This is a genomic window from Sphingobacterium lactis, assembly GCF_011046555.1.
GTDB classification, from domain to species: domain Bacteria; phylum Bacteroidota; class Bacteroidia; order Sphingobacteriales; family Sphingobacteriaceae; genus Sphingobacterium; species Sphingobacterium lactis.
On the sequence record NZ_CP049246.1, the window covers coordinates 576,713 to 634,383 of the forward strand.

At 45.6% G+C, this 57,671-nt stretch carries 49 protein-coding genes (1 of these 49 cut by a window edge); 20 read left to right on the forward strand and 29 right to left on the reverse strand.

Translation table 11 applies throughout. From position 1 onward, the window contains the following. Positions 1-25: the 5' portion of a YebC/PmpR family DNA-binding transcriptional regulator gene (locus G6N79_RS02560; protein WP_103905033.1), read on the reverse strand. The gene continues 701 nt to the left of window position 1, outside the view; 25 of the gene's 726 nt are visible here — the first part of the coding sequence; it begins with the start codon at positions 23-25; its stop codon lies beyond the left edge, outside the window. Position 26: 1 nt separating this feature from the next. Then, complete coding sequence (locus G6N79_RS02565; RefSeq protein ID WP_103905034.1) at positions 27-977, reverse strand: NAD-dependent epimerase/dehydratase family protein; 951 nt, start codon at positions 975-977, stop codon at positions 27-29. 366 nt (positions 978-1,343) lie between these two features. On the opposite strand from G6N79_RS02565, the gene G6N79_RS02570 reads away from it, so the two are divergent. Then, entirely contained in the window at positions 1,344-2,333 is a 990-nt protein-coding gene (locus tag G6N79_RS02570) for an aspartate-semialdehyde dehydrogenase (protein ID WP_103905035.1), read from the forward strand. Positions 2,334-2,618: 285 nt separating this feature from the next. Here G6N79_RS02570 and G6N79_RS02575 read toward each other — a convergent pair whose 3' ends face one another. Next, positions 2,619-3,566: a Kelch repeat-containing protein gene (locus tag G6N79_RS02575; protein WP_103905036.1), complete on the reverse strand. Its 948-nt coding sequence runs from the start codon at positions 3,564-3,566 to the stop codon at positions 2,619-2,621. A gap of 51 nt (positions 3,567-3,617) precedes the next feature. Continuing rightward, positions 3,618-4,979 carry a DUF4270 family protein gene (locus G6N79_RS02580; RefSeq protein WP_103905037.1) on the reverse strand — a complete coding sequence of 454 codons (1,362 nt, stop codon included), beginning with the start codon at positions 4,977-4,979 and terminating at the stop codon, positions 3,618-3,620. Between the two features lie 268 nt (positions 4,980-5,247). Here G6N79_RS02580 and G6N79_RS02585 point away from each other — a divergent pair, with 268 nt between their 5' ends. From G6N79_RS02585 to G6N79_RS02600, 4 genes are all read left to right on the forward strand, one after another. Continuing rightward, on the forward strand, positions 5,248-6,681 hold the full coding sequence (locus G6N79_RS02585) for a sensor histidine kinase (protein ID WP_103905038.1): 1,434 nt from the start codon (positions 5,248-5,250) through the stop codon (positions 6,679-6,681). After that, positions 6,678-7,352 (forward strand): response regulator transcription factor, encoded by a 675-nt coding sequence (locus G6N79_RS02590; protein WP_103905039.1) that lies wholly within the window; start codon positions 6,678-6,680, stop codon positions 7,350-7,352. Before G6N79_RS02585 ends, G6N79_RS02590 begins: the two co-directional genes overlap by 4 nt. A gap of 19 nt (positions 7,353-7,371) precedes the next feature. Continuing rightward, positions 7,372-7,962, forward strand: coding sequence for a bifunctional nicotinamidase/pyrazinamidase (gene pncA / locus G6N79_RS02595; protein WP_103905040.1), 591 nt, complete (start codon positions 7,372-7,374; stop codon positions 7,960-7,962). 443 nt (positions 7,963-8,405) lie between these two features. After that, positions 8,406-8,696: a HigA family addiction module antitoxin gene (locus tag G6N79_RS02600; protein ID WP_103905041.1), complete on the forward strand. Its 291-nt coding sequence runs from the start codon at positions 8,406-8,408 to the stop codon at positions 8,694-8,696. Between the two features lie 192 nt (positions 8,697-8,888). Here the strand turns inward: G6N79_RS02600 and G6N79_RS02605 are convergent, their stop codons facing one another. Together G6N79_RS02605 and trmB are read right to left on the reverse strand one after the other, a co-directional pair. Continuing rightward, the gene (locus G6N79_RS02605) at positions 8,889-10,325 is read right to left on the reverse strand and encodes a M28 family peptidase (protein ID WP_103905042.1); all 1,437 of its coding nucleotides are present in this window, start codon (positions 10,323-10,325) and stop codon (positions 8,889-8,891) included. Positions 10,326-10,359: 34 nt separating this feature from the next. Next, a complete protein-coding gene (gene trmB, locus G6N79_RS02610) occupies positions 10,360-11,016 on the reverse strand; it encodes a tRNA (guanosine(46)-N7)-methyltransferase TrmB (RefSeq protein WP_103905043.1) in 657 nt (218 codons plus the stop codon). A gap of 53 nt (positions 11,017-11,069) precedes the next feature. On the opposite strand from trmB, the gene fcl reads away from it, so the two are divergent. After that, on the forward strand, positions 11,070-12,002 hold the full coding sequence (fcl, locus tag G6N79_RS02615; protein WP_103905044.1) for a GDP-L-fucose synthase: 933 nt from the start codon (positions 11,070-11,072) through the stop codon (positions 12,000-12,002). 214 nt (positions 12,003-12,216) lie between these two features. Here fcl and G6N79_RS02620 read toward each other — a convergent pair whose 3' ends face one another. The 5 genes from G6N79_RS02620 to G6N79_RS02640 all read right to left on the reverse strand — a co-directional run bounded on the left by G6N79_RS02620 (position 12,217) and on the right by G6N79_RS02640 (position 15,159). Beyond that, the gene (locus tag G6N79_RS02620; protein WP_103905045.1) at positions 12,217-12,786 is read right to left on the reverse strand and encodes a hypothetical protein; all 570 of its coding nucleotides are present in this window, start codon (positions 12,784-12,786) and stop codon (positions 12,217-12,219) included. A 7-nt stretch (positions 12,787-12,793) separates the two neighbouring features. Continuing rightward, the gene (locus G6N79_RS02625) at positions 12,794-13,249 is read right to left on the reverse strand and encodes a hypothetical protein (RefSeq protein WP_200818749.1); all 456 of its coding nucleotides are present in this window, start codon (positions 13,247-13,249) and stop codon (positions 12,794-12,796) included. A 93-nt stretch (positions 13,250-13,342) separates the two neighbouring features. Beyond that, positions 13,343-13,612, reverse strand: coding sequence for a YtxH domain-containing protein (locus tag G6N79_RS02630; RefSeq protein WP_103905046.1), 270 nt, complete (start codon positions 13,610-13,612; stop codon positions 13,343-13,345). A gap of 249 nt (positions 13,613-13,861) precedes the next feature. Next, on the reverse strand, positions 13,862-14,500 hold the full coding sequence (locus G6N79_RS02635; RefSeq protein WP_103905047.1) for a hypothetical protein: 639 nt from the start codon (positions 14,498-14,500) through the stop codon (positions 13,862-13,864). 236 nt (positions 14,501-14,736) lie between these two features. Continuing rightward, positions 14,737-15,159: an SRPBCC domain-containing protein gene (locus tag G6N79_RS02640; protein WP_103905048.1), complete on the reverse strand. Its 423-nt coding sequence runs from the start codon at positions 15,157-15,159 to the stop codon at positions 14,737-14,739. A 143-nt stretch (positions 15,160-15,302) separates the two neighbouring features. Here G6N79_RS02640 and G6N79_RS02645 point away from each other — a divergent pair, with 143 nt between their 5' ends. Beyond that, positions 15,303-16,841, forward strand: coding sequence for a YifB family Mg chelatase-like AAA ATPase (locus G6N79_RS02645; RefSeq protein ID WP_103905049.1), 1,539 nt, complete (start codon positions 15,303-15,305; stop codon positions 16,839-16,841). 17 nt (positions 16,842-16,858) lie between these two features. Here the strand turns inward: G6N79_RS02645 and G6N79_RS02650 are convergent, their stop codons facing one another. From G6N79_RS02650 to rsfS, 4 genes are read right to left on the reverse strand one after another with little or no spacing between them, the layout of a single operon-like run. Beyond that, complete coding sequence (locus tag G6N79_RS02650) at positions 16,859-17,464, reverse strand: rhomboid family intramembrane serine protease (protein ID WP_234993139.1); 606 nt, start codon at positions 17,462-17,464, stop codon at positions 16,859-16,861. 24 nt (positions 17,465-17,488) lie between these two features. Beyond that, on the reverse strand, positions 17,489-18,136 hold the full coding sequence (locus G6N79_RS02655) for a LutC/YkgG family protein (RefSeq protein WP_103905051.1): 648 nt from the start codon (positions 18,134-18,136) through the stop codon (positions 17,489-17,491). A 43-nt stretch (positions 18,137-18,179) separates the two neighbouring features. Further along, entirely contained in the window at positions 18,180-20,258 is a 2,079-nt protein-coding gene (gene ftsH, locus G6N79_RS02660; RefSeq protein WP_103905052.1) for an ATP-dependent zinc metalloprotease FtsH, read from the reverse strand. 33 nt (positions 20,259-20,291) lie between these two features. Beyond that, positions 20,292-20,666 carry a ribosome silencing factor gene (rsfS, locus tag G6N79_RS02665; protein WP_103905053.1) on the reverse strand — a complete coding sequence of 125 codons (375 nt, stop codon included), beginning with the start codon at positions 20,664-20,666 and terminating at the stop codon, positions 20,292-20,294. Positions 20,667-20,777: 111 nt separating this feature from the next. Between rsfS and G6N79_RS02670 the strand changes: the two genes are divergently transcribed. The 8 genes from G6N79_RS02670 (at position 20,778) to gloA2 (ending at position 28,564) form a co-directional block, all read left to right on the forward strand. Further along, positions 20,778-21,509, forward strand: a complete 732-nt coding sequence (locus tag G6N79_RS02670; RefSeq protein ID WP_160003612.1) for a biotin--[acetyl-CoA-carboxylase] ligase — start codon at positions 20,778-20,780, stop codon at positions 21,507-21,509. A 97-nt stretch (positions 21,510-21,606) separates the two neighbouring features. After that, on the forward strand, positions 21,607-22,059 hold the full coding sequence (locus G6N79_RS02675; RefSeq protein WP_103905055.1) for a protein-disulfide reductase DsbD domain-containing protein: 453 nt from the start codon (positions 21,607-21,609) through the stop codon (positions 22,057-22,059). 77 nt (positions 22,060-22,136) lie between these two features. After that, positions 22,137-23,852, forward strand: coding sequence for a protein-disulfide reductase DsbD family protein (locus G6N79_RS02680; RefSeq protein ID WP_103905056.1), 1,716 nt, complete (start codon positions 22,137-22,139; stop codon positions 23,850-23,852). A 51-nt stretch (positions 23,853-23,903) separates the two neighbouring features. Beyond that, on the forward strand, positions 23,904-24,878 hold the full coding sequence (gene pfkA, locus G6N79_RS02685; protein ID WP_103905057.1) for a 6-phosphofructokinase: 975 nt from the start codon (positions 23,904-23,906) through the stop codon (positions 24,876-24,878). Positions 24,879-25,109: 231 nt separating this feature from the next. Further along, a complete protein-coding gene (locus G6N79_RS17510) occupies positions 25,110-25,643 on the forward strand; it encodes a transposase (protein ID WP_146060690.1) in 534 nt (177 codons plus the stop codon). Positions 25,644-25,666: 23 nt separating this feature from the next. Then, on the forward strand, positions 25,667-26,548 hold the full coding sequence (locus G6N79_RS02695) for an IS3 family transposase (protein ID WP_103908025.1): 882 nt from the start codon (positions 25,667-25,669) through the stop codon (positions 26,546-26,548). A gap of 322 nt (positions 26,549-26,870) precedes the next feature. Beyond that, positions 26,871-28,175: a UDP-N-acetylmuramoyl-tripeptide--D-alanyl-D-alanine ligase gene (locus G6N79_RS02700; protein ID WP_103906455.1), complete on the forward strand. Its 1,305-nt coding sequence runs from the start codon at positions 26,871-26,873 to the stop codon at positions 28,173-28,175. Beyond that, the gene (gene gloA2, locus G6N79_RS02705; RefSeq protein ID WP_200818796.1) at positions 28,175-28,564 is read left to right on the forward strand and encodes an SMU1112c/YaeR family gloxylase I-like metalloprotein; all 390 of its coding nucleotides are present in this window, start codon (positions 28,175-28,177) and stop codon (positions 28,562-28,564) included. Before G6N79_RS02700 ends, gloA2 begins: the two co-directional genes overlap by 1 nt. On the opposite strand, the gene G6N79_RS02710 is transcribed toward gloA2, so the two are convergent. The 9 genes from G6N79_RS02710 to xseA form a co-directional block, all read right to left on the reverse strand. Beyond that, complete coding sequence (locus G6N79_RS02710) at positions 28,561-29,007, reverse strand: RrF2 family transcriptional regulator (RefSeq protein ID WP_103906457.1); 447 nt, start codon at positions 29,005-29,007, stop codon at positions 28,561-28,563. The two genes, gloA2 and G6N79_RS02710, sit on opposite strands and share 4 nt — an antisense overlap. A gap of 46 nt (positions 29,008-29,053) precedes the next feature. After that, positions 29,054-30,694: an alkaline phosphatase PafA gene (gene pafA / locus G6N79_RS02715; protein WP_103906458.1), complete on the reverse strand. Its 1,641-nt coding sequence runs from the start codon at positions 30,692-30,694 to the stop codon at positions 29,054-29,056. A 15-nt stretch (positions 30,695-30,709) separates the two neighbouring features. Further along, positions 30,710-33,511, reverse strand: coding sequence for an excinuclease ABC subunit UvrA (uvrA, locus tag G6N79_RS02720; RefSeq protein ID WP_103906459.1), 2,802 nt, complete (start codon positions 33,509-33,511; stop codon positions 30,710-30,712). An 82-nt stretch (positions 33,512-33,593) separates the two neighbouring features. Then, entirely contained in the window at positions 33,594-34,718 is a 1,125-nt protein-coding gene (locus G6N79_RS02725) for a cytochrome-c peroxidase (RefSeq protein ID WP_103906460.1), read from the reverse strand. Between the two features lie 9 nt (positions 34,719-34,727). Continuing rightward, positions 34,728-36,233, reverse strand: a complete 1,506-nt coding sequence (locus G6N79_RS02730; RefSeq protein WP_103906461.1) for a DUF6850 family outer membrane beta-barrel protein — start codon at positions 36,231-36,233, stop codon at positions 34,728-34,730. Positions 36,234-36,236: 3 nt separating this feature from the next. Continuing rightward, the gene (locus G6N79_RS02735; protein ID WP_103906462.1) at positions 36,237-37,439 is read right to left on the reverse strand and encodes a DUF4876 domain-containing protein; all 1,203 of its coding nucleotides are present in this window, start codon (positions 37,437-37,439) and stop codon (positions 36,237-36,239) included. Positions 37,440-37,450: 11 nt separating this feature from the next. Next, the gene (locus G6N79_RS02740; RefSeq protein WP_164527200.1) at positions 37,451-40,135 is read right to left on the reverse strand and encodes a TonB-dependent receptor; all 2,685 of its coding nucleotides are present in this window, start codon (positions 40,133-40,135) and stop codon (positions 37,451-37,453) included. A gap of 264 nt (positions 40,136-40,399) precedes the next feature. Further along, entirely contained in the window at positions 40,400-40,633 is a 234-nt protein-coding gene (xseB, locus tag G6N79_RS02745; protein WP_103906464.1) for an exodeoxyribonuclease VII small subunit, read from the reverse strand. Further along, positions 40,623-41,894 carry an exodeoxyribonuclease VII large subunit gene (gene xseA / locus G6N79_RS02750; RefSeq protein ID WP_103906465.1) on the reverse strand — a complete coding sequence of 424 codons (1,272 nt, stop codon included), beginning with the start codon at positions 41,892-41,894 and terminating at the stop codon, positions 40,623-40,625. The genes xseB and xseA overlap by 11 nt, the downstream gene beginning before the upstream one ends. Before the next feature lie 85 nt (positions 41,895-41,979). On the opposite strand from xseA, the gene G6N79_RS02755 reads away from it, so the two are divergent. From G6N79_RS02755 to G6N79_RS02775, 5 genes are all read left to right on the forward strand, one after another. Beyond that, positions 41,980-43,716, forward strand: a complete 1,737-nt coding sequence (locus G6N79_RS02755) for a serine hydrolase domain-containing protein (protein WP_103906466.1) — start codon at positions 41,980-41,982, stop codon at positions 43,714-43,716. Beyond that, positions 43,713-44,873, forward strand: coding sequence for a dipeptidase (locus G6N79_RS02760; protein WP_103906467.1), 1,161 nt, complete (start codon positions 43,713-43,715; stop codon positions 44,871-44,873). Before G6N79_RS02755 ends, G6N79_RS02760 begins: the two co-directional genes overlap by 4 nt. Positions 44,874-45,000: 127 nt before the next feature. Beyond that, positions 45,001-46,191 carry a glycine C-acetyltransferase gene (gene kbl, locus G6N79_RS02765; protein ID WP_103906468.1) on the forward strand — a complete coding sequence of 397 codons (1,191 nt, stop codon included), beginning with the start codon at positions 45,001-45,003 and terminating at the stop codon, positions 46,189-46,191. Between the two features lie 199 nt (positions 46,192-46,390). Then, positions 46,391-48,196: a translational GTPase TypA gene (typA, locus tag G6N79_RS02770; protein ID WP_103906469.1), complete on the forward strand. Its 1,806-nt coding sequence runs from the start codon at positions 46,391-46,393 to the stop codon at positions 48,194-48,196. Positions 48,197-48,418: 222 nt separating this feature from the next. Further along, positions 48,419-48,751 (forward strand): Rieske (2Fe-2S) protein, encoded by a 333-nt coding sequence (locus tag G6N79_RS02775; RefSeq protein ID WP_146060622.1) that lies wholly within the window; start codon positions 48,419-48,421, stop codon positions 48,749-48,751. On the opposite strand, the gene G6N79_RS02780 is transcribed toward G6N79_RS02775, so the two are convergent. The 5 genes from G6N79_RS02780 to G6N79_RS02800 all read right to left on the reverse strand — a co-directional run bounded on the left by G6N79_RS02780 (position 48,748) and on the right by G6N79_RS02800 (position 57,392). Continuing rightward, positions 48,748-50,160, reverse strand: coding sequence for an aldehyde dehydrogenase family protein (locus G6N79_RS02780; protein ID WP_103906471.1), 1,413 nt, complete (start codon positions 50,158-50,160; stop codon positions 48,748-48,750). The two genes, G6N79_RS02775 and G6N79_RS02780, sit on opposite strands and share 4 nt — an antisense overlap. A 103-nt stretch (positions 50,161-50,263) precedes the next feature. Next, positions 50,264-51,559: a DUF4302 domain-containing protein gene (locus G6N79_RS02785; protein WP_103906472.1), complete on the reverse strand. Its 1,296-nt coding sequence runs from the start codon at positions 51,557-51,559 to the stop codon at positions 50,264-50,266. Between the two features lie 5 nt (positions 51,560-51,564). Beyond that, the gene (locus tag G6N79_RS02790) at positions 51,565-52,452 is read right to left on the reverse strand and encodes a zinc-binding metallopeptidase (RefSeq protein ID WP_103906473.1); all 888 of its coding nucleotides are present in this window, start codon (positions 52,450-52,452) and stop codon (positions 51,565-51,567) included. 2 nt (positions 52,453-52,454) lie between these two features. After that, on the reverse strand, positions 52,455-54,050 hold the full coding sequence (locus G6N79_RS02795) for a RagB/SusD family nutrient uptake outer membrane protein (RefSeq protein WP_103906684.1): 1,596 nt from the start codon (positions 54,048-54,050) through the stop codon (positions 52,455-52,457). 24 nt (positions 54,051-54,074) lie between these two features. Next, positions 54,075-57,392: a SusC/RagA family TonB-linked outer membrane protein gene (locus tag G6N79_RS02800; RefSeq protein ID WP_103906474.1), complete on the reverse strand. Its 3,318-nt coding sequence runs from the start codon at positions 57,390-57,392 to the stop codon at positions 54,075-54,077. Positions 57,393-57,671: the final 279 nt, after the last annotated feature.

Here is a 57,671-nt window from a genome sequence, read left to right on the forward strand (position 1 = left end):
TTCTGAATTCGAAAGCTCTACCCATTTTATTTTAGTTTTGTTTTAAGATTCTCTAGCATATCTTTTGTCATTCCTGCCAGATCAAATGTTGGAGCCCAACCCCAGTCATTCCGTGCCGTGTCATCATTGATGCTCTTTGGCCATGAATCCGCAATTGCCTGACGTGGGTCATTGTCTGCGTAGGAGATTTCAAAATTAGGGAGAATTTTTTTAATTTCTTCAGCTATTTGCTTCGGCGTAAAACTTATACCTGCCAAATTGTAGCTGGAACGGATGGTCAACTGCTCTGCTGGAGCATCCATCAATTCAATGGTACCGCGTACGGCATCATCCATATACAGCATCGGTAGCTCTGTATTTTCCGAAAGGAAGGACGTATATTTTCCCTGACGGATGGCTTCGAAGAAGATGTGCACCGCATAATCTGTTGTGCCACCTCCCGGTTCAGTACGCCATGAAATAATCCCCGGATAACGCACGCTGCGAATATCCAAGCCATAACGGTTATGGTAGTATTCCACTAAACGCTCACCGGAAAGTTTACTGATACCATAGATACTATTTGGATCCATGACACAGTATTGCGGCGTATCCACTTTCGGAGAATGTGGACCGAATACCGCAATGGAACTAGGCCAGAAGATTTTCTTGATACCCAATTCTACGGCAAGATCCAAGACATTCAATAAGCCGTTCATATTCAGATCCCATGCTTTCTGCGGATATTGCTCTCCTGTTGCGGATAACATCGCCGCCAATAAATAGATCTGCGTGGGTTTATATTTCAGCATAAGGGCTTTGATCGCCTCTTTATCCAATACGTTCAAGGTTTCGAATATTTCACCTTCGCCTATTTCCTTCGGTTCACGGATGTCTGAGGTAATGACGTTCTCCATACCGAACTTCTTGCGCAGCGCTGCTGCTAATTCCGAACCAATTTGGCCATTGGCTCCGATCATCAATATAACTTCTTTCATTATGAAATGATAGTTTTATAAAAGTTATTACTATTATCAACAATTAATATGGCGAAATTACCAATTAAATGCCTGAATATGATGTTTTACAACATTTTGCGCAAACGTATGATTTAATTATGGACTATCAAAAATTGCACAAAAAATTTACGGCGGAAAAAGGCTTTTCCCAATGAAAGATTATCAACAAACACAGCGATTACCTGAACGATTCACAGCAAAGACGCAATAATGTTGAATATTATTCCAAGGTCTTGTTTTTCAGTTATGAAAACCTAAAAATTATAGGGATAATAACTGTTTATTTAGTATGTTTGTTCCCTTAATACAATCAAAATTTTTTAAAATTTAACGCAAGAAATCACTATGAAAGTTGCAGTAGTAGGCGCGACAGGTTTAGTCGGGTCAGAAATGTTGACAGTTTTAGCGGAACGTAATTTCCCAGTTTCTGAATTGATCCCCGTAGCTTCTGAAAGAAGTAAGGGTAAGGAAATCGAATTCAAGGGAAAGAAGTACAAGGTCGTTACAGCAACTGAAGCTATTGCACTGAAACCCGATGTGGCGTTGTTTTCTGCAGGCGGAAGCACGTCTACCGAGTTCGCTCCCCAATTTGCGGAAGCTGGCATCACAGTTATCGACAACTCCTCGGCATGGCGGATGGATCCATCCAAGAAATTGGTGGTACCGGAAGTGAACGGCGATGTGTTGACAGCCGATGACAAGATCATCGCCAACCCGAACTGTTCGACCATCCAAATGGTCGTGGTCTTGAAACCATTGCACGAAAAATATAAAATCAAACGCGTTGTCGTATCGACCTACCAATCTGTAACAGGAACCGGTGTAAAAGCTGTTGATCAATTGATGAACGAGCGCCAAGGTGTCGAAGGCGAAAAAGCATATCCGTACCAGATCGACCTGAATGTCATCCCACACATTGATGTGTTCCAAGAGAACGGCTATACCAAGGAAGAGATGAAGATGATTTTGGAAACAAACAAGATCATGGGTGATGATTCCATCAAAGTAACAGCGACTACCGTGCGTATCCCTGTTATCGGTGGGCACTCGGAGTCGGTGAACATTGAATTTGAAAACGAATTTGATCTTGCTGATGTTCGTGCAGCGCTAGAAGCACAGGAAGGTGTGATCGTTGTTGACAACCCTGCCAACTTGGAATACCCAATGCCTAAGGATGCACATGGTAAAGACGAGGTGTTCGTTGGCCGTATCCGTCGTGATGAAACGCAGCCCAAAACCCTGAATCTATGGGTGGTTGCTGACAATCTGCGCAAAGGAGCTGCAACCAACGCGGTACAGGTCGCAGAATTACTGAAAGCGAAAAATTTAATATAATTACCATCAAGAGCGGGCTCATACAAATGAGCCCGCTCTTTTTTTGCGTATTTAAATCTCATCTCCAGCGCAATCTTTTCCCAAGGAATTGCACATACCCCAATCATATTCCAATGTAACAATCGTCCATCAAAGGGAACCCTTTGTAACGATGTCCTCAGTTATCGACTATTCGACAGTGTCTTCTCCTAACAATAGATACCCCAAGAATCGACAGTACCCACAAAAAAAATAAGCCACCCTTTTGGGGCAGCTTATTTCTATCGTTATATAAAAATATACTTCTTATCTAACCGGCGTAAATTCGTAAGTATCATCAAAGAATGAACTTCCGCTGTTACCCGTTGTGATATATCCTTTACCTTTTACGGCAAAACCTACAGCGTTGATTCTTGCAGAAGGTAATGATTGGCTACCGTCAGACCAAGAGTCATCAGCAGGATTGTATTTCCATACGGTTGGAACTACACCTGACAATGATTGACCGCTAACAACGTATCCATTGCCACCTACAGTGAATGCAGAAGCTTTGAAGCGTCTAGCGTCTCTTGTAGAGTTGCTCAAGTCACCTTTCTTCGTCCATGTAGTTCCATCAAATGCGTGGAAGTCATTTGAAGGCTGTCCATTGGAGTAACCACCACCGATATATGCAACATTATTGATTACGAATGCAAAAGCATAAGCCGGTTTAACCGTGAATTTACCTGCATTGATCTGTGACCATTTATCCGCTTTAGGATCGTATTTATAGAAATCCAAGTAACCTTGATCAGTTGCTTCGTTAGTACCTAAACCAACATATGCGAACTCACCGATTGTGAAAGCTACTGCACCCACACGGCCTTCACCAGGGAAATCAGCTACTTTCTTCCAAGTTTTTCCAGCTGGATCGTATTGGTAGAAATCTTTCAAATAACCAGATTCCTCACCATCAGCACCATATCCTAAACCTACATATCCTTTACCACTAACACCGAAAGCTACGGCACCGTGACGCAAAGGACCATTAAAATCAGCAATTCTAGTCCATGATGAACCGTCAAATGAATAACCATCACTCAACAATTCGTTGTTCTTCATTTTACCACCAACCACATACGCTACATCTCCCAAGGTAAATGTTGCAGCTAAATTTCTAGGGCTACCTACAAATGCATTGGATCTTTCCCATTCTGTTGGACCTGAATCGGTTTCTGTTTCATCTTCTTTCTTACAAGAATTAAAGATTGTCATTGCGAAGGCTCCTATCAAAAGTAGTACAAGCCAATTTCTCTTATTCATAGACTATTTAAATTTTGTATATACGATATTTAATTTAACTTTCGGTTTGTTGTTCTGTGTTGCCAGAACGGTCGTGTTCACTCTGTTTCGCAACTCATTGGACGACAAAGATAATAATAAGGATCTATCCTCGTAATTCGGCAGGGTGGTACTCTTGATGTACTCGATCATATTGAACACATAGCGTCCATTTCTACCGGTACTCGTTCCCACAATATAAGATCCCAACTGGATATTGTTCGTAAATGGTTGTGCGATATACGTTACTGGATTTCCCAATTCAGAAACAAATAAAATCGGACTGGTTCCTGCCGGTAGGTTTCCCAGGTGGCTGGAAGCAATTTCAATTTCCAATTCAGCCTTGTTGATGGCAATACCCGGCTGTTGCATAAATTCTTTCAGACCCGGAAATTTGATCTCCGTCGCAACACCTGTCCCTCCCTGTACGAAAGTTACTCCCTGCGTAGCTGTTGCCGGTACGGGTTTTTTCGTGGATAAGGTGGCGTATGCTGTTTGGCTGCGATCAGCTTCCATCTGGTTGTATTGGTAAGCCTTTTCGCCCATGCGGATCAAACGTGCACCCTTCTTCTTGAAACCATCGGTTCCCATATAAGAGTAGTTCACGCGTAATTCCAATGTGTCTTGAAAACTTACGAATGCTGTATTCTCATTTCCTGGACGTAGGGTAATTCCCTTGAAGAAATCCTGGAAATTAGCCTCCGAATTGAAGGCGATGTTGTTGGCTTTAATCTTAGTGAAGAAATCCTGCCCCAAAGCGTCACTCAAACGGATCGCAAGACTATCCATCTTGTTCACGTGTGGAAGGAAATTCACGGAACCCAATGCTTCTTCAGCGTAGGCAAATTTAGTCTGTCCAAAAATCGCAGGTCCAGTCACATAGATCGGAACCACCTGCCCCGTAATATTGGAAGCCTGTAAGGTTGTCGTTTCTAGGGATTGTGTCAGACGATGCGCTGTAATGGTCTGTCTTTTGGTGGTATCCCCGTAGGCATATCTTTTAGAGCTCGGTTTAAGGACCAAGGTAAGCGAGTCGAATTCCGCTCCCGTTGGGATCTCCACATTGTTACCTGTAGGGTTCAATCGGAAATAGGATGAGGAAGTCAAGATTCCCGCTGTTGGGTGGTTCATCCGACCGACCAAGATCGCTCCTGAAGCAGACGTCGGGATATTCGGCATCAATACCGTGGAAACAACCGAGGAAAGGCTGTCCTCTCCGGTTACATTCAGGTTGTCTATATTTTCGTTATCCAACGAAATATTCATATCCTTATCGCAACTTGCCGTAAAAATGGCTGCACTTAAACTTAGGGTAGCAAAAAGAATTAATCGTAGTTGTTTAATCATATTAATCTTCAGTCTTGCAAAAACAGCTTACTAAATGTTCAATTTTCCGGATTGGTTAAAAATCGGGATCTTTAATTTCACTTGTCTTTCGGTCAACACCGTTCAGTAATTGTTTTTGTCACCTGCACACTCAATTACTCACTTAACGCAAAAGTACATTGATTCGCGACATTTCTATAGTATTCAAATGTTAATCAATGTTATAATTTGTTAAAAGGGCGCTTTTATTTATGCGGAGCAAATCTACTAATTTAAATTTGTTTTAATTATGTTAAAAAAGTATAAAATATTGTTGGTAGCCATTATTCTCACCGCCAGTGGAATCATTGCTGTACTGAGTTTTTGGCTACACGGCAGCTATTTTGGACATAAACAATTTTATTTGGGCATGACTGAAAGAGCATTGTTTGACGTTGTACAGGATTTTTACAATGAAAATGAGGAGGCCATTCAGCGTGACAACCAGAATCAACGTTCTGCCCGAATTGAACGCCTATCCCTCGCCTTTAAGGACAGATACCCCCAAATAAATACCGATACAGCCAAGAAAATCATCGAACAGATGAATTTTGGCCGTCGCCCGTCCACCGACTCAACCAATACGGCCGACACGGCGAATTTCCGACGGAAAATGGGTGAACATTTCATATCGTCCTATGTTGTGCGCAGCATCAATTGGACCGATGTGGTCGTAGATTCCCTTGAACTCAGATTGACCGTAGCCTTAAAAGCGCGAAATGTTTACAGCCCTTTTGCTCTAAAAATAAGCAGTCTACCCAATGAGGACGAGCGGGAACGGGATTTCTACAAACAACGATTCCGTGAGAGCAAAACCCGCCCGATCGCTGTTGACCCGGCCAAAAACCTCTACCTCGAAGTTGATTTTGATAACCCTACCCTACTTTTACTGCGCTTCATCGCCTGGCAGATTATCTTCAGCGTCATTTTGGCCATCGCACTGATCTGTACATTTATCAGCTTGCTTGCCACGATCCGTAAACAGAATGAGCTGGCAACGATGCGAAAGGCTTTTGTCAACAACATGACGCATGAATTAAAGACACCTGTATCCACGGTAATGGCCGCAATTGAGTCCATCCAACGCTATGGTGCCATGGATGACAAGGAACGCATGAGCCGCTACCTCTCGATATCCAGGCAGGAGCTGGAGCACCTTTCCAATATGATCGAACGCGTGCTTCAGGTGGATGTCGCGGAAACAAATGGCGTTTTACTGGATAAGAAAACATTTAACCTCCAATCCCTAGTACAGGAATGCCTGGATAACACACAGCTGTTTGCCAAGAAAACCGTTGAAATCGATTACAGCAGTATAGGGACGGATTTTCAGGTGCTGGCCGACCCGGCACACATCAAGAATGTAATCAGCAACCTTTTGGACAATGCATTGAAATATGCAGGTGATCCCGTAAAGATTAAGGTTACTTTGCAGGACCACGGACAAGATGTAACTTTAACCCTGACCGATAATGGAATTGGTATCCCAAAAGCTTACCAAAAAGGGGTATTCGACCTGTTTTTCCGTGTTCCTTCCGGCAATATCCACAATGTTAAAGGATTTGGACTCGGATTGGCTTACGTAAAGCAGATTATCGTGCAGCACCAAGGAACCATCGAACTCAAAAGCGAAGAAGGAGTTGGCAGTACTTTTGTGATTACATTACCAAAAGAAGGGAAATGACAAACATTCTTTATGTCGAAGATGAAGAAAGCCTAGCGATGATCGTATCGGACAGCTTGCAAGCACACGGTTTTATGGTCCGCCATGTCACCAATGGGCAGCAGGCGCTAGTCTTCCACAATAAATACCGTCCAGATATCATTGTCCTGGATGTGATGATGCCACTGATGGATGGTTTTACCGTTGCCAAGGAAATCCGCAAGACGGATCTACTGACACCGATCATCTTCCTTACAGCAATGACGCAAACCGAAGACGTAGTCGCTGGGTTCAAACTGGGCGCGAACGACTATATCCGGAAACCCTTCAAAATCGAGGAGCTCATCGTCCGCATTGAAGCGGCACTGAAAAAGAATGGACAGAGCATGGCACCAAGCAAGCTCATCATCGGCGATTACACCTTGGACTGCATCAAGAGCCTCCTGACCTTTGGTGACAGCTCGGAAAAACTATCCTATAGGGAAGTGGAATTGTTGAAACGCCTGATCGAACAAAAAGATAAGGTCGTGCCTCGCGATGAGATTATCCGTACGTACTGGAGCAATGACACCTATTTTACGGGCCGCAGCTTGGATGTATTCATCAGTAGGATCCGGAAATACCTGGCTCAGGACGAGCGCATCAAGATATCGAACATCCGAGGTGTGGGCTACATGCTATCGGTCGATTAATCCCAATAAAAAGAAACCTATGAAAGCTTTAATTATAGTCGATGTTCAAAATGATTTCCTACCCGGTGGTTCCCTAGAGGTTTCCCGTGGCGATGAAATCATTCCCATCATCAATCATATCCAAAAAGATTACAACTTGGTCGTCGCCACCCAGGATTGGCACCCCGAAAACCATAAAAGTTTCGCCAGCCAGCATCCCGACAAATTACCTTTCGAACAGATTGACCTCGATGGACTTGCACAGATCCTTTGGCCTGACCACTGTATCCAAGGATCCTATGGTGCGGAATTCGCGGATGAACTTAACACGGACCGTATCGAAGCCATCTTCCGTAAGGGAATGGAAGAACGGATAGACAGCTATAGTGGATTCTTCGACAACGGAAAGCGCAAAGATACCGGACTGTCCGGCTACCTGAAAGCACGAGGCGTAACGGAAGTCCATGTTTGCGGCCTGGCAGCTGACTTTTGCGTTTACTTCACTGCCCTCGATGCCCTCACCGAAGGGTTCAAAACCAGCATTATCTCAAAAGCCACAAAAGCAATCGATAAAGGTGCCTTCATCGAAAAGAAAAACAATTTCATCCAAAACGGAGGGCTGTTGACTTAATAGATATTAGATTTGAGATATGAGATGTGAGATATGTGGCAGACCTGTCGAATCTCAGAAGAAGAAAATAGGTAAATTCAATACATCAGTACATTTTGTTGCTCATCTTAAATTATGAAAGCTATGGAATTCATCTTCAAAAAAGAATATTATAAACCGAATAAGGAAGAGGTCGTAACTGAGAGGTTTGTTCAGATAAGACCCATTAAATCTGTATCATGCGAATTTGAGGGCAACATTAACCTTAGGAACTTACGCATAGGTAATGTATAAATAAATTATTCATCTGGTGATTTCATGCTATTTTGTTAGGGTACAGCAAAATGGTTAACACAGGCATTTAAACGGTCTTATTAAGATCATGCACATTGAGGAATTGAGTAACCACTACGCAAAATAGTGATTACTTAAACCCCATTAAACGTGCGAATATTATTAAATTTATGAATTATCACATCCTGAACAGCAAAGGAGAAGCTTTACAAGTTAAGGCTTTCCATCCCGGGCTATACCTTCTAGAAGAGATAGAGGAAAGGGAACTGCTAAAAAAAGACGTAGCCCACGAATTAGGCATTTTACCTACTAATCTTAGTGAAATTTTAAAAGGCAAAAGAAACATTTCACCTAGAGTTGCAATTAAACTAGAGAAAGTGTTAAATATCAGTGCCGAGTATTGGCTGAACCTGCAGATGGCATGGGATTTACAGAAAGCGAGAGAAGAAGAATACGCCTAGAAAAAATATGCCCCTACTATGGTTGGTAAGGGCTTTTTCTATTAATTGAGTAAGACCGGTCAGCTCTATTTAGGGATAGACACATCTCAATTCTCACCTCTCACCTCTATCAGAAACACAGTAACACCCTTTCTATCTCATATCTCAATTCTCACATCTCAATACTAATCCTCAATTCTCACTTCTCACTTCTCAACGACCAAAACGCCACTCACCCGAGATCACCAGCGATTCTTTGAGACCTTTGGCTTCCAGGAATTTTACAAGTTCTATATCGGTCATTTTCTTTGCGGGGATATCTGCGGCGTTGGCTAACCCCCATAGGTACGCGGCACCGACGCGAACGGTCTGCTCCAGGCCTACTTTATCGACAAGGGCAAACACGTCATTTGAAGAATGGTAATAGAGGCCTGCATTATTGGGTAAGGCCCCACCGCGACCGGTTCCCGTAGGGATCCCCTGCAGCATAAAAGGTTGATGGTCGCTATGCAGTCCTGCTCCGGCGGCATTTTCATTCTTAAACGCGGAATCCACTTCCATGTAGGTTGCTCCAATGGCATTCAATACCGGCAGCATCTCTTCGCGCGTTGTGGCAAATCCTTTTGGAGCACTCACCATATCGAAATTCAACATGTACTTGATCTGGTCGATTTCTCCAGCACGCATGGCATTTTCAACATAGGCCTTAGCTCCCAACAAGCCCTGCTCCTCCCCCATAAAAAGAACGAAATCGATGCTACGCCTCGGCTTTAATTTCAATTTCTTAAACGTTCTGGCCATGTCGATGACAGCAAATGAACCGATGCCATTATCGATCGCTCCAGTCGCCAAATCCCAACTATCCAAATGTCCGCCAACAACGATCTTTTCCTTCGCCAGATCGGTGCCTTCCAGCGTGACCACGATGTTTCTTGCCGTCGCTTCGGCCGATGTATTCCTCATCTTGATTTGTGCATCCATAACACCATTCTTTAGGCGCTCCTTCCACTGCATGCCATCTTCCAGACCAATACAGATCGCAGGAATATCGATGAGCTTCCCCGTAATCGAAGCAGTTCCCGTTAGCAGCACATTGTTCTTTACGCTATTGATGAACACAATGCCCTTTGCGCCATATTTCGTGGCCAATGCAGACTTTTCTGAACGATGTAAGTTTTTAATTCCTTCCCTCGAATTGGGCAGGATATGCAGATAGACCAAGGCGATCTTTCCTTTCACTTGGTCCGCAAGGCGTTGGTAATCTTCCTCAAGACCATTGCCTACGTCGATAAGTGGGGCTTCCACATCGGCAGCAATGGGTGAATGCGCGAGTGAAACCGCATGAACTGGTGCCCCATCGATGCGAAGGTCAAGGGATTCACGTGCCCAACCCTGCGCGGAAAATGGCTGATAACGGACTTTAAATCCATAAGATGCCAACAGGTCATGGACATACTCCTCCGCCTTTCGCCCATTTTCGGAGCCCGTCAGGCGATGCCCCAATGTTTCGGTACTGTATTTCAGGCGCTCGTACGCCTCCGAGTTGGTGAAAACTTCGGTATAGATTTTCTCAAAGTCTTTTTTAAGGTTTTCCTGCGCTGATGCGAAATGGCACAAACCGGAAAGTAGGATAAGGAGGATTCTTTTCATAAGGAATGAATTTACAAAATCCTCCTATATATTGCTATGCCTTACGGAATTTCCACTGCACGTAGTTGATGTTTTTATCTACGGCAAGATATTTTTTCTCGTAGTAGGTCTTAATGGAGAGCACATCATCCACAAGATCTGAGTGGTATAGATCGGTTGTCTCCTTCAGTTTTGGCAACTGTTGGTTGTCGATCTGCTCAACGGTATACGCGTAGAAACCATCGTTGTCCGTCTTCAGGTGCATAATACCTTCCGGCACAAGAATCGTTTTATAGCGCTCCAGGAACGTAGGGTTTGTCAGTCGTTTTTTCTCTCGGCTCACTTGCGGTTGTGGGTCGGGGAATGTAATCCATATTTCGGAAATCTCGCCTGCGGCAAAGTATTCCAAGATGGTCTCGATCTGGATCCGCAGAAAACCTACATTAGCAATACCTTCCTCCAAAGCAGTCTTGGCGCCACGCCAAATCCGATTGCCCTTGTAGTCGATACCGATGAAGTTCTTCTCCGGGAATAACTTCGCCAGGTTGACAGTGTATTCGCCCTTTCCGCATGCCAATTCCAATACGACAGGCTTATCATTCTGAAAGAATTCCTTGGCCCAATTGCCTTTATATGCTTTGCCGGCATCCAATTGCACCACATTCTTAAACGTGTCTATCTCGGCAAATTTCCTTAGTTTATCCTTACCCATAGCTGCTAATTAAGTCGCAAAATTAACCTTATATTTGTATAAATAATAATCAGGTGGAAAAACAAGCAAAAATATACGTTGCAGGCCATAGAGGCATGGTTGGATCGGCGATCTATCGCAAGTTGAAGGAACTGGGCTATGAAAACCTTATCGTTCGGACCTCAAAGGAACTGGACCTACGGGACCAACAGGCCGTAAAGGAATTCTTTGAAGCGGAGAAACCGGATTACGTTTTCTTGGCTGCGGCCAAGGTAGGCGGCATCATGGCCAATAATACCTACCGTGCAGATTTCATCTACGAGAATCTTGCCATCCAGAATAACGTGATCCACTTTGCCCACGAAAATGATGTTAAGAAATTGATGTTCCTTGGCTCCAGCTGCATCTACCCAAAAATGGCCGAACAACCCCTGAATGAAAACGCCTTATTGACCGGCACATTGGAACCAACGAATGAGCCCTATGCCATCGCCAAGATTGCTGGTATAAAAATGGTCGAGTCGTACCGTCTGCAATATAACGATGATTTTATCTCCGCGATGCCCACAAATCTGTATGGTATCAACGACAATTATCACCCTGAGAACTCGCATGTACTGCCTGCATTGATCCGTAAATTCCATGAAGCAAAGGTGAACAACAGCCCGTTCGTAAGCATCTGGGGATCGGGAACTCCATTACGCGAATTTATGTTTGCCGATGATCTGGCCGATGCAGTGGTGTTTTTAATGGAAAAATACAGCGACCTGCAATTCGTCAATATTGGTGTCGGTGAAGATATCAGCATTAAAGACCTTGCTCTTTTGATCAAGGATGTTGTCGGTTACGAAGGAGAACTTGAATTTGACAGCAGCAAGCCTGACGGCACGCCACGTAAACTGATGGATGTAAGCAAACTGCACGGACTCGGTTGGAAAGCGAAAACTGACCTGCGCGAGGGGATTCAAGCAGCTTACCGGGATTACCTCGATAGATATGAGAAGTGAGATTTGAGATTTGAGATAGGAAGAGGGGTATGTGGGACGGAATAGGATTGTGGAGCTAGGTAGGTCTCGTAATATACGGGAATTTTAACCTGGCCGGGATAATAGGACTTGAGTTTGCTAAAATAAAAATGTTCAAAAATTTATGATTTTTGAACATGAGTTATCAGTCGCACTTGCGTGATTTATCCAATCTTCTGGAAAGCTTTACGGTGTCCTAGAAAGACTCACTGTCTTTGGGAATACCGTAAATATTATCTTGGACGCTTTCCTCTGCGGTAATCATCGGTGGATGATTCAATGGCTTTGGATTTACGACAACCGCTTCTCCTTCAATAATCTCTTCAACTGCCTTCTTCTTCTTTTTGTCTTTCTTCGGCTTGATGAAGTCCGTGATTTTGTCGATGACATTGGCGACCTTATTCTGTGTCACCTGCCCAGCGGCAGTTTCGGAAGCGAATAATACCAATCCTTTCTTCAACCAACCTGCATTTTTCAATAGGGTTCGGTTCAGCACCAAAGGTAAACCCAACTGCAGGGTTCTGGTTAACCAGTCTCCTTTTGTTTTCTTGCTCGTGGCTTTCCCGATTCCCGACACCAGTCCTTTGATGGTGTTGACACCTGGAACAAAGTCAAAAACCATGTTGGCAATGCGTGCCGGCGCTTCGATCTTGTGGCGCAATAACTGATACTGATTCAATAAGAACTCCTCCTGCCCCTTCTTTTCAATTTTCAGGCGAGCAATTTCAGCGTTCAATTCATGTATGTTTGTAATCTTTGCTTTCATATCCTGCTTATACTCGTTCTTTTTGTTCGTTAATTTCCTCCTGTACCTCTTCTACTTCTTCGCGCACCTTTTCCCGCACCTCATTGGCAAGCTCTTCCTCCTTGTCATCGTCATCGTCATCCCACTTGGATAGCACCCTTTTTATGGAGATGTCCATAAATTTCGCTTCCAATTTCGGTTCAAATACCCGGATCAAGAGCAGGAGAACAATAAAAATACCACCCGTTGCCAAGAATCCCAAAGAATAGCTGCCCAACAGTTCGCCTAGGTAAAAACCTAATGCCAGCGACATAAAGAATACAATCAATAAGGTCAATAATACCTTGCTTGCATCTACGATCAAAGAGCCCAGAATTCTGGAGGCTCTGGACAATGCCTTTAATTTCGCTAGCTCAATCTGTGTCTCAACGTATGCTTTGGACTTATCAAAGGCCTCAGAAAATGAAAATTTTTGTTCTTCCATGCACTAATTTCATATCGTGAACAGGATGGGCCATCGGAGAGATAGCCCAGCTGCCCAATTAAAAATGTAATAATCTAATGGTTGGCCGCAGGATTATGCGTGCTCCTCGATTTCCTCATCGATAGCAGACTCTGCTCTGCCCAACTTAGATTTAACCGCCGAAACGATTTTATCTTTAAAATCATTCAACTGATCAAACTGCTCTTCAGCGCGCTCTTTGATCGCTTCGCCTAAATCAGTCAATGACTCGTTTAATTTTTCTCTCGTTTCGCTGCCCTTATCCGGAGCGAAAATAATTCCTAAAACTGCACCTGCGGCCAATCCAGCCAACAGCGCTGTTACAATCTTACCGTTATCATTCATTTTATATTGCAATTTAGTTGTTAAACCAATTTCTATGATACTAACTTAATAACAAAAAATAGACCGAATCGTTTTTAATTAATGAAAATTTACTGAAAGTCGACATGTTCCTACGTCCGGTCTTTTTTCCCTGATGTAGATAATATACGTTTTTTAAACCAAAATAATAGCGAGAAGGCTAAAAAAACAACTTTTGGGGAGATAGATGGGGCAATAAGATAGCCTATGCGTCCAACCGTAGTGCACGAATTACTTTTCTGTTTTCAGGGTGTTTTTCATGGCAGCACGCAACTTATCCCGTAATATCGTGTCATATTCGGGAGAAGATTGGAGATATACGGAATACATGGCCAAATCTTCATGCTGCCTCTTAAACTTGTCCTGATCCCTATTGATCTTAAAAACTTCTATATTCCCTTTTGGAATCAACCGCACCAGTCGCTCTCCGATCACAGCTCCCGTAATGACTGCTGTATTGACGAGCAAGCGTTCGCCAAGGCTATGGTCTTCATCGCCATTGTACAATGGATTGCCGTTGGAATCCAACCGCGTCCCATCCGGTGCTCTTTTCGTATCGTCGGGAGCAGAAAGTTGGGCAATACTGTTGGAAACAAGGGATTGACCAAGGGGTACCTGTGCTTCCCTATCAAATTTAATCTTAACCGATTTTATATCTAGCGCAGGAATGGTCTGAATCCCATTGTTAGCACTAATCTCCATGCGGTCTTCAAAAACCCGATACAGGGTTCCCTTGACCTTGCCATGGACGGTGTGTGCCACAACCGAATAAATGGAAATCTGTCTTTGCGTACCATGCTGTTGCAATTGAGCTGAGGCTATGGATACTGAAAATAGAAAAGTGAGCAGCAAAAAAATTGTCGGCTTCATATCAATGCATGTATTTCATAACAATAAGTAATTTTTAAACCCGCCGAAAACCTACAAAAGTTTTGCTTAAATAAAGGTCCAAATATTTACTTAACAGAAACAAAGAAAAGGAAAAACAACAATAATTCTGCTTTTTTAACAGACTTTAAGATACTTTATCTATTTACCAATTTTAAGCAAGGTGTATTTGCAAGAAAGTAATGGCTTAAGCCATCAAAAACCCAATCCTCGTTAAGTTAAAGGGAAAGATTTCCTTCCACAAAGTCCTTGAATTTCAACAAAACAGATTGACAGAATTCTTCTTGCTGTTTTAAATCAGTGCTATTTTCGGGTTCAAAAACTTCTACTACCCTAACACCTTTATTTTCCTTTTGGAACATCACAGAAGAAAGTCGGTCATCATCCTGAATGATAAGAATTTTTGTCTTTGGAACAACTTCTTTATACTTTCCCATATAGTCAAAGCCATCGGAGCCATCGATTTTTTCCATTCTAAAATGAAAAGCTCCGCCGCTCCTAACCTCATTCTTAACAAACGGACAATGCCAATCCGCAAATGGAACATTCCAAATTTTTATACACTCGGGGTCTGTCCAAGCCTTCCAGACTTTTTCCAGCGTAGAATCAATGCAGACAGAAACTTCTATAGGATTTTTCATAGGTTCAATTTATACCCATAAAAGTAGTACATAAATCCGCGGCGGAACTTGTCCTAAGACAATTAATACCAACAGCGAATTAACGAACAACATTAATATGTAGATTATTTATTTTATCTTTAAGACAAATAATTTAATTCAAAATGTTGGTAAAAACATATTGCAGCGCAGTGTTCGGAATCAGCGCCACGAGCATTACCGTCGAGGTCAATGTGACAACGGGAGTTCAGTATTTCATTGTTGGATTACCGGACAGCGCGGTAAAGGAAAGCATACAGCGCATCGAAAGTGCGATCGTCTCCATCGGCTTCCACATGCCTCGCCAGAAGATCGTCGTGAATCTTGCGCCGGCGGACATCAAGAAGGAGGGTTCGGTCTATGACTTGGCAATAGCCATTGGCATTATGGCCGCATCGAACCAGATCCCGACGGTGCAACTGCATGAATACATCATCCTTGGCGAACTGGCGTTGGACGGCAAGTTGCATACGGTAAAAGGAGTATTGCCCATCGCGATGCAGGCCAAGCAGGACGGATTCAAGCGGATTATCCTTCCCATAGAAAATACGGAAGAGGCAGCCATTGTAGAGGGGCTGGAAGTATATGGCGCATCCACCTTGGAGGAAGCAGTCAAATTTCTGATCGGTAGCCATGAAATTGAACAAACCGTCATCAATGTGCAGAAGAAGTTTGAATTCAAGTTGAACGGCTATGACCTGGATTTCGCAGATGTGAAGGGACAGGAAAATATTAAAAGAGCACTGGAAATTGCCGCTCCCGGCGGGCATAATGTTATCTTGATCGGTCCTCCAGGCGCCGGAAAGACCATGCTCGCAAAACGGCTACCGACGATCCTGCCGCCGCTCACCTTGGATGAATCCCTAGAAACCACCAAGATCCATTCCGTCTCCGGCCATTTGCCGAATTCATCGTCATTGATGACCATCCGCCCGTTCCGTTCTCCGCATCACACCATTTCCGATGTGGCACTAGTGGGCGGGGGAAATACCCCTCAGCCCGGTGAAATATCCTTGGCGCACAATGGTGTCCTCTTTCTGGATGAGCTGCCCGAATTTAAGCGTTCCGTTCTGGAAGTGATGCGCCAACCGCTGGAATCCCGTAGCATCACCATCTCCAGAGCACGGTTTTCCGTGGATTATCCCGCTAGCTTTATGCTCATAGCCGCCATGAATCCCTGCCCCTGCGGCTTCTTCAATCACCCTTTTCGCAATTGTGTCTGCGGATCCTTTGCCGTTCAGAAATATATCAGTAAGATTTCAGGACCCTTGCTGGATCGCATCGATATCCACATCGAGGTGACACCGGTAGAATTTGGTGAACTGACCGAGGAAAGGGCCAGCGAGCGTAGTGAAGAGATCCGGGAACGGGTAATCAAGGCACGAAAAATACAGGAAAGGCGCTTTAAGCAATTCCCACTGATCCACAGCAATGCGCAGATGCGCGCCAAGAATATCCAGGAGATCTGTCAACTGCAGGAGGAAGGAAAATTACTTTTGAAGCGTGCCATGGAAAAGCTGAACCTTTCCGCACGTGCCTACGACCGTATCCTGAAGGTTGCCCGAACGATTGCCGATTTGGAGGGATCATTGGACATCAAGAACGAACACCTTGCCGAAGCCATCCACTTCCGCAACCTCGATCGGGAAGACTGGACAGGCTAATTATTCTTTCAGACGGATTAAAACTGCCCGATAAAGTGCTTAATGATCCAAGGATAGGCAACCAGTGTAAACAGCAGTCCCGTTAAAGCGCCGAAGAGGTGTGCATCATGGTTGATGCCGTCCTTCGCATTTCGGGAAGCCCAGATACAGTAGCCCAAATACAGGAAGGCGAAGACAAATGCCGGCATGGGCAGGGCAAAGAATATATACAGCTTAACCTTCGGATAGAAGAGAATGAAGCTGAAAAGCACCGCAGAAATTGCCCCTGAAGCACCAAGGCTATAATAACCCGGGTTATTCTTCTGCTGCATAATGGTCGGAATATCACTCAAGACGAGAGCGACGATATACAGTGCGGCAAACAGGACGTGCCCCATAGGGCCACTCGCCTCTACAAAGATCTGCTCCAGCGGAAACCCGAAGTAATAGAACGTGATCATGTTGAACAGCAGGTGCATCCAATCCTTATGGATCAGCCCGCTGCTAAAGATCAGGTAAAATTTACTTTTATCGCGGTGTATGGAATAGGGATGTAACATGAGGCGCCCATACCAGTCGGGATTTGAAAAAACATAAATGCTCAGACCAATGGTCAGGGCAAAGATCACACTGGCAACAGGCATGTTAACTAAATATTGTAATAGCATCTAGAATCGATCTTCTAAGAGGAATAAATATAATTCTTTAGGTCCATGCGCACCGAGCACCAATCGTTTTTCGATATCGGCGGTACGGCTAGGTCCGGTAATGGTCGTAATCATGGTCGGTTGGTCGTTGCCGTAGCGTTCCTTTATCAGGGCTAGGCCATGCTTGACATCCATAACCAATTGGGAGGCACGGGCGATAACGATGTGCACCGGTGGATAAACACTCAACCTGCGGCCCGATTCTGAAGCATTGCTGATCAAAATACTGCCATTTCTGGCAATCAGCGCCTCACAACCCGTAATACTGGCTTCGATCTCCTCAAGTGCCTGCTGCGACTTCCGGTATGGAAACCCATACTGGTCCATCATCTGTTGGAGCGGTTTCTCCCAGATATAGATCTTACTGATGTTGATCTTCTCGATCAGGACAATCAGGTTCTCGATCAGGTTGATCTCCCCATCGCAATAGATAAACTTGCCAGACATCTGGGTAAATTCCCGAGCAAAGGTAACATCCAAGGAATCCTCGTCATCGATATACAGTTGGCTGTCCTCAAACATAGGGTGTGGGTTCTCCCTCTTTTGAAGCAGCGCTTGCCGAATCTTCTTCAGCATCTTTTCCTTAGCGGTTGTATTCCTGGTGTTCATATCATAAAACAGACAGGATTTGCGGTCCTGTCTGTAAGTGTTTTTATTGTTCTGAATCTAATTTCTTCTGATCTTCAGGTTTGGACTGCAGATCTTCACGATCGGTAGTCGGCAAAGGCAGTTCCGTTTGCGGAACGCCACCACCGTCTGCTCCACCATTCACGAATTCATCATAGGTGGTCTTATTGGCAAACGGACGCTTACCAAGGATTTCCTCCAAGTCAGTCTGGAACAAGATTTCTTTCTCCAATAACTTCTCGGCAATCTTGATCAAACCATCCTGTTTTTCCAATAGCAATTGCTTGGTCCGTTCATATACCGCAGAGATCAATGTACGCACTTCGTCATCAATCAGCTCTGCCGTCTGATCGGAGTATGGTTTCTGGAACTGACTTTCGCTCGCGCTGTCACGGAAGGAAACATTTCCTACCTTGTCATTCATACCATAGACTGCAGTCATGGCATACGCCAATTTCGTGATCCGCTCCAAGTCATTCTGCGCACCTGTACTGATTCTACCAAAAGTAATATCCTCAGCCACACGTCCACCCATTGTCATACTCATGCTATCCAACAATTGCTCTGTGGTGTACAGGAACTGTTCTTTCGGCAAGTACTGTGCATAACCCAAAGCAGCTACCCCACGTGGAACGATGGATACCTTCACCAATGGATCGGCATGCTCCAGGAACCAGCCTGCAATCGCATGGCCTGCTTCATGGTAGGCCACAATTTTCTTCTCCTCAGGTGAGATGATCTTATTTTTCTTTTCAAGACCTCCGATGACACGGTCAATCGCGTCTTGGAAATCCTGCATTTCGATAGCTTTCTTATTCTTGCGGGCAGCGATCAAAGCAGCCTCGTTACATACATTGGCAATTTCTGCACCTGCAAAGCCCGGCGTCTGTGCCGAAAGTTTCTTCGCATCCACCTCTTCGGCTAGCTTCAATGGCTTTAAGTGTACATTGAAGATATGCTCACGACCGATCAAATCCGGTTTATCAATGGAAATCTGTCTGTCAAAACGTCCCGGACGCAATAATGCTGTATCCAACACATCCAAACGGTTCGTTGCCGCCAGGATAATAACCCCAACGTTTGTTCCGAAACCATCCATTTCCACCAATAACTGGTTCAAGGTATTCTCCCGCTCGTCATTACCACCCATGATGGAGTTCTTGCCACGTGCACGTCCGATGGCGTCAATCTCATCGATAAAGATGATACATGGCGCTTTCTCTTTGGCCTGTTTGAACAAATCACGAACACGGGAAGCACCGACACCGACGAACATCTCCACAAAGTCAGAACCTGACAACGAGAAGAATGGCACCTGCGCCTCACCAGCAACAGCCTTCGCCAAAAGGGTTTTACCCGTTCCCGGAGGGCCTACCAATAACGCACCCTTAGGGATCTTACCCCCCAAGTCGGTATATTTTTTCGGGTTCTTCAGGAAATCAACGATTTCCATAACCTCTTGCTTCGCTTCTTCCAAACCGGCAACATCATTGAAGGTGATATTGATCTGGGACTCCTTATCGAACAGTTGTGCTTTCGATTTGCCGATATTGAATATCGCACCACCACCAGCACCTGCTCCACCGTTCATGCGGCGCATCAGGAATATCCAAATCACCACGATGATCAACAACGGCAGCATAAAGGAAATAAACCAGCCTGCCCACGGATTCGTTCTATCTTCATAGTTCACCCCAACACGTGGCTGTGTTGCTGCCAAACTGTCCTGGGAAGCTTTAAGCTTCGCTTCCAATATCTCGGCAGAAGGCTCGGTAAATTTAAACTGTGGTGTCGCCGAACCTGTCGAAAATGACAGACTGTTCGGGCTGTTATCCATATCCTTATACTTATCCTGATCCAAACGATCCGGTTTGATGAACACCTCGACATCGATCAAATCGTTGCTCTTATAGGCAACCAATTTTTCCACGTCACCGGGAATAAGCATCTTTTGCTCAAATTCTTTATAGGTGATTTTCTTGGAGGACTCTCCACTGAATAGGTATTGAAGTCCAATAAACCCTACGATCATCGCAATCCAAAGCCAAATCATATTGAATTTTGGTGGCATTGGCGTAATCTTTTTACTAGGAACTTTCTTCATTTATAACTCTCTCTAACTACGTTTTTTTATTAATTATGCGCTTTGGTAGGTATTAACCTGCGCATCTCCCCATAGGTCTTCAATATTGTAATGTGACCGCTTATCTGTTTTGAAAATATGTACGACAACGTCAATAAAATCCAGCAGTATCCATTCCCCATTTCCTTGACCCTCTTTATGCCTAGGATCTTCACCGAAAGCTTTGTACACTTCATCTTCAACACTCTTTGCAATCGCATTCACCTGCGCCGTAGAATCCGCATGGCAGATCACAAAGTAGTCAGATAAAGTTCCATTTACCTCCCGCATATCCATTCGCACGATCTCATTGCCCTTTTTTTCCTGCATACCGTGGATGACCACATCTGCTAACTTCTCGGACAAGGAAGTATTTTTGTTTTTACTCATTAAGATTTATTATACTTTTGACTTAATAAACAGTTTTTTTTCAAACGTTAACTACATTATCTTTTGCAAAATAACACATTTTCGGGAGAATCACGTCGTCAAAATTTAATTGTGCTGGACGAATTAGGTTCTACCAATGATTATTTAAAATCTGAATTGGCAAATTTCAAGCCACTCCCGGAATGGTCTGCCATAATGGCAAGGCACCAAACCGCCGGAAGAGGCCAACGTGACAGCACCTGGACCGTGGAGCCCAACAGCAACTTAACCTTTAGTTTCGTGCTCTACCCAGATTACCTCAATTTACAGGACCACTTCACCCTCAATATGCTGATCAGCCTAGGGATTCACGACTGGCTGATTTCCAAAGGGATAACTCCAGAAATAAAATGGCCTAACGACATCCTCATCAACCAGAAGAAAGTATGCGGCATCCTTATCGAAAATAAAAGCGCAGGGATGAAAATTAAACAGTCTGTGGTAGGTATCGGCGTGAATGTCAATCAAAAGCAATTTTTTGATGGCTTGGAAAACACTGCCAGCTCCTTGTTTAAGGAAACAGGAATTACGACAGAAAATCTGGAAGAGGAATGCCTAAACCTATTAGCCTTCCTTCAAAATCGAATCGAAAACTTTAAAAATAAAAAGCTGACAACCAACGATTTACTGAAAACATACAATAATTTCTTATTTCTAAGGGACAAACCCGCGCGCTATGCGTCTTCTGATATAACATTCCAGGCCATCTTACGGAAGGTGGATGCGAATGGCCAGTTATACCTCGAACAAAGCGATGGTATAAAAACCTATTTTTTCAAGGAAGTTCGTTTTCTAATGCAATAAATTGATTACAACTTCGATAAATTAATATATAAAATCTAACTTTGAATTAAACTTTACACGGACTGTATAGTCTCAAATACGAATAAACACGGTTTTTATGAAAAAAATAAATCTATTAATTGCATTTTTAGTCTTCGCTGTTTCCGGCGCTTTTGCACAGGTTGCAAATCCCGTGAAATGGTCTGTAGGATTCAAAAAATTAAGTAACACGGAAGCGGTAATTCTATTGAAAGCGAACGTTGAGCAGGGATGGCATATTTACGGCCTGAACGTACCTTCGGGAGGCCCGATCTCAACATCTTTCAAATTCACGCCAGCAAACGGTGCGAAAGTTTCCGGAAAACCAGCTGCTAAAGAGCCAAAAACAAAATACGAAGACGTCTTCAAGATGAACGTCCCTTATTACAATGGTGAAGTGGTTTTCCAACAGAAAGTTACTTTGGCAAACAACAAACCGACAACGGTTAAAGGTGTTGCTACCTTTATGGCTTGTGACAAAGAGCGTTGTTTACCACCGGATGAATACGAATTTGCGGTAACAATAAAATAAACGTAAATCCAAAAAGGAATTTAAAAAGGCAGGGCTCCCTGCCTTTTTCTTAATTTTGGCTCGATTAACTCTTAATTATGTTCAGCTTAAAAAAATTGTATATAGCCCTTAGTTGGGTTTTTATCATTGCTATTACCCCTATTCAAGGTTTTTCCCAAGACAGCCTCATCAACATTGAGGATGTAGAATTCAGCTCCGGCGAGGAAGCAACGGCAGATACGCTGCTTACCGATTTGGAAGGTGTTGAGTTCAGTTCCGGTGAGGATACATCCACTGCCGCAGATACGGCAGCCACCGCACCTGCCACCGTTAACGCGGCAGACGGCGACGGCGACTCCTCCTCCCTTTGGGGAATTTTCCTGGAAGGCCTAGTCGGTGGATTCTTGGCGTTCCTTATGCCGTGTATCTTCCCAATGGTACCTTTAACCGTTAGTTTTTTCACTAAAAAATCCGCATCGAAGTTACAGGCTGTATCGCAAGCCTTGACCTACGGTTTATTCATTATCGTTATCTACGTTGCGTTGGGTATGTTGATTACCATCGCATTCGGACCGGAAGCCATGAATGCCCTTTCTACGAATGGCGTATTCAACTTTTTCTTCTTCCTGATGCTGGTATTCTTTGCGGCCTCTTTCTTTGGCGCATTCGAAATTACATTGCCAAGTAAATTTGTCAATAAAATCGACTCCAACTCTGACAAAGGCGGTCTGTTGGGTTATTTCTTTATGGCTGCCAGCTTAGCGGTGGTGTCTTTCTCCTGTACTGGACCGATCATCGGTACGGTTTTGGTGAATGCTGCCGTGAAGGGTGACCGCTTAGGTCCTGCCATTGCCATGTTCGGTTTTTCATTCGCCCTAGCGATTCCTTTCGTGTTATTCGCGATGTTCCCGGCGCTTTTGAAATCCATGCCGAAATCAGGTGGATGGTTGAACAGCGTGAAGGTAGTCCTGGGATTCCTAGAGTTGGCCTTGGCTCTGAAATTCCTTTCCAACGTGGATCTGGCCTACAACTGGCAGTTCCTGGATCGCGAGGTCTTCTTGGCATTATGGATCACCATCTTCGGATTAATGGGATTATACCTGATCGGAAAAATCAAATTCTCGCACGATAGCGACCTGAAATACATGTCGGTCCCACGGACCATCATTGCCATTATTGTCTTTTCATTCGTGGTCTACATGATCCCGGGGATGTGGGGAGCGCCGTTGAAATCCATTGCTGCATTCCTTCCACCGATCGGTACACAGGATTTTGATATCTCAGCGGGCGTACAAGCAGGTGCTGGCCATGGTCCATCAGCCGACGCGACCAGCAGAAAGCATTTCAGCCACTTCCACGACCGTGCAACCATCAAGGGCATGGATCCGTATTATGATTACGATGAAGCTTTGGCAGCAGCAAAAGCGCAGAACAAACCTTTATTGGTCGATTTTACCGGGTGGAACTGTGTGAACTGTAGAAAGATGGAAGCCGATGTATGGTCCGACCCAGCCATCAAGCAGATGATCAACGAAAAATTCATCCTTGCTGAACTGTACGTGGATGATTACGATTTGAAACTTCCAGAAGCAGAACAATACGTTTCGGAAACAACAGGGAAGAAAATCACTTCCGTGGGCAGAAAGAATACCGACTTCCAGATCTCGAAGTTCAATTCCAACTCCCAGCCTTTATATGCCATTTTGGACAATAACGAAGAACTTCTGGTACCAACGAGCGGCGCAAATTACGATATCGAAAGCTATAAGGCTTACCTGCAATCAGCAATTGATGCGTATAACGCTAAAAAATAGGTTTTGAAAGAAATTAGTCGGAGAAATTAAGGAATTCGGTATATTTGATCCATGAGCAACATAAAGAATATCGCAGTTTTAACGTCAGGAGGTGACTCTCCGGGTATGAATGCCGGCATCCGTGCCGTAGTCAGATCTGGAATCTATAACGGAGTAAACATGTTCGGTGTCCGCAGAGGATATGACGGATTGGTTCAGGGGGACATCACCCCAATGGATGCCAAATCCGTAGCCAACATTATCCAGCGTGGGGGAACCATCCTAAAGACAGCAAGAAGCGATGAATTCCGTACTGTTGAAGGCCGTCAGAAAGCCTACGAGAACCTGAAGAAATTAAATATCGATGCCCTTGTTGTCATCGGTGGTGACGGAACCTTTACCGGAGCGTCCAAATTCATTGAGGAATTTGACATGCCGATCATTGGTCTTCCAGGCACGATCGACAACGACCTGAACGGTACCGATTTTACCATCGGCTATGACACAGCAATCAACACCGTAGTTGATGCCGTGGATAAGATCCGTGATACCGCAGAATCCCATGACCGCCTATTCGTTGTGGAAGTGATGGGTCGTGACTCCGGACTTATTGCCTTACGTTCGGGTATCAGTACCGGTGCAGAGGCTGTTTTGATTCCGGAGCTTGAGGTGGACTATGACGCCATCATGAAGCGCCTGGATAAAACCAGAAAGAACAAATCATCCCGTATCATCATTGTTGCCGAAGGTGACAAGGAAGGCGGAATGGTCGTTGCGGAAAAAATCCAAGCGAATTTCCCAGCATACGATGTCCGGTTATCCATTCTTGGCCATATCCAGCGCGGAGGAAAGCCAACCTGTATGGACCGTGTATTGGCAAGCCGATTGGGTGTTGCTGCTGTTGAAGGACTGTTGGAAGGCCGTAAAGGTGAAATGGCCGGACTGATTTGCGGAAATGTCCAATTCACACCGTTCAATAAGGCAATCAAACACATTGATAAGATTAATGAAAATCTAACACGAATCGTCGAAATTCTTTCGTTGTAAGTGTAAGGTACACAAATACAAGAAAAAGCCGTTCATACTCATTTGAACGGCTTTTTTTATGGAGTATTCGACTTAATTGAGCTTACGAAAGTTCTTTTCACATCCATTTTCCCGTCCTGTTTGCATTTTAAGCGTTACCTAATCCCTGGAATGGGTAGTTTATGGCGTTTTTTTTCCTAAAAACTTAGGGACTGTCCAATCCTAAAAAAGCTATACACAAAAACAAAGTGTATGGAAACAATAGAAAGAGAGTTTGAGTTCGCTGAGCGGACCAGTAAGAAGCAGCCATTCGACAAGCGTTTGATCCTCCACATGCTGGATCAGATCGAACTTGGGGTCCCCCGCCGGGACCTGATGGAACAGTACGGTGTCTCCGAAGTGAGCCTGATCCGCTGGATGAAGAAGTTCGGGCGACAGCCCATTGGGGCAAAGCGGTATACCACCGAGCTGAAGCGTTCAGTGATCAGGGCGGTCCAGGACGGGATGAGCGCCTACCGGGCGGGGAACACCTTTGATATCTCCTGCGGTACGGTCTCCAGATGGGTCAGGGAATATAAGGGGAAAAATACCGAACTTAGTTCCCCAGAACCCGATGATATGGCCAACAAGAAACCCGTAGACCCCAAAGAGGCAGAGATCCTGGCCCTGAAGAAGGCCCTGGAATATGCAAACCTGAAGATCAGGGCATTGGATACCATGATCGATATTGCCGAGGAACAGCTCAAGATCGACATCAGAAAAAAGTCTGGTGCCAAGCGGTCGTAAAGATCAAACAGGAATCCCCAGCAATGGGGATCCGTTTGATCTGCGGACTGTTTGGCAAAACAAGGCATGCGTACTATGACCGCCAGTGGCGGGTGCAGGATGTCGGACTGAAGGACGAGATCATCCTGCAGCACGTGCTGCGGATACGCAGCGAACAGAAGAGGATCGGTACCCGGAAGCTGCTCCATATGCTCGCCGGCCCCCTGCAGGAACATGGGATCAGGATCGGCCGCGACTATCTCTTCGCCCTGATGAGGGAGCATTCCCTACAGATCAGGGTCAGGAAGAGGAAGGCGGTCACCACCGATTCGCGGCACTGGATGAAGAAGTACAGAAACCTGATAAAGGAACTTGCGGTCGAGCGCCCCGAGCAGGTCTGGGTAAGCGACATCACCTATGTACAGCTCAACCGGCGCTGGGGATATCTGAGCCTGGTCACCGATGCCTATTCCAGAAAGATAGTGGGCTGGGCGTTCAGGGGCGACCTCTCGGCACAGGGATGTATCGATGCCCTGCAGATGGCACTGCAGCAGAGGCAGTATCCGGGAAAGGGACTCATACACCACTCCGATCGGGGTTCGCAGTACTGTAGCAAAGGCTATGTGGATATCCTACGCACCAACGGGATCGGGGTCAGCATGACCGAGAACGGGGATCCCTATGAGAATGCGATAGCCGAACGGGTGAACGGCATACTGAAGGCGGAGTTTGACCTCTACGCATCACAGAGTGGCCTGAGGGAGACCACAAGAAAGATCAGGGAGAACATCAGGGTATACAACAACCTAAGGCCCCACGCGAGCTGTGATTACCTCACACCTGAACAGGCACATATGAGGTCAGGTGCGCTGAGAAAGAGATGGAGACCGAAAAAATATCCAATAGTGCAGAAAGAGTTTGTATAGTACATATAGTATTACCAAATTTGCCTGTATAATCAATTCAGAATTAATCCAATAATTTGTATAGCTATATAAGGACAAGACAGACCTTGTCCGACATGAGAGCGTGGTGAGAGCGTGGTCAAAGCGTGGTGAGAGCGTGTCTATAGGCACGTATTCACCACGGCTACACCACGGTCGCACCTCGCATGCACCTCAGACAAGGTCCTCCACTTTCCTATTTTTTCAAAAAACGAGCGCAATGTGGAATTTTCAAGCGATGGCGGAATTGGCATCCGCAAAAACTCACGACTATTCCCTACATTTGTGCTAAACAAGAACAGCAATGCAAACAGCACAACTCTACCAGATCTACCAAGAATTTCCGACCGTGTGTACCGATACCCGACAGATCAGCAAGGACTGTCTTTTCTTTGCGCTCAAGGGAGATAATTTCAATGGCAACAGTTTTGCCGACCAAGCGTTGGAGGCTGGTGCGAAGTATGTCATTATCGACGACAGCACCTTTTATCGGGAAGATCCTGCCTATATTTTGGTGGAGGATGTTCTGACCGCATTGCAGGATTTGGCGAGGTTCCACAGGAAACATCTGACCATGCCGGTCATTGGCATCACGGGAACCAACGGCAAAACCACCAGCAAGGAACTGCTCCATGCCGTGCTTTCCCAGAAGTACAGCACCTATGCTACCAAAGGCAACCTGAACAACCACATCGGCGTTCCATTGACCATCCTATCGCTAAAATCCGATCTGGATATCGCCATTGTCGAAATGGGAGCCAATCACGTTGGGGAGATTGCTTTCCTGGCCGAAATAGCGCAGCCTACGCACGGATTTATCACCAACGTGGGCAAAGCCCATCTGGAAGGATTCGGTTCGTTTGAGGGCGTCATGAAGGCCAAAGGAGAGCTCTACGACTTCCTGAAGGATTCCAAAGGACAGATCTATGTACAGGGAGACAATACGCACCTGATGGAGATGGCGGCGGAAAGGCAATTGGAGGACGTAATCTATTATGGATTCAATCCGGCAAATGATGTCCGTGGCGGACTTATCGTGGCGGATCCCTACCTGACCATTTTCTGGAACAGCAACACCCATTCCGATAAACAACACGTCCAAACCCACCTGACCGGAGCCTATAACATCGAAAACATGCTCGCTGCAGTCGCCCTGGGTGAAACCTTTACCCTCAGTACAGAACAGATCAATGCCGGATTGGCAAACTATATCCCGCAGAACAACCGTTCGCAAATCACCAAAACCGCGAGAAACACCATTATCGCGGATTACTACAATGCCAACGCCAGTAGCATGGCCGCAGCGTTGGGAAACCTGGAAGTCATCCAAGCGGATAAGAAAGCCGCCATCCTCGGCGATATGTTCGAAATGGGCGATCAAAGCGAACCTGAACACCGCAAAGTAATTGAACAAGCAAAAGCACTCGGAATCGATAAATTAGTTTTTGTGGGTAAAGCATTTTACGCCCTGAAAGATGCAGAAGCGGATTATTATGAAACCACAGCAGACTTTAAAGCAGCACTGCTAAACGAACCATTGACCGACTACATGATCTTACTGAAGGCATCCCGTGGGATGGCGTTTGAAAAGTTGATGGAGGAGCTGTGATGTTAAACCTGAAAGGTGTCCACCATATTGCGATTATCTGTAGCGATTACCAACGGTCCAAGCACTTCTACACGGAAATCCTGGGTCTGGAGATCCTGCAGGAAGTCTTCCGGGAAGAACGCAACTCCTACAAATTGGACCTGGCCCTGGCGGGTGACTATACCATTGAACTCTTTTCTTTTCCTGATCCACCGCAGCGCCCCAGCTTTCCTGAAGCCTGTGGTTTGCGCCACTTGGCCTTCCGTGTGGACAATATTCAGGAACAGATTCTTGACTTGGAAAAATACGGGATAAAGACAGAGCCCATCCGAGTGGACGAAAGCAGCAATAAACAATTTACCTTTTTCGCCGACCCCGATGGGCTCCCTATAGAACTTTATGAAGATTAATCCTTCTCGACGTCGAGATTCAATTCCTTTTCTTTATTGATCAAATGGAGGACACTGGTATCGTTCAGGATCTGCAACATGGCGTTGCGCACCTCCACGAAGGTATCGCGGATACCACAGGCATGCTCTTCCACACACTCCTCACAGGAACGGTAGAAATTCAGACTGACACAAGGCAATAGGGCGATGGGTCCATCGATCAAACGCATTACCTGCGACAGATAGATGTCCTCTGGCGCCTTATTTAAGCTATAGCCGCCTCCTGCGCCCTTTTTGGAATACAGGATCCCTGCATTGCGCATCTCCAATAATATCTGCTCCAGGAATTTCTTCGGAATCCGTTCTTCCTCGGCAATCTTGCCGATCTGCATCGGTTCTTTCCCGTAATTCCTGCCCAATACCATAAGGGCTTTAATAGCGTATTTTGTTTTCTTTGAAAGCATAGCTTACCTAACTGGTCCTAATCCTCAAAAATAGGAAAAATAAAGCTTATTTCTGTAAAACGTCCACAATCGGCTCACCGATCGATCCATTTGGTTCCATCACGTGCAACAGCGAGGACAGTGTCGGTGCAATATCCGTGACATGGACCACCTTGTTGGTTTTGCCGTGCTTGATCCCCCACCCCATGAATACCAAAGGAATATGGGAATCGTAAGGTGTCCAGGTGCCGTGCGTAGTACCTGTGGAACGCGGCGTGCCGTCGTACCACTGTGGTTCAGTGATGATCTGGATCGCGCCACTACGTTTGCGGTTATATCCGTTGATGATCTTTTCACGAATCGTCTCCGGGACCATCATGTTCTCCCCACCTTCCATATCCACGACGTATGCTACACCGTCTTCATGGCGCAACTTCTTGATGATGGATTTCTTGATCGCTTCTTCATCCAACTTGTTCTTCTCAATCGCGGCATAATTCAAGTGAACCTGGTAATTCAATAGGGAAATGATCAGGTTTTCAGTACCAAATTCCTCTTTTAGTTCATCGTTCATGGTGCGTTGCAACTGACGGGAGAAAAAATACCCTCCATTTCCACGCATATCCATAAAATATCGGGAGTTATAGGATGCAGCGTGGTCAGCCGTTAAGAAAAAGGTGTAATTGCCTTTGCCAACGGCTTTATCCAAGTATGTGAAGAAAGCCGCCAATTCCTGATCCAAACGCAGGTAGATATCCTCGATTTCTACGGACGAGAGGGAATAGCGGTGTCCGACATAATCCGTTGCTGAAAGACTTACACAAAGAAAGTCGGTCGCCTTTTCCGGATTGTTCCCCAATTGCTCGTTCTTAATGGCTTCTTTCGCCAAATCCAGGGTAATGGTATTGCCGAAAGGGGTGGATTTGATCAATTCATAGCCTGCGTCCTTCATCAATAGGGAAGTTTTACGCGGGAATGCTGCCGTTTCCTCACCTGCCCATTTACCTTCGTACTCGTTATCGTCATCGATACTGTTGGCTTTATAGGTTTCAATTGGATACAAGGTATTCCAATCCTGCTTCAGGTATTTATCAGCCAGTTTCTGTTTATTGAAGTTCTTTACCCACTGCGGCAGGTCTTCCATATAGTAGGTGCTTGAAATCCAATCTCCGGATTTGGCTTCGAACCAATAGGCTGCATCGGCAAAGTGTCCTGCCGGAAGAATACCGCCCCGGTCCTTAATGGCGATTCCGATCACCTTGGAATGGAAATTCGTACCCAACTTCAACTGATCCGTAACGGTAGAAGCCAGGAGATTCCTTGGCGACTGCTTTCCTTCCTTTTCGGTGGTGCCCACGCCTGCTACCGCATCGTCTTGCGTACAGTACATGGACTCGCCGGTCTGTTGCTCGATCCAATCGTTCCCGGCAATGCCGTGGATGGAAGGAACAGACCCCGTATACACGGAGCTATGACCGATGGCCGTAAAGGTTGGCACATAACTGATCATGGTATTCTCGCAAGAGAACCCTTCGCGCAACAAGCGCTTAAAGCCATCATTGCCGTAACGATCGGCAAAACGGTACAGGTAATCCCAGCGCATCTGATCGACCATGAGGCCAACCACTAACTTTGGACGTTCCACCTGTGCCGACAACATGGTGCAGAACAGCAGGAACAATAACGATATATTCAACTTTTTAATCATCACTTATGCATATTGTTAAGGATTCAGGTGTCTTTTCAGATAATCCCCAGTATACGAATCTTTGTTTTTCACCAAGTCTTCAGGTGTGCCAGCAAACACCAATTTACCGCCTTTTTCACCACCTTCGGGACCGATATCGATCACCCAATCTGCAGACTTGATCATGTCGAGGTTATGCTCGATTACCAAGACGGAATTACCGAGGGCAATCAGTGCGTTGAAGGCCTTCAGGAGCTTGCTTATATCGTGGAAATGTAAACCCGTTGTAGGTTCGTCGAAGATAAAGAGCGTTTTTTTCTGGTTATTTCCTTTGATTAGGAAAGATGCCAATTTAATCCGTTGGGCTTCTCCCCCTGACAGCGTGCTGGAAGACTGACCCAACTTCACATAGCCTAGCCCCACTTCCTGCAGCGGCGACAGTTTCGCCAATATCTTTGGTTGATCAGCAAAGAATTCGATCGCTTCATCCACACTCAGGTCCAGGATATCCGAAACCGATTTTTCCTTGTATTGCACGTCCAGGACATGCTGCTTGAAACGCTTTCCATCACAGGCTTCACAAGGCAGGATAATATCCGCCATAAATTGCATCTCAATCTTAACCACACCTTCCCCTTGGCAGACCTCACAGCGCCCTCCATCCACATTGAAAGAGAATGCCGACGGTTTCAGGCCATTGGCTTTTGCCGAAGGCAGGGAAGCATACAGCGCACGGATTTCGTCCCAGGCTTTAACATAGGTTACCGGATTGGAACGCGTGGATCGCCCGATAGGGTTCTGGTCCACCATCTCCACCTGTTCCACTTGGTCCAGCGCGCCTTCGATACCGTCGAAAAGCCCGGTCTGTTCACCCGAATAGGAACCTATCGACTTCTGTAATGCCGGGTAGAGGATGCGTTTCACCAAGGATGTCTTTCCCGAACCAGAAACACCCGATACGACCGTAAATACATTGAGTGGAAAATCTACGGTGATGTTCTGGAGGTTATTCTCCCGAGCCCCGTTGATGCGGATACTTTCATTCCATTTCCGTCGTTTTGCTGGGACTTCAATGGATCGGTCTTCCCCCAAATATTGCCCTGTAAGGCTTTTTTTATCTTTTAAAATCTCTTTATAGGTGCCGGCAAAAACCAGCTCACCGCCATGGATGCCCGCTTCCGGGCCGATATCGATTAGGTAATCTGCCGCTTCCATCATCTCCTGCTCATGTTCCACCACAATCACGGTATTCCCCGCATCACGCAGGGATTTCAGCACACCGATCAGGCGCTGGGTATCGCGAGGGTGCAGACCGATACTCGGCTCGTCCAATACATAGATCGATCCAACCAGCGAACTTCCCAGGGATGTTGCCAGGTTGATACGCTGCGATTCTCCACCTGAAAGACTGTTGCTCAGGCGGTTCAGCGTCAGGTAGCTCAGACCTACATCGCTCAGGAATTGCAACCTGTTGGTAATCTCTGCTAACAGCCGCTTGGCGATGACTGCTTCATTCTCGGTAAGGTCCAGGTTTTGGAAAAGGGCCAAAGCTTTATCCAAAGGCAATAACACGACGTCTGTAATGGAGTGGCCATTGATCTTGACGTAGGTTGCATCATTCCGTAAGCGCGTACCCTTACATTCCGGACAGTCCGTTTTCCCACGATATCGGGATAACATGACGCGGTACTGGATCTTATAGGTTTGTTCTTCCAGTTCCGCGAAGAAATCATTGAGCCCGCGGAAGTATTTGTTTCCGTTCCACAGGAGTTCCTGTTGTGCTTTTGTTAATTCATTATAGGCGCGATGGATCGGAAAATCAAACTTGATCGCTGAGCGGACCAATTTATCGAGCCACGCTCCCATCTTTTCACCACGCCAAGGTGCAATCGCCCCATCAAATACTGATCGGCTCTTATCAGGCACCACCAGATCCGGATCGATACCGATAATTTTACCGTACCCCTCACAACGCTTACAGGCGCCATACGGGTTGTTGAAACTGAAAAAGTTTGGGGTTGGTTCTTCGAAGATTATCCCATCCAATTCAAACTTGTCCGAAAAGGAAAAGGAGTCCTCCCCAATTTCAACCACACAATTTCCCTTGCCCTCATAGTAGGCCGTCTGCACCGAATCGGCCAGGCGGTTGATGGTATCATCCGTATGATCCAGCACAACGCGGTCAATAACGATAAATAGCTCACCTTCCTTAAAGGCGGTATTCGCAATAGCTTTATCGTCGATGATGGTTTCGATTTTCTTAATGGTATCCTGATGCTTGATCCGTACGAATCCCTTTTGCAGCAACAAGGAAAGTTCTTCCTTGAGTTTTCTATTGTTCGTAGGGATTAAGGGGCTATAGATGGTAACCGTTGTATCATCCGGATAGGACAAAATGCGATCCACGATGGAGCTTACACTGTCCTTGTGCACTTCTTTTCCCGATACCGGCGATATGGTGCGTCCGATCCGAGCAAATAAGAGCTTCAGGTAATCATAAATTTCCGTTGAAGTACCTACGGTAGACCTGGGGTTGCTGGAGATGACTTTCTGCTCAATTGCAATAGCCGGTGCAATGCCTTTGATGTAATCCACATCGGGTTTATTCATCCGCCCCATAAATTGACGGGCATAGGAAGAAAGGCTTTCTACGTAACGGCGTTGGCCCTCTGCATACAGGGTATCGAATGCCAGCGATGACTTTCCGGATCCGGACATCCCAGTAATGACAACCAACTGATTCTTAGGAATATCGACATCAATGTTTTTCAGGTTGTTTACTCGGGCACCCTTGATTTGGATGTGAGTTTTAGGCGAATGATTTGCACTTTTTTGCATAACCATCAAAGTTAGGCAAAAGTACCGATAACCCGTTCGCGAAGCGAAAAGAAAAATAAAGAGATTACAACATAGTTACAATTTACCGGGGCAGTTTTTCTGGCCGTGGCATGCGGTACTTGGTTGCTGTAATGGCTTCCATAAACGCTTTGACCTGTTGGATTTCCTCACGGGTCAGATCCAGCTTTTTCAGTAAGGGATCCGTACGTGGGAACATTGGGTCGGCCTCCTGTTCCGCATTCCGTGGGTTGTTCATGGTCATCCCCGAATTGTACATATTGATTACGCCGGTCATGTTATCGAAGAGGCCATTGTGCATCCAAGGGTTGGTATTCATGACATCCCGAAGGGACGGAGTTCGGAATTTGCCGACATCCTGTGGGTTTTTGGTGACGATATAGCGACCAAGATCTTCATATTTCCGTTTATAGTAGGTCAATCCGATGTTATGGAACTCCTCATCCGTGAAATATTGGCCATTGTGGCAATTCATGCAGCGGGCTTTGGTCCGGAAAAGGTGCAACCCTTTGATCTCTTCATCATTGAGGGCTGTATATTTCCCATCCAAGAACTCATCAAAGCGGCTTCTTTTACTGGTCAGGGTTCGTTGGAAGGTGGCTAGGGCACTCATAATTTCCGGCATGGAAAACTCATCGTCGCCAAAGGCCTCCTTGAAAAGGGTACGGTAGCCCTCTATTGCTTTTAATTTCGGCACCAATTTGGTCAGGTCCATCGCCATCTCATTATGCGCTTCGATCGGGCTCAATGCCTGTTCCTCCAAGGAATGCGCACGTCCATCCCAGAACATCGTCTTGCGGGCATGGACATTCAGCAAAGAAATGGTGTTTCGGTTACCCACAAGGTGGTCATGCCCCACGGGAACAGTGGAATGATCGCCCCAGGCAGTCTGGGGATTGTGGCAAGAACTACAGGAAATCTGGTTTGAACCCGAGAGAATGGGGTCAAAGAACAATAATTTCCCTAACCTAACTTTAGGTTGTTCCATGAGCGAAAAGTAACTGGTATCCAGTTTGGGCAATGATTTGAATTCCTCCCATTGCACACCGGAGTCAATGGTCGGCTTGGGCCATTCCGAAACTGGCCGACTGTACATCGCTCGTAGATCCTGAATTTCTTTCTCTCCCAAAAAGGCCGTGCTGATAACAGCAAGCCCCAATACCAAGCCAATAACCAATATTCTCTTCATGTTCACTTCTTAAAACAATAACCCAAGGGTTACCGAAAAATTATGCTGTTTTATAGCTGTCGCTGATTGTGCATGGGCTAAAATGTAGGGTTTCCAAAGATTGGACGCCCTAAAATCATACCTCACCTGTCCTGAAACAGTAAACGGTTCGGCCGTCAGGAAGGTATAATTGCGCTGCAGGAAATCTTCAATCCCTGATCCTACTGGCACCCCATTAAATACGGCACCGCTTTGAAGCACCTGTTGCTTTTGCAAATTTAAACTTAATTCCAATACACCTTGCGGTAAGGGTTTAACATATTGCCCCTGAGCACCTATACGAAGGTAATCTACCGCTTGCTCCCGAAAGGGGCTGATGTATTGTTCCTTGATCTGCTGGAACCCAGCATAAGGCTTTATACTCCATTGCTTCTGTCCAATATATGCCGATAAGGTGTAATCGAAATTATAATAGCGATAGGAAGATATTTCTGCAATCTTTACATAGCCTAAATTTCCGCCATTGTTGTTAAAGAGTGATTCCACCCCCTTTCTGGTCTGCAGGGCAAGCTGACCAAGACCGCCAAAGCGCCATCCGGAAGATTCGCCAAAATAGCCTATTTTTCCGTTGAGCACCTGATCATCCCAGGTATTCGCTTCGGCCGTAGATAAGGGCAATGTACGCTTGCCGGCACGCTGCGTTATGCCCGCTTCCAGGAAAAGCCCCTGCTCATCCTTTGGCGCCAGGGTCAATCGACCACCAATGCCCTGCAATGCATATAACATATCCCCCTGCACTTCCGAGATACCGGACAATAGCGAATTATAGGCGCCTAACCCATTGAAATAGTAGATATTGGGCCGTCCCAAGGAAGCCACAAAATTCAACTCATTCCGTTGCCTGTACGATTGCAGATCAACATGTGCCCCCAGCAGGTACTTGCTGGAGATGGCATAGGACGAACCGAGGCCTACGTGTATTGCGGTGGAATTGTTCTTTGGCCGGGGATCGACTTTGCGATGGGAAAGGTTGGCCTGAAAGCCCAACTCCGCTGCCCACGTCCATTTGGCGGACTGTTTGGCGAAACCTCCTGCAAATTGGTACTCTTCCACTTGAAGATCACCTCCTACGGAATCCGCGGTCACATAAGGGAATACCAGATCGAAATCCGATGTTTCATTAAAGACGACCTGACGATCCTTTTGGTTTGTATAACGGGCTTTTCCCCAAAGGGTATAGCCCGGAAAGGTTTGCTTTTGATAAGAATCCGTAAAAAAACGAACGCCCTGCTTCCCGGCACCTTCCTGTAGGGGGTACAGTTCCTGATCCCCATAGTCATAAGAAAGATCCACGGCGGTTTGGGAATGCTTGAACTGATACGGTCGCAACGCAGGCAACTGATACAGCCCCCGGCGGATTTGCTGTGTTTGATCAATACGCTCCACAATCCCCTGCTGATAAACAGCAAGGGAATCTTGTGCCTGCACCTGAAGGGTCAAGCAGCCAAATACCGCTATGGTCAGAAGGCTACGCATATATTACTTCATCAAAGAAGGTTTCACGGCAGGGTCGAAATCAACCGTCGAGTTGTTCGTGTCCTTCAGCAAAGGTTTCCCGTTCTCCAGACTACCGAATTCCTTACGTCTGACAGCTTTGCCATAACGGTCCTTATCGACTTTCATCAAACCCGCATAGGTCCAGCCCATATCCAATTCAGGAGCTGTCACGATCCATTCAAAACCCGTTTTTACGGATAAATTCACCGCATCAATAACGTAGTTGTTCGGAATCTTGAATTTATGTTGTGTCATCACTGCTCCATTTGCAGCGATATAGGTATAGGAATATTTGTTTTCCTCCAGATACTTTTCCGTGGTCATGCCCTCAGGGAATCTTCCCATCACATACGAAGTGTACCCTTGGTTATGCATGAAGAGTGAGCCCGCAATATTGATGGCATTGGGTACTGCCGGATTATCGATATTCGCTGTGTTGGACATTTCAATTTCCAAATCTGCCGTACTGAGGTCTAAGGAATTCGGCCAATCTTTGGTATGGTCAATCGCATTAGTGGCAATGACATAATTCCCACCTGGAGCTACCGGATGTTGTTTGCCCGTACCAGGAACCATTAAAATCTGGTCTGTCGTAAAAGCTTCGTTCATCACATCGGGCGTATAGGCGCGTTTGGTAATGGTTAAGAAAGTGGACTGGGCAACAAATAGACCATCTGCATACAGCGTGTCATTGGAATTATTATACAGCAATATGTATTTATCGCCATTGTTTTGGGTAGTACCATTGACGGTTCCTGTGAAGAACAGTTCCTTGATCACGAAATTTGCGGCAGGATCCGACAGGAACATCTCCAATGTGATTGTCGTACTTTCGGAATTCACGACGATGTTCGACTGGCGTGCCTTTACCTTCATGTTTTTTTCCTCACCATCTATGGTCAATTTAATATCGCCCTCTAAAGTCGCTGTATACGTTCCGTAGGTCACATTAGCCTTTGCCGTATCGGCCCCGGTCACCAAAGTCGCCGCAGTGGTTACCTGCGTATTGACCTCTTGAAGCTGGATATTCACATTGCTCAAACTAAATTCACCTTGGATCTTGGAATGATCGATTACCATGTACATATCCGAACGGGATTCCAAGAATTCATCCTTCATACAGGAAGTCAGGGAAATAAACAGTAGGCCGACGAACAGCCATTTCATCATTGCTATATTTTTCATGTTATGTTGTTTTAAATTTTGATATTAACTTCCATTCCAAAATAAGGGGTATGCTGTGCGCTGTTTTCACGTAGGAACAAATTCCCGTATTGATAGTAGTTCGGTGCATACACGAATAGTTTATTGACGAACATGGACACGCGAATGCGCTCTTTGATGACCTTTGTGGCCTTCAGATTTACGCGTAGGTCAATGGGTTCGCGGAAATTGTTATAGATATATGGGTCAATCTTGCGGTCGAAGTTTCGCAGGATTGGATCTTGCTGGTCCGCTGCCGTATAGACATGGTATATCCCTTCAATATCGTAATACCCGATAGGAAGATTATCCCGATAGAGGGTCTTATCGGCGTCAAACCACATGCTCTGGAGGGTTAGGGAAAGGTTCAGCCCCAATTTTGGCAGAAAGGAATCCGCTGTCAGATTGGTATTGAAGCTTTCGTAACGTCCTCCTGTATTGCCGTTGGCATACAGCGCATAATATTGCCTTACCTTATTATCCTCTGTTATGACATTTGCGCTCATCACTTCAGCCACAGGCATCTCATTCCTATGTTTGGTCAGAAACCAAGCGCCATTCACGGTAAACCTGGTGTTGATGCCCGAGATACGCTTGGATGAAAACTGGTATTCTATCCCTTGTTTTTCGGTACGGCTGCCATTGGTCATGCGGGTCGTGGTTAAGTACTCCGCTTGATCCCGATACGCAAAGTCCGTAATACTTGGCTTTGCGGTTAGGGTTGCGGGATCCACGGATTCCACAATATACTTCCGGTAGCTTTCCGCATTTGGCATATTCTCACTCCGGAAACCGGAATTCATGAATTCGTTGAAATAATTGATGGAAAGAAAATTTCCTTCCAGATCCAATTGGGCGCCCAACTCCCATTTCCTGTTCCGTGCAGGATTGAGGTTAAAGTTCGTTGGATCCGTAATAACCGTGTTGGCCCAGGCCAAACGATAATCCGGATTGTTGTGGAAATAGATCAATTCGGAAATATCCCTGTAGTTGAGGTTGGGGTACAGGTAGTTTTGTGTCGGAGCGAGCGTCTGCACACCATAACCCCCGAACACGTTGGATTTCAATTTCTTCCCGAATACGTTCATCTGCGGCAAATGCAAGCGGCCATTGTATCTTGGCTCAACATAAATCTTTCCTGCTATTGCGTATTTCGGATCCAGGTTCGTCAAGGTGAAGGCACGCAGTCCGACGCTATTCTCGAACCTGAAATTGTTCATGGGAATAAAGAAACGATCTTCCAAAAATGCCGACAGGTTGCTCATGGCTGGTATCGTATGGAATGCACGTGGACGTGTTGAGACAATACTGCTGATCGGATATTTGGGATCATAACGCTGTCCGTCGCCAATATTCTTGGTGTATAGGTAATCAATTCCTGATTTCACCTGATGCTTTACCAGAAAATCCAACAGCCAATTTCCCATTACTTTTACATTAAAGTCAATCGGGCGGCTATCCACTTGGAGATTGCCGACATAATTGTTCTGGATAAACGCAACTTCATGGCTACCTGCTACCATGGAATTCTGTTCTACTGACCCAGTTCCGTAACTCACAAAGCGGTCCATGTTGATCTGATTGGATCCTGCATTCAGGTTAATGGCTAGCGAGGCACTCCGAAAGATCGCCTGTGGCTTTTTGGCATGGATCTTCAACGTATTACCGAAACTGATATTTCGGACAGCATTCTTATAGCGATCTGTTTTGGAGAGATCATTATCAGGATCAAAACGTTCGTTATCAATGGTAGAGCGTACATTCAGTTGGTGGCCCCACGTCAATCGGTATGGGGCAAGATCCCAAACCTTCTCCCCGCGGAAGGAGCCGTTCAAGCGTCTAAACGAATTATAGATATTGGTTACATCGGCTTTCGAATCCAAATAGTCCGCATCAAAGTTTACCTTGTAGCCACGTAGATCTATACCCTTTCCCAAACTGACGATTTTTGAGAACCCATCGGCTTTTATGCGCAGCGACCAAGGTTCATACCCTTTTGTACGTTCGACAAGCACAACACCACTGGTGAGATTTCCGTATTCCACGGAAGGAATACCACGGATAATCTCGACGGAAGAAATATTATCGGTGTTGATGGTGCGCATATCCACACCAATGGCGGATGGGATACGGCCACTGTTTTCTGTCCCCGCGCCCAAGCCCAACCCTGCTGTAGGGTCAATCATGGATTGCGAATTCAACAGCATGCCATCGATGGAAAATTGCGTGCCCAGCGACCCTGTCGTATAACTGGAAGCATGGCCTTGCGGCGTCCGCAGGTTAATGCCATTGACGGTGGACAATTGTGGATCGATCGAGCGACCTCCCGGCAGTAGCTCCAAGATATCGGTAAAACTCGATGGCTGCAGGTGCTGCATGGCATCCTTGGTGATGATGGTACTGGTGCTGATATTCCGGGACTCCCGACCAGTCACATACACTTCATCAATATTGATTCCCTGCTGCGAAAATATAACCTGGATCTCTTGATCCTGATCCAGGGAAACTTTACGAATAATGGATTTGAAACCGACATGCGAGAACCGCAATTGGTAGACCCCAGCTTGAAGGTCATTGATGGAAAACTGCCCCTGTTCATCTGTTAAGACATGTACACTAGCATTTCCGAGGATATCAATGTTCACATTGGACAACCCCACTCCCTTACTATCCTTCACGGTCCCGCGAATGTCAAATTGTTGGGCGAGGGCGAAGTATGGAATAAAGAAAAAGACGAATACTATGTAGATGTTCCTTAACAATGGCAATTAAGACTAATTCCAAACAACGCAAAATAACGCAAAATTATTCAAGAATAGAATTAATCTTTAGCTTATTGTTAATATTTATCGTTTACTTCCGTACACGAAAAGGTTTTGAGCGGGATTCTGGGTTGCCTTTCATCGACCACATTTCCTTGCGCTTACGAAAATCCGAACGCATTACGCTTCGGTATCCGCAGCTGGGTCGCTCGGATTTTCCTTTTCCAGTTTCTGCAGGAGTTTTTCCACTTCTGCCTCAGAATCCGTCAACTTAGCTTTACAGATTTCAAGAAGGGAAGACGCCCGCGTAATTTTCACCGTCAATTCATCAACCGGAATATCACCGGTTTCAATAGCGGACACGATCTCCTGAAGTTCTTCAAAAGCATCTTTATAGGTGTATTTATTTTCCATGATTTGATTCTTTAGCAATGACCTGTGTTTTTATATGTCCATCCTCCACTTGAATGTCCAAGGTGTCGCCGAGATTGACCTGACTGATCTGCCGTACTGATACGCCATCATGCCGGACGATACTGAATCCTCTTTTCAGGAGGTGAATGGGGTTCACGATGCCGAGCATGCGCTCCAGATGTTGCAGTTGGAACTTTGTTTCACGAAATTGCTGTCGGCTATGGCGGATCAGCTGATATTCTTCAGCGGCAAGTCGGGATTTCTCTTTCATCAGCACTGTTTTGCTATTCCAGGAAATGGCAGAAACGCTGTGCTGCAGCTTCATGTGTTCTTCATCGAATGTTCGACGTACGGAACGGACGATACGATCTTGTGCCTGATCCAGGGGGATGGCAAAATTATGAAATTTCTGCAGTAAGAAATCGGCCAGTTCACTTGGCGTTATTGCATTCTTATAGGCCACCATCTCACTGACGGTTTCATTGGTGGAATGCCCAATCCCCGTCAATACGGGAATTGGGAAAATGGCAATCGCCTTCGCCAATAGATAGTTGTTGTAGGAGGTCAAACCGACTTCTCCACCTCCACCACGAATAATGGCCACAGCATCATAATCTTCCATTTTCTCCGCAATTGCTTCAAGCTGCTTGATGATGGATAACACCGATTTATCACCCTGCAGAAGTGCGGGGAACAGCGTGGTCTCCAATGTATAGCCCCAGGGGTTGCCATGGATAATCTTGTAGAAATCAGAGAGGCCTTTACTCGTTTCGACGGAAATAATGGCCAGCCGTTTGGGTACCGTGGGAAATGGAAGTCGCTTATTCGCATCAAAGAGACCCTCACGTTGCAATTTCAGGATGCTCTCTCGCTTTTCCTTTTCCAGTTCTCCGAGCACAAACGTCGGATCGATATCTACAATCTTTAAACTGAAACCGTACAGGGGATCATAGGATATACCTGCCTGGAAGAGGATGGTGATGCCTTCCCGCAGGGGTTCACCCAGGACTTCCAGAAACTGCTTGTTTATGCGCTGATAATCCATCTTCCACAGAATAGACCGCATTTCGGCAACAATCTTCCCTTCGGTTTTCTCCACCAACTCGGGATAGCAATGCCCGGAATGCGTATAGTGGTTCAATTTATTCATCTCGGCCTTAATCCAATACAGGCGCTTATAGCGCTCAGCAATTGTTTTCTGAATGCTACGGGAAACCTCTAAAAGAGTGAATACGGTCTTGTCCTGTACCTGCTCGGGCATAGCCAAATATACAGAATTATTACACGTTCATCATGCGTGTTTGTGCGTTTTATTAGTACATTTACACAAAGAAACCCTAAATACCATGATGATTCGTATTGCACAAGTCCTAAGCATCCTGCTATTATGCAGTGTGACCGCAACACATGCCCAATACAAACAATTGATTAACAACAGGACCCAGCTGCTGAACAATAAAGGACAGCTGCTGCCCTTCACGAAACTCGATAAGCGTAAGATCGCCGTCATCACAGCTGATTCCAATCGTTATGCACCTTTCATCCAGCAACTCCAGCGCTATGCCGAGGTCCGCAATTTCGGATTTCAACGGTATGATGAACACACCAAATATTTCAATACGATCATCGTTGCAGGGAGTGCTGAAGACCTCCGCCCAGATCAGCTTGCCATGGTCCTTCAGTCTGCAGTGAACAAAAAGGATGTCATCCTTTGTCGCTTTGGGACGGACATCAACTACGGCAATCTGGGTCACTCTGCGACGAATTTAGGCCGTTTCGCGAGCATATTGACGAATCCGGAAACTTCAGCAGCAGGTCAGCAGAATATGGCCATGTCAATTTTCGGGGGACTCGCCATTACGGAGGGCAAAAACAGAACCGAACAGACGCGACTGCAATACACCGGGGGGCGTCAATCGAATCTGGACTTGACCACTATGACCCGGAAGATCGATGCCATTGCGCAGGAAGCAATCGAAAAACAAGCCGCTCCGGGCATGATGGTGATGGCCGTCAAGGATGGACAGGTGATTTTTGAAAAAGCCTATGGTTACCACACCTATGGGAAGCAACAGGCAAATGCCATTGATGATATATACGATCTAGCCTCCATCAGTAAGATTGCGGGAACAACTCCGGTTGTCATGCATCTCCAGGAAAACAAGATCATCAATTTGGATAGCACCATGGGCTACTACCTATGGCAGGCCAAATCGACCAATAAGGCCAAAATACCATTACGCACCGTCCTGCTGCATGAAGCTGGATTTACGCCCTTTATCCCGTTCTATAAAAACCTAAAATCAGGGGATTTACAGCGTTTCCCGAGCAAGGACCATCAGGTGCAGGTCGCTGATTCGGCCTACTTGCGGAACAATTATTATCGGGACATGATGTGGCCAGCCATGCTGCAATCTGCAGTAAAACCAAGCGGAGACTATGTGTACTCCGATATTAGTATGTATGTCATGAAAGAGGTTGCCGAGCACGAGACTTCCAAACCAATGGAGGATTATGTGCAGGAAATCCTATACCGTCCGATCGGTATGAAAACTGCAGGGTACTTGCCACGCAAGCGTTTTGCTAAGGATCGGATTGTGCCAACACAGCAGGATACGGCTTTTAGAAAGGTCTTGCTGCAGGGCTTTGTTCACGACGAAGGAGCGGCCATGGCGGGCGGCGTTGCGGGTCATGCCGGGCTCTTTGCTTCCGCTAACGACCTGGCCATTTACGGTCAGCTGCTGCTGAACCGAGGTGAATATGGAGGTGTACGCTATTTCAAACCCGAGACAGTCGATCTATTCACGTCGCGCCAATCCAAAACTAGCCGGCGGGGACTGGGTTTCGACCGTTTTGATCCAAAATCTACAGCGGGCTATCCGTCAAAGTTGGCGAATAGCTCCGTGTATGGTCATACCGGATATACCGGGACATGCATCTGGATTGACCCGAGCAACCAATTGATCTACATTTTTCTCTCCAACCGCGTGCACCCACAGGTATCCACAAGATTATTGGACCTGAATGTACGCAGCCGGATTCAGGATGCCATATATGAAACCATAAACCAAGCAAAGAAATGAAAAAGCCAGCCGCATTAACCTTGCTGTTACTGAGTATGCTCAGCTTCGGGAAAGCACAGGATGCCAAAACCTTCCACCAGGACATCCTGGTCGTCGATGGGCACAACGATGTCCTTATCACAAGCATCCTGCCGGGCAGAGATATTGGCAAACACATGAAGACCGGCCACACCGATATCCCTAGGTTGCAAGCGGGCGGGGTTGATGTGCAAGTGTTTGCGGTATGGTCTGACGATAAAAAATGGAAAACCAATGCCTTCAAACATGCCAATGAACAGATCGACGCGTTGGAAAAAGTAATTCAGAACAATCCCACCAAAATTGCCCTCGCGAAACATTCCACAGACATTGAGCGGATTCAAAAGTCGGGGAAAATCGCTGCATTAATCGGCATTGAGGGAGGCAATATGATCGAAGGCAGCACGGACAACCTGGAAAAGTTATACAACCGTGGTGCAAGATACCTGACGCTGACCTGGAACTACAACCTACCTTGGGTAACGGCCGCTGCTGAAGAAGTGAAAACCAAGGGCAATACCGGAAAAGGATTAACGAAGAAAGGTGAGGAAATTATCCAAAAGATGAATGCACTCGGCATGATGATCGACCTTTCCCATGCTGGAAAGCAGACCTTTTACGATGTCCTGCGCATCAGTACCAAACCCGTACTGGTTTCCCACAGCAATGCTGCAGCCCTAACCCCACACTATCGGAACTTGGATGACAAACAATTGGAAGCCCTGAAGAAAAATGGCGGCGTCATTGGCGTCAATTTTTACTCTGAATTTTTGGATTCCGATTATACCAAGCGTGTCAGAAAACTATATAAACAAAAGCACTCGATCCCGAAGGGAGAGAAAGCACCATCAATAGGCAAGATGTACCAAGCATTGACACCCAAACAGCGGCACCTTGCCAATGCCCCCATGGAAACGGTCCTGAAGCACATCGACTACCTGGTGGGCAAGGTCGGCATAAATCATGTGGCGATAGGTTCGGATTTTGACGGCATTGAATCACCACCCCAAGGACTGGAGGATGTTTCTAAATTTCCAACTTTAACCGAAGCTTTATTGGAAAGGGGATATAGCAAGACGGATGTCGCAAAGATCATGGGGCTCAATTTCCTACGCCTCCTTCAGGAAAATGAAAATTAAAGACAAGCAACTTGGGGAAAAGCTGCTAATCAGGGTATTTCTTCCCATTCCTGTATTTTGGGCAAACGTTTCCGTAACATGAAGACATAAAAAAAGGTTATCTTTATGCCTCATAAACAGGAAAATTATGTACAAAACATTAAAACCAGCCCTTGAGAAAGAACTTGCAGCAATTAAGGATGCAGGTTTATATAAAGAAGAACGCATTATTGTTACCCCACAGGGGGCCGATATCAAAGTAAGTACCGGTCAAGAAGTGATCAACTTCTGTGCGAACAACTACCTGGGTCTATCTTCACACCCGAAGGTTGTTGAAGCGGCAAAGGCAGCAATTGATTCCCATGGTTATGGTATGTCCTCGGTACGTTTTATTTGCGGAACGCAGGATGTCCACAAAGAATTAGAAGCAAAGATTTCCAAGTTCTTGGGAACAGAGGATACCATCCTTTACGCAGCTGCATTTGATGCCAATGGCGGTGTCTTTGAACCTTTATTGGGTGCCGAAGATGCAATCATTTCCGATGAGCTGAACCACGCGTCCATCATTGATGGCGTGCGTTTATGTAAGGCACAGCGCTTCCGTTATAAAAACTGTGATATGGAGGATTTGGAAGCACAACTAAAGGCTGCTTCTGGTGCTCGCCATAAGATCATCGTTACGGACGGTGCATTCTCCATGGACGGTTCGGTTGCTCCTTTGGATAAAATCTGTGACCTCGCAGATAAATATGAAGCCTTGGTGATGATCGACGAATCGCACTGTTCAGGATTTATCGGAAAAACAGGCCGCGGTACGCATGAATTGTTCAATGTGATCGACCGTGTGGACATTATCACCGGTACACTTGGCAAAGCTTTGGGTGGAGCTTCGGGCGGTTTTACCTCAGGACGCAAAGAGATCATCGATATGCTTCGCCAACGTTCTCGCCCCTATTTATTCTCCAACACATTGGCTCCAGCAATCGCCGGTGCTTCTGTAGCGGTTTTGGATATGTTGAGTGAAACAACGGAATTGCGCGATAAATTGGAAGACAACACCAAATACTTCCACGAGAAAATGACCGAAGCTGGATTTGATATCAAACCGGGCTTCCATCCTATTGTGCCTGTGATGTTATACGATGCGAAGTTGGCGCAAGAATTTGCAGCCAAAATGCTGGAAGAGGGCATATATGTGATCGGTTTCTATTATCCTGTTGTTCCTCAGGGGAAAGCGCGTATCCGCGTGCAGATTTCTGCAGGGCATGAACGTGCGCACTTGGATAAAGCGATTGCCGCTTTTACAAAAGTAGGTAAGGAATTGGGTGTATTGAAATAATCAGGACACCATCTGGATATTCAAAAAGCCGTAGCCTGTCTACGGCTTTTTGGTTTTATACCGGTTTTTGGAGCCAAGTCTTTGAGAATTAATCATAAATAAATCAGAAGCTAATAAAATATTAATAGCAATTTCTAAAAAAAGAAGCGCAAATTATATATCTTTGCACCTCTTAATTTTTGTAACACATTATTGCTCAATGCAGAATATCAGAAACATAGCGATTATCGCGCACGTTGACCACGGTAAAACTACCCTTGTTGACAAGATCTTACACTACACGAACCAATTCAGGGACAATGAAAATTCAGGTGAGTTAATCCTGGACAACAATGACTTGGAACGTGAGCGTGGTATTACAATCGTCTCCAAAAACGTATCTGTAAAATACAAAGACACCAAGATCAACATTATTGACACCCCTGGTCACGCCGATTTCGGTGGTGAGGTTGAGCGTGTATTGAAAATGGCTGACGGTGTGGTTCTATTGGTGGATGCCTTCGAAGGTCCCATGCCGCAAACTCGTTTCGTAACAGGAAAAGCCTTGGCGTTAGGTATTAAACCTATCGTTGTGGTAAACAAGGTAGACAAAGAAAACTGTCGCCCTGACGAAGTTTACGAAAATGTATTCGATTTGTTCTTCAGCTTAGGCGCAACAGAAGACCAATTGGATTTCCCTGTATTATACGGTTCTTCAAAACAAGGATGGATGTCTACCGACTGGACAAAACCTACGACCGACTTCACCGAATTGTTGGAAGCAATCATTACCCATATTCCTGCACCTAAGGTTTCCGAAGGTACTTTGCAGATGCAGGTAACATCTTTGGATTATTCTACATTCGTAGGTCGTATTGCTATCGGCCGCGTCGTTCGTGGATCGATCAAAGAAAACCAACCTGTTTCCTTAGTGAAACGTGATGGTAAAATCGTTAAATCCCGTGTTAAGGAATTGCAATTGTTCGAAGGCTTAGGCCGTGTGAAAGTTTCTGAAGTACATGCCGGTGACATCGTTGCCGTAGTAGGTATTGAAGGATTCGAGATCGGTGATACCATCGCTGACTTCGATAACCCAGAACAATTGGAAGTAATGCACATTGATGAACCAACAATGAACATGTTGTTCACCATCAACAACTCTCCTTTCTTCGGTAAAGAAGGTAAGTTCGTTACTTCTCGCCATATCTATGACCGCCTACAGAAAGAATTGGAAAAGAACTTGGCTCTACGCGTTGTTCCTACTGAATCTCCTGATGCTTGGTTAGTTTATGGACGTGGTATTCTTCACTTATCCGTATTGATCGAAACAATGCGTCGTGAAGGTTACGAGTTGCAAGTGGGTCAACCACAGGTAATCGTTAAGGAAATCAACGGTGCGAAACATGAGCCTATCGAGGAATTGGTAGTTGATGTTCCTGCTGAGGTTTCTGGTAAAGTTATCGAATTGGTAACTCAGCGTAAAGGTGAGTTATTGATCATGGAATCCAAAGGTGAAATGCAACACTTGGAATTCTCCATTCCTTCACGTGGTATCATCGGATTGCGTAACAACGTATTGACGGCTACAGCAGGTGAAGCTGTAATGGCACACCGCTTGAAAGGGTACGAGCCTTGGAAAGGTACCATCCCTGGTCGTTTGGCAGGTGTATTGATTTCCTTGGATACAGGTTCTACGACGGCTTACTCCATCGATAAATTACAAGATCGTGGTCGTTTCTTCGTTGATCCAGGTGTTGAGATCTATGAAGGACAGATCCTTGGCGAGCACATCCGTGACAATGATTTAACGATCAATGTGACCAAAGGTAAGCAATTGACAAACATGCGTGCTTCCGGTTCGGATGACAATACGCGTATTGCTCCAGCTATCAAATTCTCTTTAGAGGAATGTATGGAGTATATCCAAGCGGACGAATACATTGAGGTAACTCCACAGAGCATCCGTCTTCGTAAGATTTACCTTTCTGAAAACGAGCGTAAAGTAAACGCGAAGAAATTCGTATAAGCTACAGCGAACGCATTCAGTTCCCTGGCCTACTTTGGCCAAAACGACTGTTCAACTATACAGGGACCCTTCTTTCGGAGGGTCCTTTTTTTATGATGCCCTGATGCATCGTGGGCATTCTTCAATTTTCCGGAGATTACTCACGGCATGAAGTCCTAAATAATTTCCCTACATTTACTGCATGCAGCCTTTTTGGGCGGCATCTACAAAAATAAGCACAAGATGGAATGGCATAAGGTACCGGTAAAGATCGATGAAAGCAGGAATTATGTAAAGGCTTTGCACGTAGCAGGCAAGAAACTCTGTTTGATCAGTGAGAATGGCGTTATATCCGTGACTTCCAGCCGCTGTCCCCATGCAGGTGCTGACCTAACCAAGGGTTGGTGCGAAGGCGGCAAATTGATATGCCCTTTCCATCGACACCGCTTCAATATCGAAACGGGAGCCGGTGATGAACAACAGCACAATTACATCCGGGTATATCCGTTAAAAAAAGAGAATGGCGATTACTACATCGGTATCGACAAAAGCCTATGGAATAAGATCTTCGGTTAGATAACCTTGCGGATCCACTGCAGCACCTTATTTGTTTTCTCCGTATAGGGAAACCAGAATAGTGAACTGATGGGTCGAAGCTGCACATCTGCCACAGCGCGCTCATGGGAAAAAGATCGGAATCCAAATTTACCCGTCGATTGTCCGATACCCGAATTGTTCACCCCACCAAAAGGTAACTGGGGGTGCATAATCTGTACCAATGCATCATTGACACAGGTAGACCCTGCTGAGGTATGCCGAATGACATGGTCATTAAACTTTGAATCTTTACTGAAAACATACAGAGCCAAGGGCTTTTCCTTTTTATTGATGAAGTCGATAGCTTCTTGCACTTGGGAATAATAGACTATGGGAAGAATCGGTCCAAAGATTTCATCCTGCATGAGTGCATTTGTCGCGGCCACATTTGAAACAACCGTAGGGGCAATATATAGCTCTTTACTGTCCACTACGCCTCCACTTACCACTGCCGCACCCAAACTCTTCGCTTCGGACAGCGCCTCCTCTAGACGCTTGAATTGCTTCTCATTGATGATTCGTGCATAATCGGGTGAATTCTTTGGGTCTGTCCCGAAGGCTTCTTCCAATTCTTGCTTAAATAGGGATTCTATTTCCATTTTTTGCTGCCGGTGCACCAACAGGTAATCCGGAGCGATACAGGTCTGTCCTGCATTCACGTACTTGGCCCAGATCAGGTTTTTCACGACCTGCCGCAGATTGACATTCTTATCGATCACTGCGGGAGATTTCCCGCCCAATTCCAATGTAATATCGGTTAAATGCTTACTTGCAGCTTCCATGACCACTTTACCCACGGCAGGAGATCCTGTGAAATGGATGTGGTCAAATTTCTTTTTCAGCAGATGGGTAGTTTCCTCTACCGCGCCTTCTATAATCGCCACATGCTCCTTAGGGAATATGGCGGTGATAATTTCCTTGATGACGGTATTTGTATGTGGAGAAAATTCCGATAGCTTGAGCATGCTGGTATTGCCGGCAGCAATACTCGCCGCCAGATGGACCATGGGTAATTGGAATGGATAATTCCAAGGTGTAATAATGAGGGCATTCCCTTTGGGCTCATAATGAAGATATGCTTTGACATTGGGGAAAATCAACGCCCTCCGGACGGATTTATTCTTCATCCAGGATTTCAGATTCCGCGCAATATGCCGCAACTCGACCAACACGGCAAGCACCTCCGTCAATGCCGTCTCCATTCCAGATTTATGGAAATCGCGGTATAAAGCCTGTTCTATATCCTTCTCCCGTTTGATAATTTCTTCCAACATTTTTTTTATCCACACCGTACGCTTCTCCGCAGTACTGTGCTTTATAGTGGATTTGTGAGCAACTTGCTGGGCATAAATGCTGTCGATTTCTGAAAGTGTCGCGTAGGAAGTCATGTGTAGTCGAAAATTTAAGCACTACAATATACTGAATCTCATGAGAAAAGGGAGGTATTATTACCTCCCTTGACATAGATATGATGAATGAAATGAAAGTGACTTATGGAAATGCAGGCTTGTCTTCTGCATAGACCCTAATCGTATTCTCTTCCAATTCCACGTCGGTCAGCAACAATTCTTCAGGCTTCGCGGACCCATCCCCCGTAATCTTAAAGGTTCTTTCGAGCAAGATATCGGAGAACGAACTCAACCCATTTCCCCAATACGGTACACCGAAGTCACCTAGCAAGGTATAGAGCGACCCACCAAAAGTCATTTTGACTTGATCTGTAGTTCCTTCTATCAGCGTAAAACTGTGGATTATCAATCCCTGATCTGCACCGCCATTCATAATATAGATTACGCCTTCATATTTTTCTCCGCCCGATTCCAACGTCCCGATGATAAATTGATTGAGCACCAAGTTGTTTGTCGTTAATTTGTTACGCCCTTCCGTCCAGTAGAATTTACCGACAGGGCCTAACCCATCAAACGTTACGGACCATAGGTTTTCCGTAAAGTACCTATTCAACGGTGTTGCAGCGGGAACAATCTTGATACTTTTTGTAGCTTCGGTGTAATAGCCATAGGGATAGGCATCACTTGGGGCGACGAAAGTCATCTTATCGAATTTTACGCCATCCAGTTCCTGCTCTTCATAAAGCTCCAGTCCGCCTGGAATGACACGGAAACTGATAATAGGGCTATTCGACACTTTGGTGTCGGTAAAGGTGCGGTAACTGGTCCGTAAATCCGTAAGGGTTTTGTCCTTGCGTTCCAATTTGTACGTGGTAAATTCATGGAATTTGTAACCTGCCTCTTGATAGGTTGGAGGAAGTGTACTGAATTCATTGCCCTTCAATGGATACATGCGGATGGTATTCGCAGACTTCTTCCCTTTCAATACGACAGAATCAGCCGATGCATGCAGCACCAGGAATTCAAAGTCGCCTTTCATTCCTGAATCCGGTGCACCATCTCCACTATCGATCCCAGGTTCGGAATACCGATGGATGACTTTATTGAAGCCATTGAAAGAAAGGATGGCGCCAGCTTCCGGAACAATGGAATAGGTGCTTTGCGTAGGGGTTACGTCAATATCCGACACCAAGGTTACCTGGGCATTGTTATCAAAACGGACAAAAAGGGTATAGCCACCGAACTCCCGGGTGTTGCTCGGAAAGTATTTCATCAACCAGCCCCCTTTATTGGCTTGCAACACATCATATGCCTCCTCAACGGACTTATTTATCCTCACCGATGCATTCTCATCGAACACCAGGTCCATCTCCCGCTTACATGAAAAAAGCGAAAGCAAGACCAGCAGCAATACGGTTATATTTAATGTTGATTTCATAGTCTTTATTTAATATTCAATTGATCAAATTCAGGAAGTTTTTCCTGACGTCTAATAATAATTTCACGGAGTTTATCCACATCGAGTTTCCATGTCGTCAGCATGTAATTGCGGACAATGTTCATCTTGGCGTCGATCTTGGCCTTGCCTGCGGCCCCACCACTTGCCGACATGGCCTCCCATTGTGCTGCCGTCATGGTGATGTAGAATGAATAGGTTTCCACAAAATCTTCATTGGCTTCTTTCGAGGCATATGCCGACACAAAACCATCAGTTTGCGGCAATTTTGTGCGATATTCCGTACTCCAGCTATCTTGGATATAATCCGTTCCGGAAATGGTCAGGAATGTACGTGGATAATCCTTATTCTGGTGGAGAATATGCGCAAATTCATGGTGCATCGTATGGAAGTACTCGTTGTTCAGGAAAACAGGGTTCTGACCTGTAGTTTCCGTTAATCCGTTCACATTGTACATCGTGATTTTACGACCGCCTTCTGCAGTTCCCAGAACGCGGGTACCGTTATTGTTGTAGGCGCTGGAACCAATGAAATTCAACATCTTTGGAAAGTAACCGCGCAAAAAGTTGGTATTGCCCATTAATTCATCATAGGGCTCCAACCCCAGGTACTTGAATAATCTGGTCAACCGAATGGAACTTTCATAATTTGCTGGACTCAGGTTATAATTCATATCCGACTCGGTATCTACATATTTATACAGGAGTCCGATATTATAGGGATCCGTAAAATTTTTCTTGATATAAGCATCAAGTTCATTGAGTTCAACTTTTGAATCAACAAAGATGCTATCTCCGCTTATGGAATCCTTGGAGCAGCTTGCAAACAAGAGCATAGCGGCACCTAATAATTGGATAATATTTTGTGTTTTCATAATTATCTAGGATTTGGTTTTAGACCTGCACTGATAACATCTTTTGGTATCTGCAAGGCTCTCCGTGGGTCTCTCTTTTTCAACATAGTCGCTGTTTCTACGGTAGCAACTGTACCATCTGAGGACAATACGCGGCGTTCGACTTCAATGCCATAACGCTTTACATCGAACCAGCGTAAGCCCATGTGCATGGTTTCCAATCTACGAATCAGCAAGACTGCATGCAACATATTTTCCTGGGTACCGGCATCGATTTTAAAATCTGCATTGAATTTCTTTTTCGGCGTAGGCTTACGTGCCGTGAAATAATCCTTCGCTGGACCGGTGGTTGCCCACGCATTTACACTCTCGACAGTCATATTTGGCGTAGTTACCTGCATACTGTTGTTCTTCCAGCGGTTCATATCGGCCAAAGCTTCGTCATAGCGATTCAAATGGATCAGTGCTTCGGCACGGGTCAGCATAGCTTCTTCAACCGTAAAAGGCGCATACACCGCTCTGACATATCCAATTTGTGCAACAGGATCTGTATACTCAAACATAAAGGAAACGCGCGCCACAAGAACCTTATCCAAATTGGTTCCTGCATACTCAAATACTCTCGGCACATACGCTGAGGATCGATATTTCCCCCACGGCGTATCGGACATAAATGTTTCGGTACTAGCAATGAGTCCTCCATGGCTGAATCGGGAGCCCTCATAATAATTTCCAAAATAGAGCCCTTGGTTTGAATAGGCGGTCTGCAGCAGCAGGTTTGCATTTTCCGAGCTTGAGTTGTAGAAAACGGCCAAATCGGTAACCCCCGTAATCGGCCTAGTTGCCAATTGCCTGTTCTTGCGCATCATTCCCGAAGGATCCTTGCCGATCGCTGCATCAGCGTACGTCACTGCTTTCTGCCACTCACCCATATATAGAAACACCCGCGCCAAGAACGCATTGGTGGCCGCCACATTGAAGTGGTACTTCGGTGTAGCACCATATTCGGCATCCTCGACCAATTGCACGGCCTCTTCCAAATCTTTGACAATATTGTCATAAACCTCCTTCACAGTGGCACGCTCGTTCTGCGGATTCAACTCCTTAGGCACCGAACCCATGTATGGAATCCCCAAATCGGTTGCACCAAAGCTCTTACTGTAATGTTGTGCAAATAGATTCACCAGCACGAAATGGCCATAGGCACGGATGGCCAAGGCTTCCCCTCTTTGGGCAGACATATCCCCTGGATTTCCCATCTCCTCCAACGATTCCAAGACCGTATTGGCCGCTAGGATAGCTTTGTAGTTGGCATCCCAAACAGACGCCGGCATGTCATTACCGAGCTCGGTTACATCTTCCCAACGGAATAATTGCATAAGCACCCGCGCACTATTGGGATTGGTTGCGCCATAATCATCCACATTGTCGGAAGAAAACTCTGCTGACATCAGGTAGGCATTTTCGGCATACCCCGAAGTCAACAATTTCTTGATTTTGTCCTTAGAGTCGACTTCTGCCCGATTATCCGGCATACGCTCCAAGAACTTCTCGCAGGAACTCATTCCGAACAGGGAAGCCCCGAGAATTATAGTATATAATGTTTTATTCAGTTTCATAATTTTTTGTCTATTGATCATTTACTATAGTCCGACACGCAACGTCATGGTAAACTGTCTCGGGATTGGGGAGGCCACACCTCCTGAGTTCACGAACTCCGGATCTTGTCCATTCAACTTCTTATCTGCATAGATCAGGAAGAGGTTTGACGCATTCAAACGCACCGACATATTGTTCAACTTCCAACGGTTCACCATGTCTCTTGGCAAGGAGTATGTCAAGTACACATCACGCAACCTGATAAAATCACCTTTTGCTGTGCGGACAGTGGAATAGTTATAGGAGTTGTATGCATACTGAAGATCCCCACCATACACATTATTCTGTCTACGTGAAGGGATAACCGGTACATTCGTTTGGCTTTCATCACCAGGAACCATCCAGCGGTTGGAGAATTCTTTTGGTGTAGCCACTAAATCGGAGTATCCATTGCGGAATACCGGGTTCAGGCGAACCACATTACCAAAGGAGTAGCTGATCAATGCGCCTAAGCTGAAATTCTTGTAGGTGAACGTATTGCTGAAACCACCGATATCGGTTGGGTTGGTAGGTCCTTCGTATTTCAAGAAGTCCAACAGATCACGTTCTTGGAAGTAGATTCCTGTAGTGGTTTCCGTATTATCAGATCCGATGAATACCGGAAGGCCCTCGTCGGTTAAGCGAACAAAAGGAATGGAGTAAAGACCACGCTCTGGTGCTCCCTCCCTGGCAAAACCAGTACCCGTAATCAAATCGATCATACGGCTTCGGGTCTTCAATTTTGTCACCTCGGTATTGAAGTGGGAATAATTAAGCCTACTCAACCAGGAGAAGTTATCGCTTTGGATAATTCGCCCCTCGATCGCTAACTCAATACCGTTGGATTTCATCTCCGCCACGTTACCCATTTTACTGGTGAAACCATCCGTACCTTGGGTATTGATGATACCGATCAAGTCAAAGTTATTCCGCGTAAAATAATCAAATTCCACATTCAACCTGTTGTTGAGCATACCGATATTCGCGCCAATGTTGAGCTCATTTTTCTTTTCATAGGTCAACTGAGCATTTTCAGGCTGATCGATCTGTAGGCCAGATTCATTGTCCGTAGAAACAGGACGCCAAGGATTGAATGGTCCGATAACCACACGTGAGTTGGTCACACTTGCAGGGCCACGCTCACCGGTCAAGCTGTATGAAGCTTTTAAAACCAAGTGCGAAATCAGATCCTGAGATTCTTTAAAGAATTCTTCATTGTGCACATTCCATAAACCCGACACGTTCCATGTTGGCATCCATCGCGATCGCCTTGTCTTTCCAAAGCGGTTCGTACCTTCGTAACGACCATCCACTTTGAAGGTATAGCGCTCATCATAGGTATAGATGAGGGAGGTGAATGCTGCGACCTGACGGTAGCGGGAATTCCCCATATAAAAGTACGGTGTGTTTTCCTGCTGCCCACGCTTGAAAGCCATGTAGGAGGAGAATGGGCTTTCGCCTAGATCATACTGGAGACCCCAGCCGCGGAACCATGTATTGTTACGCTCTAAGGAAGTAACCTCTCCACCCAAGAAGGCAAACATGCGGTGTTTATCGATAACTTTATCATATTGTGCATTCAGACGGAATACCTGATCGGATATTTTATGATCCGTCCGGTTATAGATACCACCTTCCGGCAATATGGAAATCGGCACGGCCAATGGGTTCTCCGGGTCACGATAGAAATATGGGTTGGCATCCCGAATAACGGTTGTAGGTGCCCAGCGATGCGCCATAGCTTGGTTGGAGCGATCCTTAATATAATGGTGCTGCGTCGTACTGGATATCCGATACGCGGCAAAAGCACCTAATTGCATGCCTTCAATGGGTTTCCACTTCAGATCACCCACAAACTTCAATTCATTGACATTGACATCCATATAGTTCTGATCCAATTCATGAAGAATATTGAACGGCGCAAAATTTCTGGTATAAAATGTATTCGGGTCCAGGGTCCGCGAAGTATTCATCGCATACGAGTACGGGTTAATCTCAAAATCCCGCTTTACTTCACCAAAGACAACATCCGTGGATTGTCCCACGGTACCCGGCGCTTCCTGTTCACGGGACGACCCGTTGGCCAACAAGTTTAAGGTTAAGTTCTTCAGGATGTTGTAATTCGCATTTAAGTTGGCTGTGTAGCGTTTTACACCACTCCGCTTTGACCATCCTTTGTCATCGATAAAACTTAATGATGCATAGTATTGTGATTTTTCATTACCCGAAGACAGGGAAATGGCATGGTTCTGCTGGATGTTATTGCTGAATAACTCGCCGAACCAATCGGTATTCCTGAATTCGCCTTCACGCAAAAATTTGTTCATCTCCACCTGGGTGGTGTTCAGATCATTAATCATTTTTCCCGTATTGATAAGTTCGTACATCTTACCATAAATACCGGAATTGGAAGCGTTCGATGTTGCCGCCATCCGTAAATATCCTTTGTCATAGATATCCTTGTATACCGACATCTGCTCCTGTGAATTCATGATGTTAAATTCCGAATACCGAGGAACAGCACGTGAGGTAAATTCTGCGGTGTAGTTGATGGTGCTTCGTCCAACAGCACCGCGCTTGGTGGTAATAACGATTACACCCGCCATACCGCGCGCACCATAGATGGATGTAGCCGAACCATCCTTCAACACCTGGAAGGACTCGATATCATTCACGTTCAAACCAGCAACAGCCGAACTGATCAATGTCAATGCATCCCCTGAGGAAAGTTCATCACTGGAAACGTCGGCGACATCTTCCACGATCATCCCATCGACCACCCAAAGTGGTTTGGAGCTACCGTAAATAGAGGTTGCCCCCCGAATCCGTAAACGTGGCGCCGTACCGAACGTTCCGGTCGGATTGGACACCGATACCCCGGAAACCCGACCTTCCAAACCACGGCTTGGATCAAGGTTACCGCCGATTTCAGTAGCAGACCCCGATATCTTGGTCGTCGCCCCGGTAAACAAGCGCTTATCCACCTGCATACCAATACCTGTTACGACAACCTGCTCGATGGCCTCATCCAAGGTTTCCAACGTCACGGTTAGATAATTTAAATTTTGAAGGGTAACTTCTTTGGTCTGATAACCAAAGTGCGTAAATACTAAGGTAGAACCTATACCTGCCCGGACAGTAAATTCTCCTTTTTCGTCAGTTGCTGCTTGCGCTCCGGTGCCGCGGACAGTAACGGTAACTTGTCGAAGCCCAGCTCCCGCAGCTTCAACCCGCCCTTTGACCTCTTGTGCCTGCGCCATAGCAATCCCAATGGAAAAACTACAGGCCAGAAGCAATAGTAATAAGAATAGCGATCTTCTCATATCATAATTAGATTAATAATTAAAAATGTTAAACAATTAAGTTTACTGGTAATTTGGCTTGTTTTTAATACTGGTTTATTAAACTCTAATTTAACAATTACTTTTTATAATTAAAATAATAACTTAAATTTTCCTTAACATCGATACAACAGAAACCTTTAAAACAAACAGAATTAGCCTTTTTAAGTATTTAACCTATGAGAAGTTAATTTTATGTAACATTAATAATTGAGTAGGATTCTCTAGAAGGCATAAAAAAAACGCCCGATCTTGGATCGG

Excerpts from the sequence above, each read along its gene's own strand:
- G6N79_RS02565 (WP_103905034.1), bottom strand. The coding sequence starts at position 977 with ATGAAAGAAGTTATATTGATGATCGGAGCCAATGGCCAAATTGGTTCG.
- G6N79_RS02570 (WP_103905035.1), top strand. The coding sequence starts at position 1,344 with ATGAAAGTTGCAGTAGTAGGCGCGACAGGTTTAGTCGGGTCAGAAATG.
- G6N79_RS02575 (WP_103905036.1), bottom strand. The coding sequence starts at position 3,566 with ATGACAATCTTTAATTCTTGTAAGAAAGAAGATGAAACAGAAACCGAT.
- G6N79_RS02580 (WP_103905037.1), bottom strand. The coding sequence starts at position 4,979 with ATGATTAAACAACTACGATTAATTCTTTTTGCTACCCTAAGTTTAAGT.
- G6N79_RS02585 (WP_103905038.1), top strand. The coding sequence starts at position 5,248 with ATGTTAAAAAAGTATAAAATATTGTTGGTAGCCATTATTCTCACCGCC.
- G6N79_RS02590 (WP_103905039.1), top strand. The coding sequence starts at position 6,678 with ATGACAAACATTCTTTATGTCGAAGATGAAGAAAGCCTAGCGATGATC.
- pncA (WP_103905040.1), top strand. The coding sequence starts at position 7,372 with ATGAAAGCTTTAATTATAGTCGATGTTCAAAATGATTTCCTACCCGGT.
- G6N79_RS02600 (WP_103905041.1), top strand. The coding sequence starts at position 8,406 with ATGAATTATCACATCCTGAACAGCAAAGGAGAAGCTTTACAAGTTAAG.
- G6N79_RS02605 (WP_103905042.1), bottom strand. The coding sequence starts at position 10,325 with ATGAAAAGAATCCTCCTTATCCTACTTTCCGGTTTGTGCCATTTCGCA.
- trmB (WP_103905043.1), bottom strand. The coding sequence starts at position 11,016 with ATGGGTAAGGATAAACTAAGGAAATTTGCCGAGATAGACACGTTTAAG.
- G6N79_RS02620 (WP_103905045.1), bottom strand. The coding sequence starts at position 12,786 with ATGAAAGCAAAGATTACAAACATACATGAATTGAACGCTGAAATTGCT.
- G6N79_RS02625 (WP_200818749.1), bottom strand. The coding sequence starts at position 13,249 with ATGGAAGAACAAAAATTTTCATTTTCTGAGGCCTTTGATAAGTCCAAA.
- G6N79_RS02630 (WP_103905046.1), bottom strand. The coding sequence starts at position 13,612 with ATGAATGATAACGGTAAGATTGTAACAGCGCTGTTGGCTGGATTGGCC.
- G6N79_RS02635 (WP_103905047.1), bottom strand. The coding sequence starts at position 14,500 with ATGAAGCCGACAATTTTTTTGCTGCTCACTTTTCTATTTTCAGTATCC.
- G6N79_RS02640 (WP_103905048.1), bottom strand. The coding sequence starts at position 15,159 with ATGAAAAATCCTATAGAAGTTTCTGTCTGCATTGATTCTACGCTGGAA.
- G6N79_RS02645 (WP_103905049.1), top strand. The coding sequence starts at position 15,303 with ATGTTGGTAAAAACATATTGCAGCGCAGTGTTCGGAATCAGCGCCACG.
- G6N79_RS02650 (WP_234993139.1), bottom strand. The coding sequence starts at position 17,464 with ATGCCTGTTGCCAGTGTGATCTTTGCCCTGACCATTGGTCTGAGCATT.
- G6N79_RS02655 (WP_103905051.1), bottom strand. The coding sequence starts at position 18,136 with ATGAACACCAGGAATACAACCGCTAAGGAAAAGATGCTGAAGAAGATT.
- ftsH (WP_103905052.1), bottom strand. The coding sequence starts at position 20,258 with ATGAAGAAAGTTCCTAGTAAAAAGATTACGCCAATGCCACCAAAATTC.
- rsfS (WP_103905053.1), bottom strand. The coding sequence starts at position 20,666 with ATGAGTAAAAACAAAAATACTTCCTTGTCCGAGAAGTTAGCAGATGTG.
- G6N79_RS02675 (WP_103905055.1), top strand. The coding sequence starts at position 21,607 with ATGAAAAAAATAAATCTATTAATTGCATTTTTAGTCTTCGCTGTTTCC.
- G6N79_RS02680 (WP_103905056.1), top strand. The coding sequence starts at position 22,137 with ATGTTCAGCTTAAAAAAATTGTATATAGCCCTTAGTTGGGTTTTTATC.
- pfkA (WP_103905057.1), top strand. The coding sequence starts at position 23,904 with ATGAGCAACATAAAGAATATCGCAGTTTTAACGTCAGGAGGTGACTCT.
- G6N79_RS17510 (WP_146060690.1), top strand. The coding sequence starts at position 25,110 with ATGGAAACAATAGAAAGAGAGTTTGAGTTCGCTGAGCGGACCAGTAAG.
- G6N79_RS02695 (WP_103908025.1), top strand. The coding sequence starts at position 25,667 with ATGGGGATCCGTTTGATCTGCGGACTGTTTGGCAAAACAAGGCATGCG.
- G6N79_RS02700 (WP_103906455.1), top strand. The coding sequence starts at position 26,871 with ATGCAAACAGCACAACTCTACCAGATCTACCAAGAATTTCCGACCGTG.
- gloA2 (WP_200818796.1), top strand. The coding sequence starts at position 28,175 with ATGTTAAACCTGAAAGGTGTCCACCATATTGCGATTATCTGTAGCGAT.
- G6N79_RS02710 (WP_103906457.1), bottom strand. The coding sequence starts at position 29,007 with ATGCTTTCAAAGAAAACAAAATACGCTATTAAAGCCCTTATGGTATTG.
- pafA (WP_103906458.1), bottom strand. The coding sequence starts at position 30,694 with ATGATTAAAAAGTTGAATATATCGTTATTGTTCCTGCTGTTCTGCACC.
- uvrA (WP_103906459.1), bottom strand. The coding sequence starts at position 33,511 with ATGCAAAAAAGTGCAAATCATTCGCCTAAAACTCACATCCAAATCAAG.
- G6N79_RS02725 (WP_103906460.1), bottom strand. The coding sequence starts at position 34,718 with ATGAAGAGAATATTGGTTATTGGCTTGGTATTGGGGCTTGCTGTTATC.
- G6N79_RS02730 (WP_103906461.1), bottom strand. The coding sequence starts at position 36,233 with ATGCGTAGCCTTCTGACCATAGCGGTATTTGGCTGCTTGACCCTTCAG.
- G6N79_RS02735 (WP_103906462.1), bottom strand. The coding sequence starts at position 37,439 with ATGAAAAATATAGCAATGATGAAATGGCTGTTCGTCGGCCTACTGTTT.
- xseB (WP_103906464.1), bottom strand. The coding sequence starts at position 40,633 with ATGGAAAATAAATACACCTATAAAGATGCTTTTGAAGAACTTCAGGAG.
- xseA (WP_103906465.1), bottom strand. The coding sequence starts at position 41,894 with ATGCCCGAGCAGGTACAGGACAAGACCGTATTCACTCTTTTAGAGGTT.
- G6N79_RS02755 (WP_103906466.1), top strand. The coding sequence starts at position 41,980 with ATGATGATTCGTATTGCACAAGTCCTAAGCATCCTGCTATTATGCAGT.
- G6N79_RS02760 (WP_103906467.1), top strand. The coding sequence starts at position 43,713 with ATGAAAAAGCCAGCCGCATTAACCTTGCTGTTACTGAGTATGCTCAGC.
- kbl (WP_103906468.1), top strand. The coding sequence starts at position 45,001 with ATGTACAAAACATTAAAACCAGCCCTTGAGAAAGAACTTGCAGCAATT.
- typA (WP_103906469.1), top strand. The coding sequence starts at position 46,391 with ATGCAGAATATCAGAAACATAGCGATTATCGCGCACGTTGACCACGGT.
- G6N79_RS02775 (WP_146060622.1), top strand. The coding sequence starts at position 48,419 with ATGGAATGGCATAAGGTACCGGTAAAGATCGATGAAAGCAGGAATTAT.
- G6N79_RS02780 (WP_103906471.1), bottom strand. The coding sequence starts at position 50,160 with ATGACTTCCTACGCGACACTTTCAGAAATCGACAGCATTTATGCCCAG.
- G6N79_RS02785 (WP_103906472.1), bottom strand. The coding sequence starts at position 51,559 with ATGAAATCAACATTAAATATAACCGTATTGCTGCTGGTCTTGCTTTCG.
- G6N79_RS02790 (WP_103906473.1), bottom strand. The coding sequence starts at position 52,452 with ATGAAAACACAAAATATTATCCAATTATTAGGTGCCGCTATGCTCTTG.
- G6N79_RS02795 (WP_103906684.1), bottom strand. The coding sequence starts at position 54,050 with ATGAAACTGAATAAAACATTATATACTATAATTCTCGGGGCTTCCCTG.
- G6N79_RS02800 (WP_103906474.1), bottom strand. The coding sequence starts at position 57,392 with ATGAGAAGATCGCTATTCTTATTACTATTGCTTCTGGCCTGTAGTTTT.